The organism is Streptococcus pseudopneumoniae (assembly GCF_001073085.1).
Classification (GTDB): domain Bacteria; phylum Bacillota; class Bacilli; order Lactobacillales; family Streptococcaceae; genus Streptococcus; species Streptococcus pseudopneumoniae_M.
The window spans coordinates 1-56,223 of the sequence record NZ_JVFV01000021.1; the positions used below are offsets into that span (position 1 = coordinate 1).

The 56,223-nt window shown below is 40.6% G+C and carries 67 protein-coding genes (1 of these 67 only partly in view); 6 read left to right on the top strand and 61 right to left on the bottom strand.

The features are described from left to right. Positions 1-92: 92 nt before the first annotated feature. From accC to ADH90_RS04245, 12 genes are all read right to left on the bottom strand, one after another. Positions 93-1,460: an acetyl-CoA carboxylase biotin carboxylase subunit gene (accC, locus tag ADH90_RS04190; RefSeq protein ID WP_049530096.1), complete on the bottom strand. Its 1,368-nt coding sequence runs from the start codon at positions 1,458-1,460 to the stop codon at positions 93-95. An 11-nt stretch (positions 1,461-1,471) separates the two neighbouring features. After that, positions 1,472-1,894: a 3-hydroxyacyl-ACP dehydratase FabZ gene (gene fabZ, locus ADH90_RS04195; protein ID WP_049530097.1), complete on the bottom strand. Its 423-nt coding sequence runs from the start codon at positions 1,892-1,894 to the stop codon at positions 1,472-1,474. Next, positions 1,891-2,373, bottom strand: coding sequence for an acetyl-CoA carboxylase biotin carboxyl carrier protein (gene accB / locus ADH90_RS04200; protein ID WP_049530098.1), 483 nt, complete (start codon positions 2,371-2,373; stop codon positions 1,891-1,893). Before accB ends, fabZ begins: the two co-directional genes overlap by 4 nt. 2 nt (positions 2,374-2,375) lie before the next feature. Beyond that, on the bottom strand, positions 2,376-3,611 hold the full coding sequence (gene fabF, locus ADH90_RS04205; RefSeq protein ID WP_049530099.1) for a beta-ketoacyl-ACP synthase II: 1,236 nt from the start codon (positions 3,609-3,611) through the stop codon (positions 2,376-2,378). A gap of 22 nt (positions 3,612-3,633) precedes the next feature. After that, on the bottom strand, positions 3,634-4,368 hold the full coding sequence (gene fabG, locus ADH90_RS04210) for a 3-oxoacyl-[acyl-carrier-protein] reductase (RefSeq protein ID WP_049530100.1): 735 nt from the start codon (positions 4,366-4,368) through the stop codon (positions 3,634-3,636). A gap of 31 nt (positions 4,369-4,399) precedes the next feature. After that, on the bottom strand, positions 4,400-5,320 hold the full coding sequence (fabD, locus tag ADH90_RS04215; RefSeq protein WP_049530101.1) for an ACP S-malonyltransferase: 921 nt from the start codon (positions 5,318-5,320) through the stop codon (positions 4,400-4,402). Next, a complete protein-coding gene (gene fabK, locus ADH90_RS04220) occupies positions 5,313-6,287 on the bottom strand; it encodes an enoyl-[acyl-carrier-protein] reductase FabK (protein WP_049530102.1) in 975 nt (324 codons plus the stop codon). The genes fabD and fabK overlap by 8 nt, the downstream gene beginning before the upstream one ends. Positions 6,288-6,403: 116 nt before the next feature. Next, positions 6,404-6,628: an acyl carrier protein gene (locus tag ADH90_RS04225; RefSeq protein ID WP_000257840.1), complete on the bottom strand. Its 225-nt coding sequence runs from the start codon at positions 6,626-6,628 to the stop codon at positions 6,404-6,406. A gap of 57 nt (positions 6,629-6,685) precedes the next feature. Continuing rightward, positions 6,686-7,660 (bottom strand): beta-ketoacyl-ACP synthase III, encoded by a 975-nt coding sequence (locus ADH90_RS04230; RefSeq protein ID WP_049530103.1) that lies wholly within the window; start codon positions 7,658-7,660, stop codon positions 6,686-6,688. Further along, complete coding sequence (locus tag ADH90_RS04235; RefSeq protein WP_000386344.1) at positions 7,660-8,094, bottom strand: MarR family winged helix-turn-helix transcriptional regulator; 435 nt, start codon at positions 8,092-8,094, stop codon at positions 7,660-7,662. Before ADH90_RS04235 ends, ADH90_RS04230 begins: the two co-directional genes overlap by 1 nt. Positions 8,095-8,185: 91 nt before the next feature. Further along, positions 8,186-8,971: an enoyl-CoA hydratase gene (locus tag ADH90_RS04240; protein ID WP_049530104.1), complete on the bottom strand. Its 786-nt coding sequence runs from the start codon at positions 8,969-8,971 to the stop codon at positions 8,186-8,188. Between the two features lie 110 nt (positions 8,972-9,081). Then, positions 9,082-9,642 (bottom strand): hypothetical protein, encoded by a 561-nt coding sequence (locus tag ADH90_RS04245; RefSeq protein WP_049530105.1) that lies wholly within the window; start codon positions 9,640-9,642, stop codon positions 9,082-9,084. A gap of 159 nt (positions 9,643-9,801) precedes the next feature. On the opposite strand from ADH90_RS04245, the gene ADH90_RS04250 reads away from it, so the two are divergent. From ADH90_RS04250 to serS, 3 genes are all read left to right on the top strand, one after another. Continuing rightward, positions 9,802-11,166: an aspartate kinase gene (locus ADH90_RS04250; protein ID WP_049530106.1), complete on the top strand. Its 1,365-nt coding sequence runs from the start codon at positions 9,802-9,804 to the stop codon at positions 11,164-11,166. Between the two features lie 2 nt (positions 11,167-11,168). Then, the gene (locus ADH90_RS04255; RefSeq protein ID WP_049530107.1) at positions 11,169-11,540 is read left to right on the top strand and encodes a DUF956 family protein; all 372 of its coding nucleotides are present in this window, start codon (positions 11,169-11,171) and stop codon (positions 11,538-11,540) included. Positions 11,541-11,753: 213 nt separating this feature from the next. Next, complete coding sequence (serS, locus tag ADH90_RS04260; RefSeq protein WP_049530108.1) at positions 11,754-13,028, top strand: serine--tRNA ligase; 1,275 nt, start codon at positions 11,754-11,756, stop codon at positions 13,026-13,028. A 98-nt stretch (positions 13,029-13,126) separates the two neighbouring features. Here the strand turns inward: serS and groL are convergent, their stop codons facing one another. The 34 genes from groL to ADH90_RS04435 form a co-directional block, all read right to left on the bottom strand. Beyond that, positions 13,127-14,746 carry a chaperonin GroEL gene (gene groL / locus ADH90_RS04265; protein ID WP_049530109.1) on the bottom strand — a complete coding sequence of 540 codons (1,620 nt, stop codon included), beginning with the start codon at positions 14,744-14,746 and terminating at the stop codon, positions 13,127-13,129. Between the two features lie 15 nt (positions 14,747-14,761). Continuing rightward, positions 14,762-15,046 (bottom strand): co-chaperone GroES, encoded by a 285-nt coding sequence (gene groES / locus ADH90_RS04270; RefSeq protein WP_049530110.1) that lies wholly within the window; start codon positions 15,044-15,046, stop codon positions 14,762-14,764. A gap of 135 nt (positions 15,047-15,181) precedes the next feature. Then, positions 15,182-15,475, bottom strand: coding sequence for a hypothetical protein (locus tag ADH90_RS04275; protein WP_049530111.1), 294 nt, complete (start codon positions 15,473-15,475; stop codon positions 15,182-15,184). Between the two features lie 102 nt (positions 15,476-15,577). After that, on the bottom strand, positions 15,578-16,432 hold the full coding sequence (locus ADH90_RS04280) for a PTS system mannose/fructose/sorbose family transporter subunit IID (protein WP_049530112.1): 855 nt from the start codon (positions 16,430-16,432) through the stop codon (positions 15,578-15,580). Further along, positions 16,416-17,258 carry a PTS mannose/fructose/sorbose/N-acetylgalactosamine transporter subunit IIC gene (locus ADH90_RS04285; protein WP_006151610.1) on the bottom strand — a complete coding sequence of 281 codons (843 nt, stop codon included), beginning with the start codon at positions 17,256-17,258 and terminating at the stop codon, positions 16,416-16,418. Before ADH90_RS04285 ends, ADH90_RS04280 begins: the two co-directional genes overlap by 17 nt. 56 nt (positions 17,259-17,314) lie before the next feature. Then, the gene (locus ADH90_RS04290; RefSeq protein WP_000261775.1) at positions 17,315-17,809 is read right to left on the bottom strand and encodes a PTS system mannose/fructose/N-acetylgalactosamine-transporter subunit IIB; all 495 of its coding nucleotides are present in this window, start codon (positions 17,807-17,809) and stop codon (positions 17,315-17,317) included. 14 nt (positions 17,810-17,823) lie between these two features. After that, positions 17,824-18,261 (bottom strand): PTS sugar transporter subunit IIA, encoded by a 438-nt coding sequence (locus ADH90_RS04295; RefSeq protein WP_049527048.1) that lies wholly within the window; start codon positions 18,259-18,261, stop codon positions 17,824-17,826. Between the two features lie 140 nt (positions 18,262-18,401). Further along, the gene (locus ADH90_RS04300) at positions 18,402-19,700 is read right to left on the bottom strand and encodes an ABC transporter substrate-binding protein (protein WP_049530113.1); all 1,299 of its coding nucleotides are present in this window, start codon (positions 19,698-19,700) and stop codon (positions 18,402-18,404) included. After that, positions 19,697-20,380, bottom strand: coding sequence for a response regulator transcription factor (locus ADH90_RS04305; RefSeq protein ID WP_006147185.1), 684 nt, complete (start codon positions 20,378-20,380; stop codon positions 19,697-19,699). The genes ADH90_RS04300 and ADH90_RS04305 overlap by 4 nt, the downstream gene beginning before the upstream one ends. A 6-nt stretch (positions 20,381-20,386) precedes the next feature. Then, positions 20,387-21,703 carry a sensor histidine kinase gene (locus tag ADH90_RS04310; RefSeq protein WP_049530114.1) on the bottom strand — a complete coding sequence of 439 codons (1,317 nt, stop codon included), beginning with the start codon at positions 21,701-21,703 and terminating at the stop codon, positions 20,387-20,389. Next, on the bottom strand, positions 21,703-22,686 hold the full coding sequence (locus ADH90_RS04315) for a substrate-binding domain-containing protein (RefSeq protein WP_049530115.1): 984 nt from the start codon (positions 22,684-22,686) through the stop codon (positions 21,703-21,705). The genes ADH90_RS04310 and ADH90_RS04315 overlap by 1 nt, the downstream gene beginning before the upstream one ends. Before the next feature lie 189 nt (positions 22,687-22,875). Next, the gene (locus tag ADH90_RS04320) at positions 22,876-23,271 is read right to left on the bottom strand and encodes a single-stranded DNA-binding protein (RefSeq protein ID WP_049530116.1); all 396 of its coding nucleotides are present in this window, start codon (positions 23,269-23,271) and stop codon (positions 22,876-22,878) included. A gap of 76 nt (positions 23,272-23,347) precedes the next feature. Next, complete coding sequence (locus ADH90_RS04325; RefSeq protein ID WP_049530117.1) at positions 23,348-24,109, bottom strand: SDR family NAD(P)-dependent oxidoreductase; 762 nt, start codon at positions 24,107-24,109, stop codon at positions 23,348-23,350. Positions 24,110-24,150: 41 nt separating this feature from the next. Further along, positions 24,151-24,777 (bottom strand): YtpR family tRNA-binding protein, encoded by a 627-nt coding sequence (ytpR, locus tag ADH90_RS04330; RefSeq protein WP_049530118.1) that lies wholly within the window; start codon positions 24,775-24,777, stop codon positions 24,151-24,153. A 13-nt stretch (positions 24,778-24,790) separates the two neighbouring features. Further along, positions 24,791-25,108: a thioredoxin family protein gene (locus ADH90_RS04335; RefSeq protein WP_049530119.1), complete on the bottom strand. Its 318-nt coding sequence runs from the start codon at positions 25,106-25,108 to the stop codon at positions 24,791-24,793. Next, positions 25,105-25,395, bottom strand: coding sequence for a DUF4651 domain-containing protein (locus ADH90_RS04340; RefSeq protein ID WP_000850671.1), 291 nt, complete (start codon positions 25,393-25,395; stop codon positions 25,105-25,107). The genes ADH90_RS04335 and ADH90_RS04340 overlap by 4 nt, the downstream gene beginning before the upstream one ends. Before the next feature lie 75 nt (positions 25,396-25,470). Then, complete coding sequence (locus ADH90_RS04345; protein ID WP_004251830.1) at positions 25,471-25,725, bottom strand: DUF1912 family protein; 255 nt, start codon at positions 25,723-25,725, stop codon at positions 25,471-25,473. Between the two features lie 9 nt (positions 25,726-25,734). Next, complete coding sequence (locus ADH90_RS04350; RefSeq protein ID WP_049530120.1) at positions 25,735-27,069, bottom strand: DUF438 domain-containing protein; 1,335 nt, start codon at positions 27,067-27,069, stop codon at positions 25,735-25,737. Beyond that, complete coding sequence (locus ADH90_RS04355; protein WP_000368732.1) at positions 27,069-27,302, bottom strand: DUF1858 domain-containing protein; 234 nt, start codon at positions 27,300-27,302, stop codon at positions 27,069-27,071. Before ADH90_RS04355 ends, ADH90_RS04350 begins: the two co-directional genes overlap by 1 nt. 320 nt (positions 27,303-27,622) lie before the next feature. After that, positions 27,623-27,805, bottom strand: a complete 183-nt coding sequence (locus ADH90_RS04365; RefSeq protein WP_049530122.1) for a hypothetical protein — start codon at positions 27,803-27,805, stop codon at positions 27,623-27,625. A gap of 1 nt (position 27,806) precedes the next feature. After that, positions 27,807-28,586 carry a hypothetical protein gene (locus ADH90_RS04370; protein ID WP_049530123.1) on the bottom strand — a complete coding sequence of 260 codons (780 nt, stop codon included), beginning with the start codon at positions 28,584-28,586 and terminating at the stop codon, positions 27,807-27,809. A gap of 194 nt (positions 28,587-28,780) precedes the next feature. Continuing rightward, positions 28,781-29,890 (bottom strand): SPFH domain-containing protein, encoded by a 1,110-nt coding sequence (locus tag ADH90_RS04375; protein ID WP_049530124.1) that lies wholly within the window; start codon positions 29,888-29,890, stop codon positions 28,781-28,783. Between the two features lie 10 nt (positions 29,891-29,900). Further along, positions 29,901-30,458 (bottom strand): hypothetical protein, encoded by a 558-nt coding sequence (locus ADH90_RS10790; RefSeq protein ID WP_053092369.1) that lies wholly within the window; start codon positions 30,456-30,458, stop codon positions 29,901-29,903. Between the two features lie 20 nt (positions 30,459-30,478). Beyond that, entirely contained in the window at positions 30,479-30,970 is a 492-nt protein-coding gene (locus ADH90_RS04385) for a hypothetical protein (protein WP_049530125.1), read from the bottom strand. A 279-nt stretch (positions 30,971-31,249) separates the two neighbouring features. Further along, positions 31,250-31,600 (bottom strand): 30S ribosome-binding factor RbfA, encoded by a 351-nt coding sequence (rbfA, locus tag ADH90_RS04390; protein ID WP_001273602.1) that lies wholly within the window; start codon positions 31,598-31,600, stop codon positions 31,250-31,252. A 250-nt stretch (positions 31,601-31,850) separates the two neighbouring features. Continuing rightward, positions 31,851-34,604 carry a translation initiation factor IF-2 gene (infB, locus tag ADH90_RS04395; RefSeq protein WP_049530126.1) on the bottom strand — a complete coding sequence of 918 codons (2,754 nt, stop codon included), beginning with the start codon at positions 34,602-34,604 and terminating at the stop codon, positions 31,851-31,853. 16 nt (positions 34,605-34,620) lie between these two features. Further along, positions 34,621-34,920: a YlxQ-related RNA-binding protein gene (locus tag ADH90_RS04400; RefSeq protein WP_049530127.1), complete on the bottom strand. Its 300-nt coding sequence runs from the start codon at positions 34,918-34,920 to the stop codon at positions 34,621-34,623. Then, a complete protein-coding gene (gene rnpM, locus ADH90_RS04405) occupies positions 34,913-35,206 on the bottom strand; it encodes an RNase P modulator RnpM (protein ID WP_000857562.1) in 294 nt (97 codons plus the stop codon). Before rnpM ends, ADH90_RS04400 begins: the two co-directional genes overlap by 8 nt. A 22-nt stretch (positions 35,207-35,228) precedes the next feature. Continuing rightward, a complete protein-coding gene (gene nusA / locus ADH90_RS04410; RefSeq protein ID WP_049530128.1) occupies positions 35,229-36,365 on the bottom strand; it encodes a transcription termination factor NusA in 1,137 nt (378 codons plus the stop codon). Positions 36,366-36,407: 42 nt separating this feature from the next. Beyond that, positions 36,408-36,887 (bottom strand): ribosome maturation factor RimP, encoded by a 480-nt coding sequence (rimP, locus tag ADH90_RS04415; protein ID WP_049530129.1) that lies wholly within the window; start codon positions 36,885-36,887, stop codon positions 36,408-36,410. 126 nt (positions 36,888-37,013) lie between these two features. Further along, the gene (trmB, locus tag ADH90_RS04420) at positions 37,014-37,649 is read right to left on the bottom strand and encodes a tRNA (guanosine(46)-N7)-methyltransferase TrmB (RefSeq protein WP_049530130.1); all 636 of its coding nucleotides are present in this window, start codon (positions 37,647-37,649) and stop codon (positions 37,014-37,016) included. Beyond that, entirely contained in the window at positions 37,646-38,440 is a 795-nt protein-coding gene (ccrZ, locus tag ADH90_RS04425) for a cell cycle regulator CcrZ (protein WP_049508541.1), read from the bottom strand. The genes trmB and ccrZ overlap by 4 nt, the downstream gene beginning before the upstream one ends. A gap of 47 nt (positions 38,441-38,487) precedes the next feature. Continuing rightward, complete coding sequence (locus ADH90_RS04430; RefSeq protein WP_049530131.1) at positions 38,488-39,537, bottom strand: ABC transporter permease; 1,050 nt, start codon at positions 39,535-39,537, stop codon at positions 38,488-38,490. Then, positions 39,534-40,265 (bottom strand): ABC transporter ATP-binding protein, encoded by a 732-nt coding sequence (locus ADH90_RS04435; RefSeq protein ID WP_049530132.1) that lies wholly within the window; start codon positions 40,263-40,265, stop codon positions 39,534-39,536. Before ADH90_RS04435 ends, ADH90_RS04430 begins: the two co-directional genes overlap by 4 nt. A 67-nt stretch (positions 40,266-40,332) precedes the next feature. Between ADH90_RS04435 and ADH90_RS04440 the strand changes: the two genes are divergently transcribed. The 3 genes from ADH90_RS04440 to ADH90_RS04450 all read left to right on the top strand — a co-directional run bounded on the left by ADH90_RS04440 (position 40,333) and on the right by ADH90_RS04450 (position 41,779). Further along, entirely contained in the window at positions 40,333-40,743 is a 411-nt protein-coding gene (locus tag ADH90_RS04440; protein WP_049530133.1) for an HIT family protein, read from the top strand. 9 nt (positions 40,744-40,752) lie between these two features. After that, positions 40,753-41,040, top strand: coding sequence for a hypothetical protein (locus ADH90_RS04445; protein ID WP_000777764.1), 288 nt, complete (start codon positions 40,753-40,755; stop codon positions 41,038-41,040). A gap of 85 nt (positions 41,041-41,125) precedes the next feature. Next, a complete protein-coding gene (locus ADH90_RS04450) occupies positions 41,126-41,779 on the top strand; it encodes a hypothetical protein (protein ID WP_065427203.1) in 654 nt (217 codons plus the stop codon). A gap of 86 nt (positions 41,780-41,865) precedes the next feature. Here the strand turns inward: ADH90_RS04450 and dnaJ are convergent, their stop codons facing one another. The 15 genes from dnaJ to rsmH all read right to left on the bottom strand — a co-directional run. Next, a complete protein-coding gene (gene dnaJ, locus ADH90_RS04455) occupies positions 41,866-43,002 on the bottom strand; it encodes a molecular chaperone DnaJ (protein WP_049530135.1) in 1,137 nt (378 codons plus the stop codon). Positions 43,003-43,267: 265 nt separating this feature from the next. After that, positions 43,268-43,900, bottom strand: a complete 633-nt coding sequence (locus ADH90_RS04460) for a DJ-1/PfpI family protein (protein WP_049530136.1) — start codon at positions 43,898-43,900, stop codon at positions 43,268-43,270. A 237-nt stretch (positions 43,901-44,137) separates the two neighbouring features. Next, positions 44,138-45,961 carry a molecular chaperone DnaK gene (dnaK, locus tag ADH90_RS04465; protein WP_045763636.1) on the bottom strand — a complete coding sequence of 608 codons (1,824 nt, stop codon included), beginning with the start codon at positions 45,959-45,961 and terminating at the stop codon, positions 44,138-44,140. A gap of 128 nt (positions 45,962-46,089) precedes the next feature. Continuing rightward, complete coding sequence (grpE, locus tag ADH90_RS04470; protein ID WP_045763635.1) at positions 46,090-46,605, bottom strand: nucleotide exchange factor GrpE; 516 nt, start codon at positions 46,603-46,605, stop codon at positions 46,090-46,092. Positions 46,606-46,631: 26 nt separating this feature from the next. Then, on the bottom strand, positions 46,632-47,666 hold the full coding sequence (gene hrcA, locus ADH90_RS04475; RefSeq protein ID WP_049508275.1) for a heat-inducible transcriptional repressor HrcA: 1,035 nt from the start codon (positions 47,664-47,666) through the stop codon (positions 46,632-46,634). Positions 47,667-47,827: 161 nt separating this feature from the next. Next, the gene (locus tag ADH90_RS04480; protein ID WP_049530137.1) at positions 47,828-48,340 is read right to left on the bottom strand and encodes a DUF2812 domain-containing protein; all 513 of its coding nucleotides are present in this window, start codon (positions 48,338-48,340) and stop codon (positions 47,828-47,830) included. A 21-nt stretch (positions 48,341-48,361) separates the two neighbouring features. Beyond that, the gene (locus ADH90_RS04485) at positions 48,362-48,937 is read right to left on the bottom strand and encodes a DUF2812 domain-containing protein (protein ID WP_049530138.1); all 576 of its coding nucleotides are present in this window, start codon (positions 48,935-48,937) and stop codon (positions 48,362-48,364) included. Continuing rightward, a complete protein-coding gene (locus tag ADH90_RS04490; protein ID WP_049530139.1) occupies positions 48,937-49,257 on the bottom strand; it encodes a PadR family transcriptional regulator in 321 nt (106 codons plus the stop codon). Before ADH90_RS04490 ends, ADH90_RS04485 begins: the two co-directional genes overlap by 1 nt. A gap of 119 nt (positions 49,258-49,376) precedes the next feature. Then, positions 49,377-50,723 carry a type I glutamate--ammonia ligase gene (glnA, locus tag ADH90_RS04495; RefSeq protein WP_049530140.1) on the bottom strand — a complete coding sequence of 449 codons (1,347 nt, stop codon included), beginning with the start codon at positions 50,721-50,723 and terminating at the stop codon, positions 49,377-49,379. A gap of 35 nt (positions 50,724-50,758) precedes the next feature. Next, positions 50,759-51,115, bottom strand: coding sequence for a transcriptional repressor GlnR (glnR, locus tag ADH90_RS04500; RefSeq protein WP_000659543.1), 357 nt, complete (start codon positions 51,113-51,115; stop codon positions 50,759-50,761). A gap of 77 nt (positions 51,116-51,192) precedes the next feature. Then, positions 51,193-51,720, bottom strand: coding sequence for an FUSC family protein (locus ADH90_RS04505; RefSeq protein WP_049530149.1), 528 nt, complete (start codon positions 51,718-51,720; stop codon positions 51,193-51,195). 131 nt (positions 51,721-51,851) lie between these two features. After that, positions 51,852-52,832 carry a phospho-N-acetylmuramoyl-pentapeptide-transferase gene (gene mraY, locus ADH90_RS04510; protein ID WP_049530141.1) on the bottom strand — a complete coding sequence of 327 codons (981 nt, stop codon included), beginning with the start codon at positions 52,830-52,832 and terminating at the stop codon, positions 51,852-51,854. Between the two features lies 1 nt (position 52,833). Beyond that, a complete protein-coding gene (pbp2X, locus tag ADH90_RS04515; protein ID WP_049530142.1) occupies positions 52,834-55,089 on the bottom strand; it encodes a penicillin-binding protein PBP2X in 2,256 nt (751 codons plus the stop codon). A 3-nt stretch (positions 55,090-55,092) separates the two neighbouring features. Beyond that, a complete protein-coding gene (gene ftsL / locus ADH90_RS04520; RefSeq protein ID WP_049530143.1) occupies positions 55,093-55,410 on the bottom strand; it encodes a cell division protein FtsL in 318 nt (105 codons plus the stop codon). A gap of 9 nt (positions 55,411-55,419) precedes the next feature. Beyond that, positions 55,420-56,223: the 3' portion of a 16S rRNA (cytosine(1402)-N(4))-methyltransferase RsmH gene (gene rsmH / locus ADH90_RS04525; RefSeq protein WP_049530144.1), read on the bottom strand. 147 nt of this gene lie beyond the right edge of the window; only the last 804 of its 951 coding nucleotides appear in the window; its start codon lies beyond the right edge, outside the window — the gene reads right to left on this strand; its stop codon occupies positions 55,420-55,422.

Consider the following 56,223-nt stretch of genomic DNA (forward strand, 5'->3'; position numbering starts at 1 on the left):
TGAGGTTGTAGATAAGACTGACGAAGTCAGTCACATATATAATCCAAGGCGAAGCTGACGCGGTTTGAATTTGATTTTCGAAGAGTATTACATTATTCTTTTTCTTGATAGTGTGGTAAGAAAGTTTCCATCAAGAATGAAGTATCGTAGTCTCCTGCTATCACTCGACGATCTGAAATCAAATCGAGTTGGAAATCAGCATTGGTGACAACCCCTTCAATTTCGAGTTCATAAAGAGCTCGTTGCATTTTCATGAGAGCATCAAAACGATTTTCGCCATGAACAATAATTTTAGCAATCATACTATCATAGTATGGCGGAATGGTATAACCTGGATAAACTGCAGAGTCAACACGCAAGCCGACACCACCACTCGGTAGATAAAGATTGGTAATCTTACCTGGACTTGGTGCAAAATTAAAGGCTGGATTTTCTGCGTTAATTCGACACTCAATGGCGTGTCCTTTTAGAACAATATCTTCTTGCTTCAAAGTCAATGGTTGACCTGCTGCGATACGGATTTGTTCCTTAACAATATCCACACCAGATACAAATTCGGTTACTGGGTGTTCCACTTGGACACGCGTATTCATCTCCATAAAGTAGAATTTACCACTTGCTTCATCCAATAGAAATTCTATCGTACCAGCGTTTTCGTAGCCTACAGACTCCGCTGCACGGACTGCTGCAGCACCAATTTCATTACGCAGTGTTTTCCCAATGGCAATCGAAGGACTTTCTTCTAAAACCTTCTGGTTATTCCGTTGAAGCGAACAGTCACGCTCACCTAGGTGAATAACATGACCCATCTGGTCAGCAAGAATCTGTACTTCAATATGTCGAGCAGGATAAATCACACGCTCTAGGTACATAGCTCCATTACCAAAGTTCGCTTTAGCTTCACTAGAGGCTGTTTCAAAGGCTGAAACAAGATCTTCTACTTTTTCAACCTTACGAATCCCTTTACCACCACCTCCAGCTGAAGCTTTCAGCATAACTGGATAACCAATTTTTTCGGCGATAGCGAGGGCCTCTTCTGCAGTATGGACTTCTCCATCTGAACCTGGAATGACGGGAACATTAGCCTTAATCATTTGAGCACGGGCGTTAATTTTATCCCCCATGATATCCATGACACGAGCTGATGGTCCGATAAATTTGATACCGACTTCTTCACACATGGTTGCAAATTTGGAATTTTCACTTAAAAAACCAAATCCAGGGTGAATAGCTTCAGCTTCAGTCAAGACTGCAGCTGATAGGATGGCATTGATGTTCAGATAAGATTCTGTAGCCTTTCCAGGGCCGATACAGATAGCCTCATCAGCCAAAAGCGCGTGGAGAGCTTCCTTGTCAGCAGTTGAATAAACAGCGACTGTGGCAATTCCTAATTCTCGTGCCGCACGAATAATACGAACAGCAATTTCACCACGATTGGCAATTAAAATCTTACGAAACATGGAAAACCTCCCTAGTTTCCAATAGCAAAGGTTAGAGTACCGCTAGCTGCTAGCTTACCATCTACTTCTGCCTTCGCTTCTACTACGGCGATTGTGCCACGACGTTTGACAAACGTTGCTGTCATGACAAGCTGATCACCAGGAACAACTTGTTTTTTAAATTTGACTTTGTCCATACCAGCATAGAAGACAAGCTTCCCTTTGTTTTCAGGTTTTGATAATTCCAAAACACCTGCTGTTTGTGCCAAAGCTTCCATAATGAGGACTCCTGGCATAACTGGGTATTGAGGAAAATGACCGTTGAAGAAAGGTTCGTTAATCGTTACATTTTTAATAGCAACGATTGTATCTTCGCTGACTTCCAAAACACGATCCACTAAGAGCAGGGGATAGCGGTGAGGCAAAGCTTCTTTAATTCCTTGAATATCAATCATTTGATACGTACCAAGCCTTTCCCGAACTCAACCATTTCTTCATTAGCAACAAGAACTTCTGTTACGACACCGTCTTTAGGTGCTGGAATTTCGTTCATGACCTTCATGGCTTCGATGATGACCAAGGTTTGGCCTTTTTTAACAGTATCTCCGACTGAAACAAAATTAGGTTTGTCTGGTCCCGCAGCCAAGTAAGCAACTCCGACAAGTGGGCTCTCTACTAGATCTCCTTCAGCTACAGATTCAGTAGCGCTTGTTTCTGAAACTACTTCTACAGCTGGTGTTGAAGTTAGAGCTTGAGGTGCTACTGTAGGTGCAGGTGCTGAAACAACTGGTTGAGGTGCTGGACTTGTTTCTGCAACAAGTTTTGCTTCATTCTTGCTGAAGAGTAACTCATCCGTGCCATTTTTATAAGAAAATTCTCTCAAGCTTGACTGGTCAAATTGCGCCATCAAGTCTTTGATTTCATTTAAATTCATCTTTACTTATTCTCCCAACGTTTGAAAGCAAGAACTGCATTATGCCCACCAAATCCAAAAGTGTTTGAGATAGCATAAGGAATTTCACGTTCCAAGCCTTGTCCATAAATAACATTTGCTTCAATGTAGTCTGATAGTTCTGTTGTTCCAGCTGTCATTGGAACATAATTGTTACGGATTGCTTCAATTGTTGCAATGGCTTCAACTGCACCTGCTGCGCCGAGCAAGTGTCCTGTAAATGACTTGGTTGAAGATACAGGTACTTCCTTACCAAGAACTGCTACGATAGCACCACTCTCTCCTTTTTCATTAGCAGGAGTTGATGTACCATGAGCATTGACATAGGCTACTTGGTCTGGTGTAATCTCAGCTTCGTCCAAAGCAAGTTTGATAGCTTTAATAGCACCTTGGCCTTCTGGATGTGGTGAAGTCATATGGTAGGCGTCACAAGTGTTCCCGTATCCGACAACTTCAGCTAGGATAGTTGCACCGCGTTTTTCAGCATGCTCTAAACTTTCAAGAACCAACATACCTGATCCTTCACCCATGACAAATCCATTACGATCCTTATCAAATGGAATAGAAGCACGAGTTGGGTCCTCTGTTGTTGAAAGAGCTGTTAAGGCTTGGAAACCAGCAATGGCAAATGGAGTAATAGAAGATTCTGAACCACCAACTAGCATGATGTCTTGGAAACCAAATTTGATAGAACGGAAGGCATCCCCGATAGCATCATTTGATGAAGCACAAGCTGTATTGATAGATTTACAAATCCCATTTGCCCCAAAGCGCATAGCAACATTCCCTGCAGCCATATTTGGCAAGGCTTTTGGAAGTGTCAATGGTTTTACACGTTTTGGTCCCTTATCATGAAGTCGAAGCACTTGGTCTTCGATTTCTTTAATTCCACCGATACCTGATGCCACAATGACACCAAAGCGGTCTTTATCAAGTGCTTCAAGGTCAAGATTTGCAGTGTTCACTGCTTCTTGAGCTGCATACAAGGCATACAAAGAATAGTTATCAAAACGGTTGGTATCTTTTTTTACAAAGTATTTATCAAACGGAAAATCCTGAATTTCTGCCGCATTATGAACATCAAAAGCACTATGATCAAACTTAGTGATTTCACCGATTCCAATCTTTCCATTTTTTAGACTGTTCCAAAATTCCTCTGGTGTGTTCCCAATCGGAGATGTTAATCCATAACCTGTTACTACTACTCGATTTAGTTTCATTTTTATACCTCTATTTTAACTCTTATTGCATGGTTAGTCCACCATCAATTGCAAGGACTTGTCCCGTTAGATAATCTTGGCTTGCAAGAAAGGCTGTCACCTCTGCGACTTGCTCAGCTTGGCCAAATTGTTTCATCGGAATTTGTGCCAACATGGCTTCTTTCACCTTATCAGATAGAACTGCAGTCATATCTGATTCAATCATTCCTGGAGCAATGGCATTGACACGCACATTGCGATTGGCAACCTCACGTGCTACCGATTTGGTAAATCCAATCAAACCGGCCTTGGAAGCAGCGTAGTTTGCTTGACCGATATTTCCCATCAAACCAACGACACTAGACATATTGATGATAGCACCTTCGCGAGCTTTTATCATCGGTTTTAAGACTGATTGTGTCATATTGAAGGCACCTGTCAAATTGACTTTTAAAACCTTCTCAAAATCTTCTTCTGACATCTTAAGCATGAGAGTGTCTTGAGTAATCCCAGCATTATTTACTAGGACGTCAACTGACCCCAGCTCTTCAATGGCTTGGTCCACCATACGCTTTGCGTCCGCAAAATCAGAAACATCACCAGAAATAGCAAGGACCTTCACTCCGTATGGTTTAAATTCGGCTAGAAGCTCCTCGGAGATTTCACCACGACTATTCAAGACAACATTGGCTCCCAAGCTGGCAAATTTATGAGCAATGGCAAGACCAATTCCTCGACTTGAGCCTGTAATAAAGACATTTTTCTGTTCTAGTTTCATTTTTCTCCTTTCAGAACTTCTACCAGTTTGGCTAATTTTCTAAGAGTGCTTGTAAACTTGCTTGATCTTCCACATTAGCAAGTTGAGCTGTTTTATCTATCTTTTTGACGAATCCTGACAAAACTTTACCAGGTCCAATCTCAATAAAACGAGTGACACCCGCTTCTTGCATGACTGCAATACTTTCATAAAAGCGAACGGGTTCCTTAACTTGACGAGTCAGGAGTTCAGCAATTCGTTCTTTTCCCACGACATTTGCTTCTGTATTGCCAACAAGTGGACAAACAAAGTCACTAAACTCAACATCTTCTAGGGCTTGAGCTAATTTTTGACTAGCAGGTTCCAATAAAGCTGTATGGAAAGGTCCAGAAACATTGAGCGGAATCAAGCGTTTTGCTCCTGCCTCTTGCAAAAGTTCAACTGCACGATCTACCGCCACTACCTCACCACCAATAACAATTTGACTCGGCGTATTGTAGTTAGCTGGAGTTACAACACCAAGTTTAGAGGCTTCTTGACAAGCTTTTTCAATTACTTCAACCGGTGTATTAAGCACAGCTACCATTTTCCCTGATCCTGCTGGTGCCGCTTCTTCCATATAAGCTCCACGTTTAGCAACTAGAGCCACTGCATCTTCAAAATCTAAGGCACCACTAGCTACCAGGGCAGAATATTCTCCAAGAGACAAACCTGCCACCATATCAGGCTGATAACCTTTCTCCTTTAGTAGTCGGTAAATAGCAACGGACGTAGCTAAAATAGCTGGTTGCGTGTAACGAGTCTGATTTAGCTTTGTTTCATCATTATCAATCAAGTCACGAAGGTCATAGCCTAATACTTGGCTAGCTTGGTCGATTGTTTCCTTGACGATAGCATATTGGTCATAGAGTTCATGCCCCATTCCTAAGTACTGTGCTCCTTGACCTGCAAATAGAAAGGCTGTTTTAGTCATTTCTTGTAACTCCTGCCCAACGAGCAGCTTCTGCTTGAATCTTTTCAGCTGCGCCGTAGTAGATATCTTTTAAGATTTCTTCAACTGTTTCTTCTTTAGAAACCAAACCTGCAATCTGACCGGCCATCACTGATCCACCATCCACATCTCCGTGAACAACCGCTTTGGCTAGAGCACCTGCCCCCATTTGTTCAAAAATTTCCAAATCTGGATTTTCTTGTTTGAAGGCATCTTTTTCAGCTTGCTCGAAATCACGAGTCAATTTGTTTTTAATGGCACGAACTGCGTGTCCAAAATGTTGTGCTGAGATCGTTGTGTCAATATCACGAGCTTTTAAAATTTTAGCTTTATAGTTAGGATGGGCATTTGATTCTTTAGCAACTACAAAACGAGTTCCTACTTGTACAGCCTCTGCACCAAGCATAAAGCCTGCAGCAGCTCCTTCACCGTCTGCAATACCGCCAGCAGCGATAACAGGAATAGAAACAGCAGCTGCAACTTGACGAACCAAGGTCATAGTTGTTAGTTTACCGATGTGTCCACCGGCTTCCATACCTTCAGCAATAACTGCATCCGCTCCAATTTTTTCCATGCGTTTAGCCAAAGCCACGCTAGGTACTACAGGAATAACGGTGATTCCTGCTTCATGGAATCGTTCCATATATTTACTTGGGTTCCCTGCACCAGTTGTGACTACCTTAACACCTTCTTCAATCACAAGGTCAACAATATCCTCAACAAATGGAGACAGAAGCATGATATTGACACCAAAAGGGTTGTCTGTTAATGATTTAATCTTATCAATATTAGCCTTAACCACTTCTTTAGGAGCATTTCCTCCACCGATGATACCTAGACCACCCGCTTTTGAAACAGCTCCAGCAAGATCACCATCTGCAACCCAGGCCATCCCACCTTGGAAGATCGGATATTTAATATTCAATAATTCTGTAATACGTGTTTTCATAGTGCCTCCATAAGTCTTGCTTACGTAATAGTTCGATCTTTTTATAATTTGACGGTCAAACTATTGCCTAAACAAGAGGGAGCGGGTCTCCCCTACTCCTTCTTCTTTTATTTTAATTATTTTGTTTGCTCTTCAACGTAAGCAACCAAGTCGCCAACTGTTTTCAAATTATCTTCAGCTTCGATTTGGATATCAAAAGCGTCTTCAATTTCTGAGATCACTTGGAACAAGTCCAATGAATCTGCATCCAAATCATCAAAAGTAGATTCAAGCGTTACTTCTGATGCATCTTTTCCAAGTTCTTCAACGATAATTTCTTGTACTTTTTCAAATACTGCCATGATAGACTCCTTTAAAATAAATAGTTTTTTATAACAATGTGTTCACCACATGATTACCTAAATTGTAACAATAATTGTGCCCCATGTCAAACCTCCACCGAAGCCTGACAAGAGAATATTTTGGCTACCATCCAAACGAATGAGCCCTTCCTCTACACACTCTGAAAGTAGGATCGGAATACTTGCCGCACTGGTATTTCCATACTTGGTCATATTGGCAGGAAGCTTGTCTCGATCTACACCGATCTTTCTAGCCATCTTATCTAAAATTCGAATATTAGCTTGATGAAGCAAGAGATAATCTAGTTCTTCTGCCGACAGAGGACTCTCTACTATAGTATTTTTTATAGACTTAGCAACATCTCGAATCGCAAAATCAAAGACTGCTCGACCATCCATTCTCAAGAAAGCATCGGGCTTTTCTTGATTTGAAAATGGTGAAGTTAAACCAGTCTGTCCAAAGGTCAAACACTCACTACGCGAACCATCGCTATTGAGACTCTCCGCTAGGAAATGTGGCTCTTCACTTGCTTCTAGTAAGACGCCACCAGCACCGTCTCCAAAAAGAACAGCTGTTGATCGATCTGACCAGTCTAAAGCTTTTGACATGGTTTCACTACCGATAACTAGACCCTTGCGATAAGCTCCTGAAGAGATGAACTTCTCTGCAGTTGATAGGGCAAAGATAAAGCCACTACAGGCAGCTGTTAAGTCATAGGCAAAAGCCTTGTGAGCGCCGATTTTAGCCTGAACACGAGCGGCTGTTGAAGGCATCATCGAGTCAGGTGTCATCGTAGCTAGAATGATAAAATCCAACTCTTCAGCAGAAATACCTGACTTCTCTAGGAGTTGTTTTGCAACTGCCGTTGCCAAATCTCCTGTTGATTCTGTCTTAGAAATGCGACGTTCCTTAATCCCAGTTCGACTTGAAATCCATTCATCACTCGTATCCATGACCTGAGCCAAATCTTCATTTGTGACAATCTGCTCTGGTACATAATGAGCAACCTGGCTTATTTTCGCAAAAGCCATTATTTCAAATCCTCCAAAAATTGATAAAGATTGATCAAACCTTTACTCATAACATCCATTTCCTCTGGGCTCATGCCTTCGATAATTCTTTCGACCATGGCCTTGTGGAAACGTTTATGGAGACGATGTACAAGTCGACCTTTCTTGGTCAAATGCAGATGTACTACACGACGATCCTGATCTGAACGTAAGCGTTCGATGTAACCTTTTCGTTCCAAGTTGTTCAAGCTAGTTGTCACTGTTCCTAGAGTTACCATCAACTCTTTGGACACTTGACTTGGTGTCGCATTTGGAAACTTACCAACCACATCAATCGTGTGCATTTCCTTGATAGAGATGTCCTTGAAACGACTACCTCGCAAACTTACTTCCTCAATCACCAGGACGTTATTAAAAATAGATGTTAAATAGTCATTGATCCGTTGGTAGTCCAATTCTCTTCCCTCCCTTATCAAAAAAGTTCAACTATCAAAACATTTGACAAAAAAAGTATATCAAACTTCAAAGAATTGTGCAAGTATTTTTTTACTTTCCGATAAATTTTGGACGTCGTCTTTCAGAATGTGCACGAACACCTTCTTTAAAATCTTCCGTATAAGATAGAGATTTTTGCAATTCCAGTTCTAGCTGTGCGTACTCGTGCCACTGCTTAAACTCGCTTTCCCAGACTAACTTCTTAATAGCAGCATAGGAGTTAGAGGAGCCTCTTCTCAACTTCTTCAATAGTTGTTCTCTTGTCTTTTCCAGTTGATCACTAGCACACAGACGATAGACAGCTCCAGCTTCAAGTGCTTTTTCTGCTGTGAAAGCTTCTCCAGTCATAGCTAATTGCGTTGCCCGAGTCGCACCTAGTGATCGTGTAAGCAAGAATAAGCCACCCGCATCAGGAGCTAAGCCCACACCTACAAAGGCCTGAATGAATTTAGCTTTGTCAGAAGCAATACAGAAATCAACTGCTAAAGCCATATTAGCCGCAGCTCCAGCAACTGCTCCATCCACCTCCATAATGACTGGTTTAGAAATTTGTTTAATCTTATAGGAAATCGTATTTACCAACTCCGCAATTTGAGTAAGGGAGCCAATGTCATCCTCATCGACTGCACGTTTCATTTCTACTAAATCCCCTCCAACGGAGAAGACTTTGCCAGCAGCATTAATGAGAATAAACGAAACCGAAGCATCTTTTTCAGCCAATTCCAATGCTTCTAGAATTTCTTGACACATAGGAATATGAAAACCATTTGCCACCTCGGGACGATTTAAAGTTAGTATCGCTAAATCGTCTTGAACTTGATAGAGAATATGATCCATAGGCACTCCTTTTAATTTACAACGATATTTGAATTATTTTATCTTCAAATTATATCTTTTTCTGGCTTTTAAAACAAGAGAAAAATCGACCAAAAGTGTATCGGCCGATTTTAAAAACTTAGTTTGGTCTCTAAAAACAAAGGAAAACCAGTACTTGTATCATCCATGAAATCATAAATGACTTCAAGCATCCGCCCTCCTTCTCTCTGATAAAGCTGTTCTTGGTTTGATCCCTTATGGTAGAATTCTCCTGAAACCATGTAAAAAACACGATTTGGATCTTCTAGGTAGGCAAAAAGATTTCCTGTAAAAGGAGCCTCCTTATTTCCGTCCTTGTTGACCAGACTTGTAGCTAAGAGTTTCGTGATTCCTCTAAATTGTCCACTTTCATCTGTTCGACAATAAAACTTGACTCTAGCTTCATAGTTAGGATTGACGATAATCTTTTCAGAGAGAATTCGATAGGTCCTTGACTTACTATCTGACAAGCCGATAGATAAGATAATTTTAGCCCTCTCAACTGAAATCTGACCTTCCTGAGCATATTCTATCGCTAATTCTTCTCCCGTCAAACGACCACTGGGAAGAGGTTGAGAACTTGCTCCGATATTTGTAGGAATCATCACGAAGCTAAGGACTAATAAGATTAAACAAACTACTCTTTTAATCATCTTCCCCCAACTCCTTTCGTTAGAAGAGTCTTTTCTCCTGCACCTTTATTATAAGCTTTCCTGATGAGACATTCAAACAATTATATAGGACATTTTCCAGATTGAAAAAAGCCCCTCTTTCTGCTATAATCGTATAAAATACTTACTTTAGGAGTTCTTATGAAGGTTGTTAAATTTGGTGGAAGCTCGCTTGCCTCTGCTAATCAGTTAGAAAAAGTTTTAAATATTGTCAAAAGTGATCCAGAACGTCGTTTTGTGGTTGTATCTGCACCTGGTAAACGAAATTCTGAAGATACCAAGGTGACAGATGCCTTGATTAAATACTACCGCGACTATGTAGCTGGAAATGATATTAGCAAAAGCCAAAACTGGATTATTGATCGCTATGCTGCTATGATTAGCGAATTAGGTCTCAAACCAGCCGTTTTAGACAAAATTTCAAAAAGCATTCGCTCTCTAGCTACTCTTCCAATTGAAGATAATAAGTTTCTCTATGATACCTTCCTAGCAGCTGGAGAAAATAACAATGCCAAGTTGATTGCAGCCTACTTTAACCAAAATGGCTTGGAGGCGCGTTATGTTCATCCTAGAGAAGCTGGTATCGTCGTTACGAGCGAACCTGGAAATGCGCGAATCATCCCATCAAGTTATGATAAAATCGAGGAATTGACAAATTCAACTGAAGTTCTTGTTATCCCTGGTTTCTTCGGTGTTACTAAAGAAGATCAAATTTGTACCTTCTCACGTGGGGGATCAGATATTACTGGTTCTATCATTGCTGCTGGTGTCAAAGCTGACCTCTATGAAAACTTTACTGATGTAGATGGAATCTTTGCAGCCCACCCTGGTATTATCCATAAGCCACACTCTATCCCTGAATTGACCTACCGTGAAATGCGTGAATTGGCCTATGCTGGATTCTCTGTACTACACGATGAAGCACTTCTACCTGCCTACCGTGGGAAAATTCCTCTTGTCATTAAAAATACCAACAATCCAGACCACCCAGGTACTCGTATCGTTCTAAAACACAGTAGTGATGAATTTCCAGTTGTAGGAATTGCTGGTGATTCAGGATTTGTCAGCATTAATATGTCTAAGTATTTGATGAACCGCGAAATCGGTTTTGGTCGTAAAGTTCTTCAGATTCTTGAGGACCTTAATATTGGTTGGGAACACATGCCAACTGGTATCGATGACCTGTCTATCATTTTACGTTCACGAGAATTGACTCCGATTAAGGAAGAAGAAATCCTTCGTCAGTTAGTCCAAAAAGCAGAGGTAGACCACGCTGAAATCGAACACGACCTCTCTATCATTATGATTGTTGGGGAAAAAATGAAGCGTCATATCGGGGTAACTGCTACAGCCACTCGTGCCTTATCTGAGAACAACATCAACATCCAAATGATGTCACAAGGTTCTAGTGAAGTTTCTATCATGTTTGTTGTCCATAAAGACCAAGAAAAAGCCGCTCTTAAAGCTCTCTATCAAGCATTTTTCGGTGAAAATAAGGAAGACTAAACATGGCACAATCCCTCAACAAGGTCGTCGACTTGCAAACAACTGGAACTTCCTATCTCTCCATTACAGGAAAGGTTGGAAAATTTCTGGTAGGAGACCATGCGCTAGAATTTTACGCAGATCGTAATGTCGAGGACTATATTCAAATCCCATGGTCCAGCGTTAACCAAATTGGAGCCAATGTTTCAGGCCGCAAGATTAGTCGTCATTTTGAAATCTTTACAGATCAAGGAAAATTCCTCTTCGCCTCAAAAGACTCTGGAAAAATCCTTAAGATTGCTCGTGAAAAATTGGGAAATGACAAGGTAGTCAAACTTCCTACCTTAGTCCAAATCATTGGTCGAAAAATTAAAAATCTATTTGCAAAAAAATAAAAAGTTTAGTATAATCATAGCAACGGATAAGTAGGTTACTTCCTTCTTTCAGAAAGTCTGCGGATGCTGCGAGCAGATAGAAGATTTAATTGAAATTCTACCGTTGTTTTAAATCAAATACAAAATCAAGTGCACACCTGTGAAGTTGGATGGAACCGTGGCCCTGCCACTCCAACGCTTTGTCAGGTGTGCTTTTTTCATAAAGGAGTTTATATGTTAGATATCAAACGTATTCGTACAGACTTTGATGCTGTCGCTGAAAAACTAGCTACACGTGGTGTAGATGCTGCTGTCTTGAATGAGATGAAAGAAATCGACGCAAAACGTCGTGACATCTTAGTCAAGGTTGAAACCCTTAAGGCTGAGCGTAACACAGTTTCTGCTGAAATTGCACAAGCTAAGCGCAACAAGGAAAATGCAGACGACAAGATTGCAGCTATGCAAACCCTCTCTGCCGAGGTAAAAGCTCTTGATGCTGAGTTGGCGGAGATTGATGCTAAATTGACAGAATTTACTACTACTCTTCCAAACATCCCAGCTGACAGTGTTCCTATTGGAGCAGACGAAGACGATAACGTAGAAGTTCGCCGTTGGGGAACTCCTCGTGAGTTTGACTTTGAACCAAAAGCCCACTGGGATCTTGGTGAAGACCTCGGTATCCTTGACTGGGAACGTGGTGGAAAGGTAACTGGAGCGCGCTTCCTATTCTACAAAGGACTTGGGGCTCGTTTGGAACGTGCTATCTACAACTTTATGTTGGATGAACATGGAAAGGAAGGTTATACTGAAGTCATCACACCTTACATGGTTAACCATGATTCTATGTTTGGTACTGGTCAATATCCAAAATTCAAAGAAGATACGTTTGAATTGAAAGATACGAACTACGTCCTCATTCCTACCGCTGAAGTTCCTCTGACAAACTACTACCGTGATGAAATCCTTGACGGAAAAGACTTGCCAATCTACTTTACTGCTATGAGTCCATCTTTCCGTTCTGAAGCTGGTTCTGCTGGTCGCGATACACGTGGTTTGATTCGTTTACACCAATTCCACAAGGTAGAAATGGTTAAATTTGCCAAACCTGAAGAATCATACGAAGAATTGGAGAAAATGACAGCCAACGCTGAAAACATTCTTCAAAAACTAAACTTACCATACCGTGTAGTTGCTCTTTCTACAGGAGATATGGGCTTCTCAGCTGCTAAGACTTACGACTTGGAAGTTTGGATTCCAGCGCAAAATACCTACCGAGAAATCTCAAGCTGTTCAAATACAGAAGATTTCCAAGCTCGTCGTGCCCAAATCCGTTACCGTGATGAAGCCGATGGTAAGGTTAAACTTCTTCATACTTTGAATGGTTCTGGACTTGCTGTTGGACGTACAGTCGCTGCTATCCTTGAAAACTATCAAAACGAAGATGGTTCTGTGACCATTCCAGAAGTTCTTCGTCCATACATGGGTGGAGCTGAAGTTATCAAACCATAATTAAATAGATGTAAAAAGAGGAGGCTGAGCTTCCTCTTTTTGAGTAATTCAAAAGAAACAGGTAGAAATCTTTCATTCTACCTGTTTTTATTTATTTCTTAGTAGCCACCCATCATTGATGGATCCATAGCTGGCGCTGGTGCAGCGGGTTCTGGTTTGTTAGCTACGACTGCTTCTGTTGTTAGAATCAAGCTTGCTACTGAAGCTGCGTTCTGAAGGGCCGAACGGCTAACCTTAACAGGATCGATAATCCCTGCTTCAATCATGTTGACCCATTCACCTGTTGCAGCGTTGAAGCCTGTACCAGCTTCTGCATTCTTCAAACGATCAATTACGATTGAACCTTCATAACCTGCATTGTAGGCGATTTGACGTACAGGTTCTTCCAAGGCACGAAGAACAATGTTACGTCCTGTTGCTTCATCACCTTCTAACTCCAAGGCAGCAACAGCAGAGATAACATTAACAAGGGCAGTACCACCACCTGCAACGATTCCTTCTTCAACAGCTGCGCGAGTCGCATTGAGGGCGTCTTCGATGCGGAGTTTCATTTCTTTCAATTCTGTCTCTGTTGCAGCACCGACCTTGATAACAGCAACTCCACCTGACAATTTAGCCAAGCGTTCTTGGAGTTTTTCACGGTCAAATTCTGAAGTTGTTGTTTCAATTTGAGACTTGATGACAGCGACACGGTTAGCAATTGCTTCAGGATTTCCTGCACCTTCAACAATGACTGTGCTATCTTTATCTACAGACACTTTAGCTGCTTGACCTAAAGCTTCGATGGTAGCATCTTTCAACTCAAGCCCAAGGTCTTCAGTAATAACGGTACCACCTGTCAAGATTGCGATATCTTCAAGCATAGCTTTACGACGGTCACCAAATCCAGGCGCCTTAACAGCAACGACGTTGAAAGTCCCACGAATCTTGTTCAAAACAAGAGTTGGAAGAGCTTCACCGTCAACGTCATCAGCAATAATCAAGAGTGGACGACTGCTTTGAAGAATGCTTTCTAGAAGTGGCAAGATTTCTTGGATATTTGAGATTTTCTTGTCAGTGATTAAGATGTATGGATTTTCAAGGTCTGCAACCATTTTTTCATTGTCAGTGACCATGTACTGTGATAGATAACCACGGTCAAATTGCATTCCTTCTACAACTTCAAGCTCTGTTTCCATACCACGTGATTCTTCAATGGTGATGACTCCATCTTTGCCAACTTTTTCCATAGCTTCAGAGATGTACTCACCAACTTTTTCAGAGCGAGAGGATACGGCAGCGACTTGGGCGATTGCTTCTTTATTAGCAACTGGAATTGCATTGTTCTTCAAGGCTTCTACTGCTGCAGCAACCGCTGCTTCAATCCCACGACGAATACCGATTGGGTTTGCGCCAGCCGTAACGTTTTTGATTCCTTCACGAACAATAGCTTGGGTCAAAACTGTTGCAGTAGTTGTCCCGTCACCAGCAATATCATTGGTTTTAGAAGCCACTTCTGACACCAATTTAGCACCCATATTTTCAAAATGGTCTTCTAGTTCGATTTCTTTAGCGATTGTTACACCATCATTGGTAATCAATGGTGAGCCGAATGATTTTTCAAGAACAACATTACGGCCTTTAGGCCCCAAGGTTACTTTAACTGTATCAGCTAGGATATCAACACCACGTACCATAGCTGAACGAGCATCTGATGAAAATTTAATGTCTTTTGCCATACTTACTTCCTCCTCTTATTCTTCCACGATTGCTAAGATGTTAGCTTCACCAACGATGACATATTTTTCGTCACCATCTTTGACCTCGATACCTGCATGAGCTTCAACCAAAACCTGATCTCCAACTTTTACACTTGGGGCAACCAAATCACCGTTCAAGGTGCGAACACCTTGTCCAGTAGCCACTACTGTAGCTGTTTTCGTTTCTTCTTGGGCTGATTTTGCGAGGACAAAGCCTCCGACTGTTTGTTCTTTCTCTTCAATTTTCAAGACCACACGATCCCCTAATGGTTTCAACATCTGTTTTCCTCCATAACATAATCATATTGTTAGCACTCTTTACGAACGAGTGCTAAACCATAGTTCTATTTTATCACTTAGTCAGAAATAGTCAAGAAAAAAACACCTCAAAATGAATGAGATGTTCCTTAAAGATCACTTTAGAATTATTAATTTTCGATTAAAATCATCGACGACTTTTTGGAGATTGATCCGTCCTCGATAGATACCATATCCAAAAACCACCATTCCCAATATTCCAACCAAGGCAAGTATAATTCCGAAAATTAAGATTGGGAGGAAGCTTTTATGAAAGAGAAAAATTAAGACCATACCTATACTGGCAATGATAAAGAGTAAGCTAAACCAACGGCCAAGATTTTCAATCATATGACGTTGATACTTAATTTCTGTTTCATATCCATTAACAAGTTCTTGTTTTGTAACCATGAGGATCCTCCTGACAAAAATTGAGAATGAAGGGTAAGAGAAGGAGGTTAGTCTACTTCATTCTCAAAATTTTCTACTAGTAAATATGTGCTTTTCTTGAGCTTAGTAATTAAGATGTGGGTCAAAGATACCTAGAGCAACACCAACCAAAGCGACAACAACTAGAAGCAACATTACTTTGTTTGGTGAAACTTTTTTCTTAGACATTAACCACCAGCAAATAGTGATGAAAGCTGCTGTCAAGAGACCTGGATAAACACCATCAATCTTTTCTTGGATATTTAAGAAGACTTTTCCTTCAGAATTCTCGAATTGAAGAGCTGTTGTAACAGAGACCCAAGTTGCTGCTACCGCACCGATAACCATACCGCCGACAACACTGATTGCTTTACGAAGTGCTTGTCCTTTTGGTCCTACTAGGAATTCAACGGCTTTATCCCCTAATTGATACCCTTTAAAGAAGGCAAAGCGCATACCAAAGTATACTAAGAGGTTCCATACGATGATGTAGAAGATAGCACCAGCGATGTTACCACCTTTAGAGAGACCCAGGGCAATCCCCAAAAGAACTGGAATCAAGGTCCCAACGACCAAAGAGTCACCGATACCAGCGATTGGCCCCATCAAACCGGCACGCATACCATTGATAGTTTCACCATCCACTGCATCTCCGTTTGCACGCGCTTCTTCCAAACCAGCCGTAATCCCTACAACGAGAGAGCCAAGTTGTGGTTCAGTATTGAAGAAGGCAGTATAGGTTTGCATAGCATCTTTTTGTTCTTCTTTTGTATCATACATTTCTTCTACGATTGGAAGCATAGAAGTCAAGTACCCAAAGGTTTGCATGTGTTCTTGAGAGAAACAAGTCAAATGACCATAATACCAATGATGAAATGCTTTTGCTAATGTTTTCTTTGAAATTTTCTTTCTATCAGCCATTTTAAATATCCTCCTCATCATCGTCTACGTAAACAACCCCAGCTGGAGCAGCTTTCATAGATTTGATTACTTCAAGTTCATAGTAGATTACTGCAAAGATCAATGAAACAACCGCACTAGCTACCAAGTTCAAGCCGAGAGATTTAGCCAAGGTAAATCCAACAAAGAATGGAATGAAGTCAGTTGCTTTTGTAACAATTTGTTTCAACAAGATAGCAATACCGACACATGGGAGAAGAGCTCCAACTGTAAAGAGGGCTTTCATCCAGAAACCATCCATAGGAAGGTAAAGTTTCATCAAATCAACCATATTTTCACCATATTTGGTGATAATCATAGTTGGAAGGAAAGAGAAGAGGAAGTGAGAGATCCAAGGATAAACCCAGTCAACTGCGTAGAGTTTTTTGAAGTTTCCTTCTTCAACGGCTTTCCAACCAATGTGTTGCCAAAGCAAGTTCATTGTAGCTGTACCGTAGAAAAGAACAGTACCGATTGTCCCAACGGCTGCACCGATTGGGGCTGCAGCTGCGGCAATTCCAGCTTCGTCTGTGATGTGATTTGCATGCACAAATAAGATAGCAAGAGGAACACCGATATAAGAGATGGCACGAACATCGGCAGATACGGTTCCACCAGGTGTTACCAAGGCGATATAAACGACTTGAAGGGCAACCCCGACCATAATACCAGTTGTCACATCTCCAAGAATTAAACCTGAAATCAACCCACCGATCAAGGGACGACCGAGTGTATAGTTCCCGATACTGGAACCTCCCATACCAGGCATTGAAGACAAGCTGGCGAAAACAGCAAGCAAGATTGCTTGAATCCATGAAATTGTCATAACAAACGCTCCTTTTGTTTGTAAATTTATTTACCTAACTAATAAAACTGTTAGGTTTAAAAACCAAATTTAGATTTGAAATCGTCCCAATAACCAATTGAGACATCCGGCAACAATTGGAATTTAACCTTGTAACCTGCTGCCTGAATTGCCTGAAAGGCTTCTGCTTCTTCTTGGGTGATGGATTGGTTATTGCCCAATTTCACTGCACCAGGTCTATCATTTGCAGGGCCAACGATGATTTCTTTAACATCTCCTGGGACAAAACCTTGATCCACCAAAATTTCCTTCATATCGATTGGGTTTTTGGTAATCAAGAAGTACCGACTGTCAGATTCCGTTACTTTTGCTGACTTTTCTTTAAAGGCTTCTTTTGTCCATACAAAGGTTTTCTTGTCTGATGCGCCTTTGTAAGCTTGGATCAAAACCTTGTTTGATGCTGCTGCATCGTTTACAGCAATCAAACCATCACATGGTTTTTCTTTTGCCCAGCGTGTGACTGTTTGACCGTGAATCATGCGGTCATCAATCCGTACAAATGTTACTACCATAAGGTACCTCCCTATTAAATATCGTCATCATCTTCTTCAGCACTAGTGGCTGAAACTTCAAAAGGTTGTAGTGCAGATTTTGCTTCTGATAAGATAGTTGCTGACAAATCGTCTCCATCCAACACATCCTTCATCACAACTGCTGTCAAGGCCATGGTGAGGTTCATCCCACCAAGGATCAAAGCTCCATCTAGCTTTCCAGCTTCTTCTAGGACAGTGGCTGCCGTGGTTAATGGACTACCACCTACAATGTCTGCCAAGACCAGCACAGAATCATCTGCTGTCAATTCTGAGATGCTCTCTCTAAAATCAACTGCAAAGTCATCGACCGATTTTCCTTCTTTAAGTCCAACTGCGATGACCTGATTCATCTTGTCACCAGCAAACATAGCTAGCGATGTTTTTAGTCCTTCTGCCAATCCACCATGACTGACTAAAATGAGGTATTTCATTTTACTACGCCTCCTTTATTTGACTCTATTGTAGAATATTTGGAAGCGCTTTTATATTGTCAAATGTCACATGATAAACATGACATTTAGCAACAAAAAAATGACATCTGTCACTTGACACAATGTCATCTTATTTTTCTTTAAACTCCTACCTGAAGACTACTTTCAATTTCCCTCTGAATTTGAGGCAGGCGGTTCTCGACATCTTGATCGCGCAAAGCATTGCCAATCAAGTAGTCCAGCTTTTCCAACATTTCTTTAGAGACATTCTTGGGACTACTTTCAACAGCTTGTTCCATGATACGATTCAAGGTCTGATTGGTCAAGGAATCCGTGCCAAAATCATCGACCTGTAGAAGATCTTTACTAGATTGACTTTGGACCACCTGTGGCATAACGGAAATCCCTTGAGATTGAGCAAAGAGGAGTTGTTGAATTTCTGGATCTTCTGTCAACAATTGCATCAATTCCCAAGCCAACTTGGAATGAGGAGTCCGAGCAGACATGGCAAAAGAAGTCGTCGTAACCAAAGTCGCCTTTGTAGCTTTTGACTTGGCAGGCATAGGGATACAGGTCCAGGTGAAGTTTGAATATTTTGAAACGTGGTAAGGATAAGGTTTATAGGTTCTATATTGAGCCAAAGTCATGGGATAAAAAGCGACTTTCCCCTGGTCAAAATCTTTGGAACTCACCTTATAGTTCTTATTCAGCTCTTCCAATTTTTGTAAAAAAGTCAATGATTCTTTGACTTCTGGAGCCGTAAGTTTGAGCATCCCACCTTGAAAGAGACTACCCCCATTTGCTGCCAAAGCTTCTTTCCAGGTATATTCTGTACTCCCAAACTGATCCAATTGACCATCTCCATTGGTATCTTTGGTTAGTTTTTTACAAATTGTATAGAACTCTTCCAAGCTCCAACCTTCCTTGGGAACCTCAATGCCTTCTTTGTCCAGCAAATCTTTATTGACACACATCAAAATAGGATTACTTTCATAAGGTAAGGCATAGGATTGCCCCTGATAGACACCTGATTCAAATGCAACAGGATAAAAAGCAGCTTGGTCTTCTTGATTCATATAGCCATTTAACTTTTCTAGAACGCCACGCGCCGCCAATAAGGACAGATCTTGCTCAGAAACCATAAACACATCCGGCGTCTTTCCGGAAACAATCTTTTCTGAGAGCCAGTCTGAATAATCCGACTGTGGAATCCCATTTTCATATTCCACACGGACATTAGGATGGGACTTTTCAAATTTTTGAATCGCAAGATCCAAAGCATGGGAGCGTTGACTGGTCGGTACATCCCAACTAGATCCTGCATAAACTCCTATATGGAGCACGATCGGTTGTTGTTTCCACCAATAAAAACCAGTACTCACAGAGACCACAAAAAGGAGAACGATTCCCCAACAAAGATGCTTTCGGTTTAATTTCATTCCGTATTTCCTTTTGAAAAATCGCGTCTAGTCACTCCTGTTTGAACTGACCAAATTGCTAATTGCGTTCGATCTCTTAGGTTTAATTTCGCCAAAATCGTTGATAAGTAATTGCGCACAGTTCCTTCTGATAAGAAGAGTTTTGCAGCAATTTCTTTGTTTGACTCGCCATAGCCGACTTCTTGAATAATTCGCCATTCTGTCGTGCTCAAATCCTTGACATTGTCCTCATCCACAGCAATAGAGAAATTCGATTTGGCCATTTGAGAGAAGATCTGAAAGACCTTGCTTGCGATATTGGGATTGATCATAGCTCCACCCTGATGCACCACCTTAATAGCCTCATAGAGCTCTTCTGTCGAGGCTCCCTTTAAGAGATATCCTGAAGCACCATACTTGAGTGCACTATAGATAAATTCATCATCGTCAAAAGTTGTTAAAATAATAATTTTGATATCCGGATAGTGTTCTTTTACTTCTTTTGTAGCCAAAACCCCATCCATGCCTGGCATCCGAATATCCATCAGGATCAGATCCGGATGCGTCTGTGGAATGCTGGACAAGACATGATTCCCATCTTCCACTGTAGCTACCACTTCGATGTCGGAGTGAGCCGACAAAATAATTTTCAAAGATTCTCGAATCAAGGCTTGGTCATCTGCCACCATTACTTTTATCACCATATCTTATCTCCCTTCTTTATATTTTGGTAAACTGACACGTGTGAAAAATCCATCGCGACTTTCAAATTGAAGCTGTCCTCCTAGTATGGAAATACGCTCCATCATCTGTTTGAGTCCATAACCATAAGTTAAGGTTTCAAACCCAACTCCATTGTCCTGCAACTCTATTATGTAATCTGCTTCATCCTCAAAAAAATGAAGTTCCATTCGACTAGCATGGCCGTGACGAACCGCATTGGTCATAGACTCTTGAATCACACGAAAAATCGTATCTTCAATCATGACGTCCATATCGACATCAACCCATTCATAGTTTAGATCAACTTGTAGGTTGGAAAGAATTTGATACTCGCGGATGGTCTTTTCTAAAGCATCTTTGAGAGTTCGTCCCTCAAGGGCTCCCGGACGAAGACGATTAAGAGAACCTCTCACATCTTGGATTCCTTCACGGACCACTTCTGATACGTTTTTCACCTGCTCTTTTGCTCGATTTGGATCGATATCAATCAAGACCCCAACAGCATCTAAACCTGCTGAGATGCCTGTTAGTGCGTGCCCCAGAGTATCATGAATCTCACGAGCAATCCGCTTACGCTCCCGATCCTCTGCAATCTTCTCAGACAAGGCCATATAATTGTTCAACTCCGTATTAACCTTGGACACCATGGCCAATTCTTCCTCTACTTCGTGGTTTTCCGCAAGGACGTTCATAATATAAAACAAAAGTGAAATAATGAAGAGTACCATATTCGAGGCATAAAGGGAATTCTTTAAGAAAAAGGCCAGAATGCGGATAGATTCAGGATAAAAATGAATATAGACATCTAAGGACGGAATCGGGAAGAAAAGCGAAAAGACATCTGAGTTTGTCACAAGGAGCATCAAAAAGCTCACTAGGATAAAGGCAAACCAATACTTCCGATCTCTCTTGGTATTCAACTCTTTGGAACCATAGAAGATATCCGCAAAAACCAAGAGAATAAGCCCGTTATAAGCTACATTTTGAACCCACATCAGAAGCAGCATCAGGAGAATCTCCAGAATATTCCTCTTATCAAAAATAGACCATCGACTCGTTTGAGGCCGATATCGACTCATCGATATCAAAGCAATCCCAGCAAACAAAACTGCAGACAACCAAAAAGTCGTAGATGGAGCAAAGGGAATACGCTCTAGACGCTCTAATAATAGAGAGGCTTGGCGTTGAGCTATGATATAATTGGTTGCTTGAAGATAGATGATACTGTTTAGCATAACAGCGATAAAATTGACGACCATAAGAATGGCCAAACTGTATCGAACACCTCTAAACTTTCTCATTACTGCCACCCATTCACATCAAACTGATCAATGTTTTCCTTTGTCATCATTTCAACTGGAATGTTCACCTCTTTGGTATAGCTCTTCCCTTCAGCAATATCTTGAATGACCTCCATCACGCGGTCTCCCATCTTCAAAGGAGACTGAGCAACGGTCCCCACAACATCATCCGTCGAGTGCAACAAAGATTTCATATCTGGTGAACCATCGATTCCATAAATTGCAATGGACTGGCTATTTCCTTGCTCCTTAATTGCAGCTAAAGCTCCTATAGCCGAGCGGTCATTTAAGGCAACCAAGGTATCAATTTCAATCCCTGATTGTAAAAAATTCTGGACAGCCGGCATGGCGATCTCCGTTTGCCCCTTGGTTTCTAGTTCCGATACAATCTGATAAGAACTTTGCCCCTCTATAGTGTCTTTAAACCCCTGAATCCGCGTATCTGCTGAGACAGTCCCTTTATGCTCCAAAAGGAGGACTCGAGCGCTAGAAGAACGTTTCATGAGCTCTTTAGCAATCATTACTCCCGCTTGGTAGTTATCAGATACAATACTTGCATCGGGCTTAAAATTTTTCAATTGGGTATCGACTGCAATGATTTTAATTCCTTGTTTTCTAGCTTTTTCAAGAGCAGTTAAAATGGACTGGCTATCCCCCTTGACCGGATTGATCACTATCATATCAACTTTTTGAGCACAAAAATCATCAATCTGTTGGCTCTGTCTTTCTTCGTCCAATTCTGGATCTCGGACGTAAACAAGAGCTCCTCTTTCATAGGCAATTCGACTAATTTCCGAATGAATACTTTTATAGAACCCATTGTTCATGGTCATATAGGTGACACCAATTTTAGTCTGATCCTTGATGCCACTTGTTTGACAACGGACGAAAACCCATAAGAGAACACAGACCACTGGAATCAGCAGTAATAGACGCTTTATCAGCCATTTCAACAATTCTATTTTCTCTTTATTTTTCTTCAAATTTCATTCCTTTTCTGAAAATTTTGAATATATATTACTTTATTCTACTACTTTTTCAAAAAAAGTGCTTGATTTTATTGTACAAGTGCATTTATTCGACCCATCTTAAGAAGTAATTTCCGAACAATACTACAAAAACAATAGAAAAAGCTGGTCTATAGGTGAACCAGCTCTTCTATTTGATTGATATTAAAATGGAAGTTCCTCCTCTTCCAAGACCAGGTCTAGCAAATCTTGTCCTGCATTATTTTCACGCATAGCACGTTGGGCACGGCTTTCTAAGAGTTGGAAACCTGTACAGAGAACTTCTGTTACATAATTGGTCTGGCCATTCTTCTCAAACTTACGGGTACGAAGTTCCCCATCCACAGAAATGAGACTACCTTTGCTTCCATAACTAGTCAAGGTTTCAGCCAATTTGCCCCAGACCACAATATTGATGAAGTCTGCTTCACGTTCCCCGTTTTGGTCCTTAAAACGACGATTGATGGCAATGGTCGCACGAGCAACTGACTTATCATTGTTGGTTTTGTGCAATTCTGGCGTCGCTACGATTCTTCCGATAAGAATAACTTTATTATACATTTTTTCATCCTCCTACTTATCTATTCGAAGGTAAAAGAAAAAAGTTACAAAATTTGTAACTTTTTTAAAAATAATGTTATTCTCTATGAATCATAAATCCAGTTGCCTGTTGATTGGCCATGATGGTCATATCTGTGATTTGTACGCGTCGTGGTTGACTGCTTACATAGACAACAGCATCTGCGATATCTTGCGCCTGCAAGGCTTCAAGTCCCTGATAGACCGTCACCGCCCGTGCCTCATCTCCATGGAAACGGACTTTTGAAAAATCAGTCTCTACAATACCAGGCTGAATAGTTGTCACCTTGATATCAGTCGCAATGGTATCAATCCGTAGTCCATCCGAAAAGGTCTTGACTGCAGCCTTGGTTGCTGAATAGACTGCTGCACCAGCGTAAGCGTAAATACCTGCGGTTGAACCCATATTAATGATATGGCCTTGATTTGCAGTCACCATAGAAGGCAAGAGACAACGAGTGACTGCCATCAAGCCCTTGACATTGGTATCCAGCATGGTCAGCATATCCAACTCTTCATAGTCCTGATAGGGAGCTAAGCCTAAAGCAAGTCCAGCGTTATTGACCAATATATCAATCTGACCCACAGTTTTTAGAATATCTGAACAGACAGTCTTAACCATGCTCATATCCGTAACATCTAAAGGAAAGGTCCAAACTTTTTGATTTGGAAAGATTTCTGCAAACTCAGTTTTGAGAGCTTCAAGTCTTTCTGTTCGACGCCCTGTGAGAACAATATTCTCACCTTTTTCTAGATAGGCACGCGCGATTGCTTCACCAATTCCTGATGTTGCACCTGTAATCACTACATTTTTTGCCATCTTACTTTCTCCTATCTAGTTTAATAAATACTAGTTACAAATTAAGCTGTCCAGTGTTTAGCCGGATCGAATGGAGTTCCAACAACTTGGTCTTCTGACAATTCAATGACACCACGTTTTTGTGGAGCATTTGGCAAATGCAATTCACGAGGACTACACATCATCCCAAAGCTCTTTTCCCCACGAAGTTCCCCTGGGAAAATGAGATTCCCTTTTGGCATCATAGCTCCTGGAAGAGCAACAATGGTTTTTAAACCGACACGCGCATTAGGAGCTCCTGCAACGATTTGCACTGTCTTATCACTCGCAACTGCCACTTGGCAGATATTGAGGTGATCACTATCTGGATGTGCTACCATCTCTACGATTTCACCAACGACAAATTTCGGTTCCTTGTCATTGATAATCTTTTCGGTAAAATCTTGAGCTTGCAATTCTTGGTTCAAACGAGCTACTTGGTCGTCAGTTAAAAAGACTTGCCCGCGCTCAGCGATTTCAAACATGCTAGAAACTTCAAAAATATTCCAAGCAACAGTTTCACCAGTTTCCTTTAGGAAAACACGTGCCACATTGCCTTTACGCTCAACATCTAGTTTGGCATCGCCACTGTTTTTCACGATGACCATAAGGACATCACCGACATGTTCTTTGTTATATGTAAAAATCATTCTTTCTTTTCTCCTATTTTAATTCTGCTAAAAAGTCGTTTATTTGTGCCTTGGTTTTACGGTCACGATTAACAAAGCGTCCAATCTCCTTGTCCTTATCTAAGACAATTAGACTTGGAATCCCGTATACATCCCATAGTTTTGCAAGTTCCATGTACTCATCTCGGTCGACACGTATAAAGGTAAACTCTGGATTGGTCTCTTCAATCTCTGGCAGAGCTGGATAGATATAGCGACAATCGCCACACCAATCTGCCACAAAAAGGAAAACCTTCTTGCCATCCTGTTCTACTAGATTTGCTAATTCTTCTATACTCTTAGGAGAAATCATATGACTTCCTCCTCGTAGATGAGATCCTCATCTTCGTAGACAAAGGTATAGTGACGACCATCTTCAAAAATAACACCACCAACAAGACGTTCTAAGCTACTTTCGTACACTTGGACATAGAGAGTTCCAATCTCACCCATTTCTGAGAAATAGTCACGCACAATAGCAGTTAACTCTTCCTGTGTCTTCATGAGTTTGTGATCATCAGCGACTTTCTTAGCACCAAAGGCAAGTGCTCCAAGCCCTGCCACGACTAAACCTGTTTTAATAATATTTTTCGTTTTCATGCTAACATTGTAACACAAAAAGGCTCAAGGAACAATGAAAAAGGGAGTCCCACTCCCCTTTCTAATTTCTAAACATTAATAATTTCTCTCACCAAACAAACCTTCTGGTAAATCATGGAATCCCTTGCCTGCCTTGAAGTTTTCAAACTTGCCTAGCAAGAACTGGTAGGCATCCAAACGACTCTCATAGCGAATCATGGCATCTTTAGCACGCTCATCTTGATCTTCTTCATAGACCTTTTGGCTTTCCTTGAGCGCCATATCATTAATCATGATTTGGGTATTAACCCAGGCTTCAAATTCCTTCATAAATTCTTGTTCGTAACTCATTGTTTCTCCTTATTCTATTCCTCGATAGTAATCTGTATCAATCTCACGGTAAGGCTGGATATCCTGAACATACTCCAATACACCTTGAAATTCTCCATTTTCATCGTGTACAGCAGCATAAGTGATATGGACAAACTTGCCTCGTGACTCGGACTTGAACCACATCTCGTACTTGTCTTTTTTCCCTTCACGAAGACCTTGCATAATCGCTTTGACTTTCTCCAAATATTTTGGTGGATGACATAGTTCGACATTTCGTCCAACTTGAGACGGTGTTCGCTTGAAAATCATCTCATCTGCTGGCGTATTGTCATTGTAATACTGGAAAATATCATCTTTATTGACAAAGGTAATCTCCATAGGCAGGTGGTTGAGGATAAGATTCGCCTGTTCAACTGAAAGATAGCCATTTCCAAAAGCCTGCTGACTATTTCGGTCCATCACTGCTTTCTTTTCCTTAGGTGTAAAGGTGATAGTAAACTGACCCTCTGGCGTATCGATCACTTGTTGAACCTGTCCATCTACAGTTTCTGACTGACTTGGTTCTTCTACACTTTTCTCCTCAACAAAACTTTGACGTTCAGGAACCCATTTTTCAGATGGCCGGATGATAGCATAGCCATAAGCATCACTTTCCTCAGCAATCTGAATCCAGTCATCCTGGGTGAAGGATTCGAGCAGAATCATGAGGAGGATGGACTCTTCCTTGAAAATCATACTCTCAAATTCAGTCGCAAAAGCCTCAAAATCTGCCTTTACAATACTAATGGATGTTTCTGGTAGTGACCTAACTGTCCCCAAGGCTTTTTGATAGAGTTCCCTAATCTGATCATCGACTCCCCACATGACTTTTGGAGGCGAATCATGTCCATAACGCTCCATGATAGGAAAGAAGAGTTCTTCCTTACGCTGGTAGTGACGGTCGAACTGACCTACAAGCCCCATCTGACGAACCAACCCCTTACGCATCTCCGCAAGCATTTCCTCATCTTCCATAGACTCATACGTGTCTAACAATCTTCGAACACGAATCAAGGCAGCACGGAGGGCTAGATTTTCATCCTTAAAAACACGCACAGGATGACCTGGATGCTCTGTATCTTCAACTTCGACGCCCTTAACAGCATTTTTAAAGAGATTAGCATGCACATCACAAAGTTCCATGACATCTTCAAAGGTAACGCCTGAGTCCGAGTTCATCAACTCGTGCTCCATAAGTGAAATCTCGATAGCTGACACACCTGTAAAGGTCGCATCAAAGCGTTCCTGAACGGACTCTGGTGAGGCTCCATTATGCAATTCTAATAAAATATCCCGCAGGATATGAATACGTTCATCTGTCATTAGTCTAACCCGATCACTTCGTAACCATTTGCTTCAAGCGTACGCACAATCTTATCCATAGGAGTTCCCTCCAGCTTAGACCCCTGTTTGAGCGATACTTTTCGTCCGACTGTATTTCGCATCAAAGGATTTGCAAGAGGTTTAAAACCGAGTTCTACTAGGATATCTAAAACTTCTGGATGCTTGTCCACCACTTCCGCAACAGGAATAGATACATCAATGATATTGTCCATCATAACCTCCATCATATTCTCTAACAGTTTTTCTTTTTTATTATACCACAAGGGCAAAGATTAAAAAACTAGCAGTAGAAGACTTGCTAGTTTATTTCGTATAATTTCATTATTTCTAATTATATAGACTTTTCCTAGTAAAACCTCAAAGTCTTAACCTAACCATGATCATCAGAGAAGTTTGAAAAATCAATCTATGATCTTGAAAAGAATCTTATAGAACAGTAATTGGAAGGCGAAAGAGATTAGAAACCAGAGAATTTTTATCAGACCAACAATTGGTGTTATAAAAAGAAGAGTTAAGAGCCTCCAAAAAGATTTCATTCTTTATCCTCCGGCTTCATCAACCAAGTAGCTGTATCCATAAGCTTATCTACGAGAAATAATTTCCCCAAACTAACGACTATGTTTCCATCTTTTTTTATGGTTTCTGCAACTTTTAAAGCTTGGGTTGTAAGAAGATAATTACCGTAGGTTTTGGCCAGTACTGTTATGATCCCCATGTCAATCTCCTTCTATGATTTCCACTTCTTTTCGGATAGTGGCAACATCTCTTTTATATTGTGCTTCATCGTAGTTAATCAATTTGGACAATTCTTTTTGCAATCTTTCTCCCATGGGTTTCATAGTCGCAAAAGTTAAGCCACCTGATAGGACTCCACCTAAGATAGGAATAACTTTCCCCATCCCCTTAGCCAATCCTCCCTTGGTCAGATTCACTCCAAATATTTTCAGAACTTTTTCCAAAATTGGATACCAAAGAGTCTTTGTCAAAGCCTTTTTGTTTACGATTTTCATCACTTGCTTAGCAACTGTAACACCACCAGAACGAAGTAGAGCGCCCGCACCATTTACTCCCAACATCACTCCCAGATAGAGCAAGAGCGTATTTTTGGCTTCTTCACTCAATTCATTTCGTGAAGCCCAAAGATCATCATAGCCGTAAATATAACCTAGCTCCTGAGCTAGTTTCAGTGAAAATGCGTAAAACTGGGCTACATCTGTCGGAATTGTAACCGCCATGGCAAGACCGCCAGGTAATCCAGCCAAAACAGATGTCCCACTTGCTAGCAAAACATTATCTTTAATACAGGCATTGGCCACTCGATCTAAGGTTTCCTGAGGTAATATAGCTGTCGGCCCTTCTTCCAATAATCTAGGAATATCCTTTGAAGCCACTTCCTTAGAGAATTTGTCCATCAAAAATTTTGACCGGTTCACTTTGACGACAGGAAGTTTTACTACCTGTTGCAACACTTGCATCGCCACATCTTCTTTAGCCATCTCTATCCCCATTTTTCATTCATATCAAGCTTTATCTTATCATATTTATGGAATAAATGATATTTTCAAGATTTATTTTCTTGATTTCTGCTCATCTAATCTGACTAGACAATGACCGACTTATAGCCATAAAAAAGAGGGTTGCCCCTCTTTCTGCTTAATGTTTATCCAGATTGCGTAGCATCTCGTCAATCTTATAAGTCCATAATTTCTTTTTTCTTTCGATCAAACTCTTCCTGAGATAATATATCTGCATCTAAAAGTGATTTGAGTTTAGTAAGAGCTTCGATTTGCTCATCAAAAGATAAACTTGGTTTAGTTGCTTTTTCATCTAACTGTTGTGCCATATTCATACCAAAAATCATCCCCGCACCATCTCCTAGCCCATGTTGTTCGATCCCTGATGCAACTTTTTGTTGTGCAGCAATATTAGAAGATTTCTGCGATACATCATCATAAGCTTTTAAATTCATCTTATTTGATGAAAATTGTTTAACCAGTTCCTTAGATTCTGGTGAGAACTCAATATTAGCAATAGCAACTTTTATAATTTCAAACCCAAAACGATCTTTCCAAGTACCAGCATACTGTTCATCATTCGATACTTGTTTTGCAAGTACTGATGCTTGTGATGGTAGCTGTGAGATACGATAAGTTGTTGATAACGAATTAAGGGCAACGGTAAAGGATTGAAGAAATTCCGTGACTATCTGAGCCCTTGCTTGAGCACTATCAAAGCTATAGTAGGTTACATTTGCAGGAAGGAAATTTTTTACAAACTTGATAGCGTCTGTAATTTGAATAGAAAAAGTTCCAAAAGCACGTACTTCTAAGTCTGTACCATAAAACAAGTCGTTATACATAACCGGACCACGAGTACCAAACCGAATATCGCGAATTTCTCTCAAATTGACAAAACAAATCTGTTTTTGCTGATCACTTTGTCCGCCAAATCCAACACGATTAACAACATTATCAAACAGTGATTTTTTTAGCCCATCACCATTAAAAACACTACTCTCCCCATTTTGATATTCATATCCACCTGGTTCAGTGATAATTTCTTCTATTCCAGACTGACTAAAAATAAAAGCAGCAGTATTTTCAGGAATAAATATCTTAGACCCATTTGAAATGACACCTATAGATCCTTTCGTATTGACACCCCTACCATTATTACTTTCTTGAACAACACCTGGACTTACAGCGGTGTGTTCATCAAAAGCATGAACTGTAATAATTTCTTTCCACTGATCTGCAAAAGTTCCACTAATTGAATCTGTAAATGCTTTAATTATTCCCATATTACATCTCCTACAAGGTCTGTTCCATATCGCAAAAACTACATTTGACAGTTTGTTTCACGGTTCCAGACAGAGGAGCTCCACAAAAACTGCATTTAGTAGATAGTTTCTCTGGTTCTGAATCCTTAATCCCAAACCCTGCTTTGAAAGTGTCAAACGTATCTTTTAGAGTCTCTGCTAAAATTTCTACACCAAATAAGCTATTATCACCCAAGGTTGCAAAGTTGCTTGTATCACCAGAGATTAATTTAATAATATTCGTTGCCCACTTTTCAGTATCCTTAGTATTAGAGAATGAGAAAATAACTTGTCCACCATTATAATAGATTTCTAATCGTTTAGAACCGTTAGTTTTAGTTACCGAAACTTGTGGTTTACCTTCAAAAATTTTAATCTGGTTAATGGGTATGGTAACTTGATCTTTTTTCCCTCCCCAAAAACCTTTTTTGATATGTATTAAGTGTAGATTCGTTAAAATTAATTCATCTGTAGCCAAACCATTTTTCCCAAAACTCACATGGTCGCTATTCATAACCATGTATTCATGAGGTAACAATTGATAGTCCATCCCGAACTCCATTCTTCTTATTAAAGACTAGCTTTCCACTGTTCTACTTGTTCATGTAGATTATCACGATAATCTTTTAGAGTCTTAATCACTTCTTCTTTCCCTTGAATCGGTGCTTTCTTTAGTGGACCATATTGTTTTTTCTGTTCTTCCATTTCTTTTTTAGTACTATCTTTTAATTCTTGGATAGAAGCACTATCTTCTAAAGCAGTTCCCTTAAAGGCTTCATCTGCTTCGGTATAGTAATTATTGACAATTTTCTCATACATAGTCAAATAATCTTCATAAGTTTTGATAGATTCAATTGTCTCATCACTGACATCTTGTGGATTAAAGTCACTTGAACTTAATTTATCTTTTGCTTTATATAAAAATCCTTTTTTCCCAGAACTTTCCGTTTTACTATCACTAGATAAATTACTTGTTTTTTCAGACAGAGAACTACAAGCAACTAGAGTAGAAACGGACAGACATAGTAAAGCTAAACGACAAACTTTTTTTACATTATTCATTAATAGAAACTCCTTTTATTTATGAAATTATCATATCATATTTCCTAAAAAAAAAAAGCATTTTCTGATTAGCAAATATTTTATAAATACATAATCCCATTTTTAAAAGAATATTTTTCCATTTAATACTCAATGAAAATCAAAGAGCAAACTAGGAAGCGAGCCACAGGCTGTACTTGAGTACGGCAAGACGAAGCTAACGTGGTTTGAATTTGATTTTTGAGAGTATTAAATTCCACCTATTTTCCACACAAAAAAGAGGGTTGCCCCTCCTTCTTCTTAATTCTTATCCAGATTGCGTAGCATCTCGTCAATCTTGTTTCCATATTCGATGGATTCGTCTTTGACGAAAGTTAAGTCTGGAATTTTGTACAATTTCAAATTGCGACCAAGTTCACGTTTGATAGTACCAGTTGCTTTTTCAAGTCCGACTTGAGCTTTTTGATTATCTGAAGCCAGGTTACTCAAAATAGTGTAGTAGACCTTAGCAACAGACAAGTCACCTAGCATCTGAACATCAGTGATAGTCACACCTTGGACACGTGGATCACGGACTTTCTTTTGCAAAATCTCATTGACTTCGCGCTTGATCTCCATGCCCACACGATCCGTACGGAAATGATTTGCCATATTTCTTCCTTTCTCTCAATTGAACCAAAAGCTAGGCCAGCAGACCTAGCTTTTCTTGAGTTATTGATAACCATTTCAAATTGAAATGAATTTCAATTTGAAACTACTCGCTTCTTTCGCCGTGGTGAAAGTTATGGAACTGCATTAGCGGTTTTATAACAGGGGATTTTTGAGACATTAGGCTCAAAAATAAGCAATGAAACCATGGGTTTGCTTGCGTCTTTCGCCACTTAAGAAAGGAGCAAAAATCTTATCGTTTGATTTCTTCCATGATATAAGCTTCAATCACATCATCCATCTTAAGATCATTGTAGCCGTCAATCATGAGACCACCTTCACGGCCGTTTGTAACTTCTTTAACGTCATCTTTATAGTGTTTCAAGCTAGCTAGAGCGCCATCGTAAATAACAACACCATCACGGATAACACGGACTTTAGAGTCACGGGTAACTTTACCGCTGGTAACCATGAATCCTCCGATTGTTCCCACTTTAGATACCTTGAAGGTTTCTCGGATGATCGCTTCACCAATAACTTTTTCTTTAAATTCTGGGTCAAGCATCCCTTTCATGGCTTCTTCCATCTCTTCGATAACCTTGTAAATAATACTGTGGAGACGGATTTCTACATCGTCAGCTTCTGCTTGTTGACGAGCTTGTGGTGTAGGACGCACGTTGAAACCAACGATAAAGGCATTTGAAGCCTCGGCAAGAGTCACGTCAGATTCATTGATAGCACCAACTGCTGAGTGAACAATGGTTACTTTAACGCCTTCCACATCAATCTTTTGAAGTGATGCAGAAAGAGCTTCAACAGAACCTTGTACGTCGGCTTTGATGATGACGTTAACTGACTTGAGTTCTCCTGCTTTAAGGGTATCAAAGAGGTTTTCAAGGCTAACACGTTGAGTAGCTTGACGTTGCTTCATAAGAGCACGTTTGGCACGTTCTTCACCAGCTGCACGCGCAGATTTTTCATCTTCGTAAACAGCAAAGTGGTCACCCGCCATTGGCGCTTCGTTCAAACCAGTGATCGATACTGGTGTTGATGGGCCTGCGACCTTCACACGACGTCCGAGGTCGTTGGTCATAGCACGGACACGTCCGAAAGTATTTCCGACAACGATTGGATCTTGAACGTTCAAAGTACCTTGTTGAACAAGAAGGGTTGCGACCGCACCTTTTCCTTTATCCAAACGAGCTTCGATAACAGTACCGATGGCACGAACTGTTGGATCAGCTTTGAGCTCTTGAATTTCAGCCACAAGTAGAACAGTTTCCAAGAGTTCATCGATATTTTGGTTGAACTTGGCTGAGATTTCTACGAACTCAGAATCTCCACCCCAAGCTGTTGACATAACACCATGTTCAGCCAATTCACCAATCACACGTTCTGGGTTGGCACCTGGTTTATCGATTTTGTTGATAGCTACGATGATTGGAACATTAGCCGCTTTTGAGTGGTTGATGGCTTCGATAGTCTGAGGCATTACCCCGTCATCTGCCGCTACGACCAAGATGGTAATATCGGTAACAGAAGCACCACGCGCACGCATAGAAGTAAAGGCCGCGTGTCCTGGTGTATCAAGGAAGGTAATCTTCTTCCCATTTTCTTCAATCTGATAAGCACCGATATGCTGAGTGATACCACCGGCTTCTCCCGTAGCAACACGAGAATTACGAAGGGTATCCAAAAGGGTTGTTTTACCATGGTCAACGTGTCCCATGATCGTTACAACTGGTGGACGTTCTACGAGTTCATCTTCATTGAGATAACCCTCTTCAGCAAAGAAACGTTCGATATCAGCATTGTCCACTTCAACCTTTTGTTTAGCTTCAATACCGTAATCTACCATGAGGAGTTCGATTGTTTCACCGTCCAAGGACTGGTTTTGTGTCGCCATCACACCCATCATGAAGAGTTTCTTAACAATCTCAGCTGGTTCGCGTTTGATACGTTTTGCGATTTCCGCAACGGTCATACCATCTGTATATTCAAATTCTGTTGGCAATTCATGGAACTTACGCTCTGTAACAGGTTTTGGTGCCTGATTACGGTTATTTTTGTTATTGCCTTTTTTATTCTTTTTGTTATTGTTCCAGTTACTATTTCTTTGATTTCTCACTTGATTTTGACTACTTCGATTCTTTTGTTGTTTTCTAGGACCATCTTCTTCGTGATCGTAATCATCACGATCTTTGTCTGGTCGGGCTTGTTTCTTACGACGTGTATCCACTACAGGTTCTTTAGCTGCAGGAGCTACTTCAACCACTGGTTGAACTGGCTGCGCTTGTTCAGCTAACTTAGCAGCTTCTTCAAAGATTTCCTCAGGTTCCTTGCGTTTGTTTGCTTGAGCCAAGGCTTCTTTGGCAGCTTGAGACTGCTTGAAGCGTTCCTCACTTGAACGAGCATATTCTGCATTTTGCTCTGCTTTTAGAGCAGCTGCACGGGCTTTGAAGTCAATGCGTGGTCCAGCCTGATTTGGACGTTTGTCCTCTTGCTGACGACGATCATTCCCACGATTTTGCTGACCTTGTTGTTTTTTACCTTGATCATTGAATCGACGGTTGTCACGATTGCCTTGACCTTGTTTACCACCATTACGGTTATCATTTTTTTGACGATTCCCATTTTGTTGATGGTCACGGTTATTACCCTTATTTTGCTTGCGTCGTTCAGCCTGCTCTTTTGCACGTGCTTCACGCTCAGCCTTAAAGTTTCGACTCTGCGGTTTTGCTGGTGCCACTTTTTCTTCTTTAGGAGCAACAGTTGCTGCTGGTTTTGCCTCTTCCTTAGTGACAACTGGTTTTGGAGCCACAGGTTTCGATTCTACCTTTGGAGCAGGAGCAGGTTTAAAACTTGCTACGATTTTTGAAGCAGCTGCTTCCTCCACACTTGATGAGTGGCTTTTCACATCCAAGCCCAACTCTTTTGCACGCGCTACAACTTCTTTACTTTCTTTTCCAAGTTCTTTTGCGATTTCGTACAATCTTTTCTTAGACAAATCATGTCCTCCTCTTCTATTCCATAAGAGACCTCATTTTCTTTGTAAATCCAGCATCTGTCACAGCCAAAACTTTTCTTGATTTTCCGACTGCTATGCTTAATTCCAGTGTTGAAAACACGGTAATAACTTCTACTTGATAATAATGACTTTTATCCTGAATCTTCTTGGTCAGGTTGGGAGCAGCATCATGGGCGAGAAATACCAGTTTTACTTTCTGGTCTTGAATGGCCTTGACAACCATTTCTTCACCCGAGATGATTTTCCCTGCTCGTTGAGCAAGACCCAAGAGATTGGTAATTTTTTGTTTATTCAAGTCCTAACTCTCTTCTTTTCACTTTGTGATCGACATAGGCAATCAACTCGTCATAAAAGCTTTCTTCAACTTCCATACTAAAGCTACGGTTAAAGACTTTTTTCTTTTTGGCCTCAAGGGCTTCTGCATTATCTAGCTTGATATAAGCGCCACGACCATTAGCCTTGCCTGTCGGGTCAATAAAGACCTGCCCTTCTTTGTTCTTGACAATACGGAGTAAATCTCGTTTATCAATCACTTCATTAGACACAACAGACTTGCGCAAAGGGATTTTTCTAGTTTTCATCCTTCCCTCCTCTGATCAGCTTTTATTCTTCGACCAATTCGTCTATTTCTACCTGGCCAGCTTCTTCTGCTGCTTCCATGGCTTCAAACTCACTTGCAGACTTGATATCGATACGGTAGCCTGTCAAATGAGCTGCCAAACGAACGTTTTGTCCACGACGACCGATCGCAAGAGAAAGCTTGTTATCTGGCACAACGACCAAGGCACGTTTGCTGTCGTTTTCATCAAAGATAACTTGGTCAACTTCAGCAGGAGCGATAGCGTTGTAGATAAATTCAGCTGGATCGGCTACCCATTCGATAACGTCGATGTTTTCTTCGATTGGAACCATACGATCGCTCTTGGCATCGTAGCGAGCTGGGTGGAATTTGCTAGTGATTTTCTTGATGTTAGCACCACCACGTCCGACGATTGTTCCGATCGCATCCACGTTTGGATTGTGGCTACGAACAGCAACCTTGGTACGGTCACCTGCTTCACGAGCAACACTCATGATTTCAACAGTTCCGTCATAGACCTCAGGAATTTCTTGTTCCATCAAACGTTTAATCATTTCTGGATGGCTACGGCTCACAAATACGTTCACACCACGAGGATTGTCTTCAACCTTGTAGACATAAACTTCGATACGATCATGAGAAGCAAAAACTTCTCCAGGGATTTGGTCTTGTTTTGACAATTGTGCTTCGATGCTGCCAAGGTTGACATAAATAAAGCGATTGTCAAAACGTTCTACCGTACCAGACATGATTTCTTGCTCATGCTCTTTGTAAGTATTGTAGGTAATGGCACGTGTTTGCTTGCGCATTTTTTCCATGATGGTTTGTTTGGCAGATTGGGCTGCTACACGACCAAACTCACCTGGTGCTTCTTCAAATTTAATCTTGTCCCCAAGCTCGTAAGCTGAGTTAATGGCAAGAGCATCTTTTAAGCTGATTTCCAAACGGCTATCAAATACTTCATCAACTACTTCACGAACAGTATAAACTGTAAAGTCACCTGTCTTTTCGTTGAAATCAATGGCTACACTGTCTGATTGACCATAGCGTCTGCGATAGGCTGAACGAAGTGATTCCACCACTGCATCAATGATGTCTTCTTTTTTGATTCCCTTGTCTTCTTCCAAAATGCGGAAGGCCTCTAGCATTTCTTTACTCATCTTCTATTCACTTTTGAATCTTCAAAAGCTTCCTTTCTTTTACTATAATTTTACTGCTAAACGTGCTTTTGACACCAAACTGTATGGGATTTGGACTGTTTTCTTACGTGTTTTGTCCATATATTCCATAGTCAACTCATCCTCTTCAAAGGCTAGCAAGGTTCCTTCAAAGACCTTTTGCTTATCAATTGCTTGGTAAAGTCCAACATGGATGTATTTCCCAACCGCTCCAGCGACTGCTTCCTTGGTTTTCAAAGGACGTTCCAAGCCTGGGCTGGTGATTTCTAGGAAATATTGTTCTGGGAAGGGATCTGGCTTGATAGTATCTAGGATAGGACTGATAATCTCTGTCAAGTCCGCTGTGTCGTTCAAGGTAATTCCCTCTGGTTTATCTACAAAAATACTAAGAATCATGTCACTGCCAATCTTTCCGTACTCGATATCAACGAGTTCAAAGGGAGCTTCAATGACAGGTTCTACGACTTCTCTGACTAATTCTACGATAGTTGCGATTGCGTCCACCTCCTCATAAGCAAGAGGCGAAGATATCTCCCCGCCTCACTTTCTCATATTCTTACTTACAGTATAGCACTTTTGACTACTTATGTAAAGTATAAGCACTCAGAAGGCTTGATTTTAAGCTTTTTCTTAAAATTCTGCCTCAACTCGATAGATAACCTGACCCTTACTTGAGAATTTTTCTTCATATTCTGTCATGACATTGCCTTCAAAGTCGCTGGCATGCAAGTCCAACCAAACTCCATTGAGCTTCATGCCGTATTGAGAAAAACTCACTAGGCTATATTCAAATAAGCCACGGTTATCTGTCTTGAAATGAATCTCACCGTGTTCAGGCAAGATACGCTTGAAGGTATCCAAGAAACTCTTATAGGTTAGACGACGCTTTTCATGGCGTTTTTTAGGCCACGGATCTGAAAAGTTTAGGTACAAGCGATCAATCTCACCATCTTCAAAGTAGTCGGTCAAATCAGAACCATCAACCCACAACAACTTAATATTGGGTACAGAGACTTCCAAAACCTTGTCCAAGGCATAACTCAAAACAGACTTTTGAATATCAATCCCGATATAGTTGATATCAGGGTTTTGCTTGGCCATACCTGACACAAAGGCCCCCTTACCACTACCAACCTCAACATGGATAGGATTGTCATTTCCAAATAAATCTCGCCATTTACCTTTGGCTTCTAAAGGATTTAAGACAACATACTGAGGATTAGCCTCTAGTAATTCTGTTGCCCCTTTACGATTTCTAACTCTCATCTCTTCTTTCCATACTTGTCACGGAAGATACGCAAGGCATAAATCTCCCGATTGACATTTTCTAGATCTTCATTTGTATAATATTTGGCAATCTGGCTCAAGAAGGATAACTGAGCATACCAAAATAGTTTGTTGATGACTGTTTGGTTGTATTTGTAACCGTAATAAGTCAACCACTCTTTCCACTGATAGTCTGGAATATAGTGACATAGCATATGCGCCACATCAAACATGCGATCCGTTAAACGAACGGAATCCCAATCCACTAAATAAACAAGACCACTCTCTGTCTCAATCCAATTACTATGTCGTACATCTCCATGAACGATCGTTGCATAATCTTCCCTAAAGTTTGGCAAACTTCCTCGCAAATCCTCTACTACCATTCTTAGATATTGATTGTTCTTCAAGGATTCTGGAGCATCTTTTAACCAAGCCTGAAGCAAGTCAAAAGGTGTTTCTAAAGAATAGCCCAAACGAGTCAATTGCGTCATCAAAGGACGCGAACGATGCAAGCGGCTCAAAATATTGATAATCTGCTTGCGATTCATATCATAAGGGGTCAAAATTTTACCATTCAACCATTCTTGGGCACACATATCACGCCCATCCGATAAACGGCGAGTCCATAATAATTGAGGAGCGATTTGTTCCTTGGCTAAACCAGGTAGGATTGGAGATGTGTTCATTTTAATAAAGACGCGCTTCCCATTAGGGTAGCTTCCCATATAAGCTTTTCCGCTTTTCCCAGGTATAGGGGTCAGCGTTAGCTCAATATCACCCAAGTCCATTTCTTTCCTCCGTATAAAGTTTCCTTACTATTCTACTAGTTTTTAGGCTATTCGTCAACCAGTCTTTTAAGTTGGTAAGGTAAATAAAGAAATTGTAAAACGAAACTAACTCCAACAAGAGCTAAAAGGGCTAATTTTTCTTGGAGGGTAATCAACCCAACTACCAGCTGAACCAATAAAACAAAACCAGTCAATCCTCGGACAACTGCCTGTAACCCTTTTTCCTTTTGCCCCTTGTCTAGCGGGAAAAGTTGGGTCAAATATTGGTAGTCAAAGGCATGATAGAGGGCCAGCAACTGAAAGAGCAAGAGATAGTTAAATAAAACTACCACTGCTGCGGCTATCCAAGCTTGCTCGATAAAGATCAAAGCCAGCAAAGATAGAAAGAGGAGGCGAAGACTGAGGGCAAAAAGATCTCCATTTCGCAGATAAGAACGAAGATAGAGGTTCTGCCAAATCTTGCTCGGCACCTTCTGAACTGCTTTTAGGATAACATCTAGATAAGCTCGTCTCTTGACACTGTTTGAAATTCCCTTGACTTGGGTAAAGAGGGCAAAAAAACGGAGTAAAAACTGCTTGCGTTTACTTTCTTGGGCAATCACATAGTCCCAGTCAAGATGATTTACTCTAAAAAACTTGCCAGCTTTTTTCTGAAACAGGAAATATTTCCCGACTCCCAACAGAAGAACATAGACCCCAAAAACTCCTAAGCCTAAGCCCATGGCTAAAAATAAAGGAGCAAAAAAGAGCAAAAAGAGAGTCTGTACACTAACCCAAAAGATGAAGGAAACTAGACTTTGCTTCTGGATATGTTCTCTTACTTCTTCTTCAGCTACTAAGAGAAAGAGCTTATCAGGCGATTCCACATAAGTCGCGATTCCACCCCAAAGCAAGAGTAAAACAGAGACAATCCCAATTAAACCTAGGATCGGTAAATGATTTTCAGGAAAATGCTGGAGCAGTTGACTATACTGATAGGCTAGAAAACCTATTAAGACCAGTAAAAACAAGACAAAGTGGTCATTGAGCACATAACGCAGATAACCGACACACTCTTTACGAAAAGCCTGCTTTCGCTTTAGAAACAAGTCTTTCATCGGTCCTCCTCTTTGGTCAAAGCCAAATAGATATCATTGAGACTTGCTTCCGGCATGGCAAAGGCTTGTCTCAGCTCTTCAAGATTCCCTTTAGCTCTCACTTGACCTTTGTGGAGAATGACAAAAGAGTCACACATTTTTTCAGCAGAGTCAAGAACGTGGGTACTCATGAGGATAGACTTGCCTTTTTTCTTTTCAAGCTCCAAAAGCTGAATCAAGTCCGAAATTGCCAGGGGATCAAGACCAAGGAAAGGTTCATCGACAATAAAGAGACTCGGATCCACAACAAAGGCACAGATAATCATGACCTTCTGCTTCATCCCTTTCGAAAAATGAACAGGAAACCAATCTAACTTCTGATCCAAACGGAACATTTTTAAAAGCGGTTCTACACGTTCAAAAGCTAGTTTTTGCTCAATACCATAGGCCATGGCAACCGTCTCGATATGTTCTCTGAGAGTCAATTCCTCGTACAAACTAGGAGTTTCAGGAATGTAACCAATCTGTTGACGATATTCACGAGGATTGGCACCTAAGGTTAGCCCGTCAATGTTTATTTCTCCACTATAAGGTGTCAAAAGTCCAATAATTTCATTGATGGTCGTTGATTTTCCAGCACCATTGAGACCAATCAAACCGACCAACTGTCCACTCTCGACTGTAAAGGACACATCTTTCAAGACAGGAACATGAACATAGCCCCCAGTCAGGTTTTTAATTTCTAACATATTTTCTCCAAATCTGGTATAATGTAGCTATATTATATCAAAATTCAATACAGTAGAGGTAGATTTTATGTCAGATTGCATTTTTTGTAAAATTATCGCAGGAGAGATTCCCGCATCAAAGGTTTACGAAGATGATCAAGTTCTTGCCTTCCTTGATATCTCACAAGTAACACCTGGTCACACCTTGGTCGTACCAAAAGAACACTACCGCAATCTTTTAGAAATGGATGCTGCAAGTGCTAGCCAACTGTTCGCCCAAGTACCCAAGGTTGCTCAAAAAGTCATGAAAGCTACCAAAGCTGAAGGTATGAATATCATCGCCAACTGCGAAGAAGTTGCTGGACAAACCGTTTTCCATACCCATGTCCACCTTGTCCCTCGCTATAGTGCAGATGACGACCTCAAAATTGACTTTGTCGCACATGAACCAGACTTCGGCAAACTTGCCCAAGTCGCTGAAACGATCAAAAACGCTTAAGGAGTCACTATGAAACTATCAAATTTACTACTTTTTGCAGGCTCTGCAGTCGGTTCATACCTCCTCGTTAAGAATCGCCAAGCTATCACTGAAGAAGTTCTAGATACTACTGATCGTGTTGAAGCCATTAAGGATGACTTGGATATCATCCAAGATAGCCTGCAAATTATCGACCAACAAAAAGAACTCATCAAGGAATATCAAAAAGATTTGACCTATAAGTTTAAAGTCTTTGAAAAAGACCTTCAAGCAAGACTTAGTGTGATAAAAGAATTACAAGAAACTGAAGAAAACTAAGGAGAGGAAAACTCCAACTTTCCTTATATCCCCTTTAAATCCATTTTGGGTCAGCAGATCCTAATAGACCAGGGAGGGCATGAAAATGAAACAGTTTTTTAAAGTTTTGACGCGGATCATCCTGATTATTTGTGGTGGCCTCTGCCTTCTTGTAGCCCTAGCATTTCTAATACTGGCCAATCTGTTCAAGGCCTCACCGAGTGACATCAAAAAAGGAAATGAAGCCTTAAAACAAATCTTTATCTCCCTTGACCTGCCTCCTGAAAAAGTAGAATCAAATGGAAGCTATCAATTCGAGGGTGGAGGCTTAGATTTTTATGTGACTTTCTCTGATGATGTTGTCATTAGCCACCCAGTCCTAAAAGAAAGTCCTAACCTGACTAAAAATCGACTCAAAGTCTATGTCCTAAACACAGGAGATATTTCCTACCATTCAGTAGAGGACAACTTATTCAATCATGGTTTATTCCAATTTTTAGAGGAGGAGAGCAGGAAGTATTTCCAAGAAATCGGAAAAAAATCAAATCCTTCTTTCTTTATTCTCTCTTGGCAGGATTCGGAAAGCCTGAAAAAGGGAATCGCATTCTATGAAAAAGCTTTGACCTTGGTGGATATTCAGGATAATTCGGCAATTAAGCACATTGATACCGTCACCGTGAAACCTGGCAAGGAAGCGGAATTCAAGCAACTCATCCAGGAGATGGATGAGGCTGGCTTACTCACTCAAAAATATCAATAACAGACCAGTCTGAAAATGATTCCTCCCATGCTAAAATCCTAAAGATTACACGAAAAAGAGCCCGAAGGCTCTTTTTACTTTATGCTTTATTCTCCTTCAAAGGCATCCTTAATATGGTCAAAGAAGCCTTTTTTCTTTGGATTTACTTTCAAATCACCTGCAGCTGCGAATTCTTTCAAGGCTGCTTTTTGGCGGTCATTCAAACCTGTTGGGGTAACAACATTGACAGTAACATATTGGTCACCCAGGGCACCACCACGAAGGCTAGGCGCACCTTTACCACGTAGGCGGAATCGTTTACCAGTCTGAGTTCCTTCTGGAATGACTAATTCTACATCACCATGAACTGTAGGGATGTCTACTGTATCACCAAGTGCTGCTTGAACAAAATTGAGGTTCAAATTGTAGAAGATAGTAGTTCCTTCACGTTCAAACTTATCACTAGCTTCAACTGAAACCACCACGTACAAGTCACCATAAGGACCACCATTAAAGCCAGCTTCACCTTGACCAGCTAGGCGGATTTGTTGACCTGTTTCCACACCAGCAGGGATTTTTACGTGTACGCTATGGGCTTGTTTTTCATGACCAGTTCCATGACAGGTTGTACATGGATCTTTGATTTCTTGACCACGGCCATGACAAACATCACAGGTTACTTGGCGACGCATCATACCGAGCGGTGTTTGGGTATCAACATTGATCACACCTGAACCATGACAGCGTCCACAAGTAACTGGACTTGTTCCAGGTTTAGCACCAGACCCATTACAAGTACGACAGCTTGCTTCACGATTGTATTTGACTTCCTTTTCTGTACCAAAAATAGCTTCTTCAAAAGTCAAATGAACGCGATACTGGAGGTCGTCACCTTGACGAGGGGCGTTTGGATTACGTGATGCACCGCCACCACCAAAGAAACTTGAGAAAATATCCTCAAATCCACCAAAGCCACCTGCTCCATCGAAGCCACCGAAACCACCTGCTCCACCAAAACCACCATTGGCACCAGCAGCACCATATTGGTCATAGGCCGCACGTTTCTGTTCATCGCTCAAAGTTTCATAAGCTTCTTGAACTTCCTTGTACTTGTCCTCAGCTCCAGGATCCTTGTTGATATCTGGATGATATTTTTTAGATAATTTCCGATAGGCTTTCTTGATCTCATCTTGAGATGCATTTTTAGAAACGCCCAAACGGTCGTAAAATTCAGTATTGTTCATACAAGATACTAAGAGCGAACAGAAAGCGACTGAAATTTAGGAAACCGACAAGAAATCCTGATTTCTTAGGAGGTTTATCTAATTTCCAAGCTTTCCGCTCGAGTTCAATTCCCCGAACGCTCTTTGTTCCTTTCTATTGATGTTGTGAATCAAACCACGAATTCAGTCGGGTTCAATTCCTTTCTTTCATATTGAATTAGAAACTTTGGAACCCGTGTTCAGTTGCGAACACCTTTGTTCCTTTCTATAATTTATAAGTAAATCTTTAGAGGGTGTTTTCTATACTTTGCTTCACTTGATCAAACTCTTCATCTGATAGAGTAAATATCAAATCCTCTTCCGAGTAATCCTTTTGTTCCTTAAAATAGTTATCCGTATTCTCTGCCAACCCTAAACTTAGAATCACTTTCCTTGCAAACTCATGATGCGCAAAACCAATAGCCGTAATGATCTGCTTATCTTGCACAAGCACTTTAGGTTGGAAATTTTCACGTGGAAGAAATTCAAAATAGTCAAAGAAGTTTTGCCAAATTCCACCTGTAAATTTCGTGTTCTTCAACAAGCCTGCTTTCGCCAATAAAAGAGGCGCTGAAGAAATGGCGGCAATGAGGATATCTTGCTCACCAAGGTTCCTCAAGAACGAAATCAATTTCTCATCCTGTAGGGCAGGGCCTATGTTTACCATTCCTGGCAAAATCACACAAGAATACTCTTCTATACGGATCTGATCTAGTGTTTTGGTCGGTTGACAGGGCAAACCATCCTCAGAGACCACCATCGAATGATCTGAAGCGACATAATCAATCGTGACGTCAAAAGACAGAGCTAAAGTACTTGTTAAAGCGGTTATCTCATAAAGAGAAAAATTAGGATAAATGATACAAAGTACTTTTTTCATACGCAACATCCTCTATTTTACCGAAAAACAGAGGCTGGGTTGCAACCTCTGGATTTCTTCTTATCATTACGACGTTCAAAAACAAAGTCGATTATACTTTGTTTTTGAACTAGTAAGGCGTTTAGGCAAGTCGCCATAGCGATTGCCGTAGACTGGCAATCATTAGAGTGAACAGTCATTATTAACGCCTCGCTCCCCGATTTTCAAGCTCGGGATAAAATAGTCCACTGGACTATTTTATTTTTCCGTAAACTCTCCGTCTACGACGTCATCGCCTGCGTTTCCTGTTGCTTGTGCGCCTTCTGCTCCTGCTTGAGCTTGTTGCGCTGCTGCGGCTTGTTCATAGAGTTTAACGGCAAGTCCTTGAGCTTTTTCGTTCAATGCTTCAAGTTTTGCTTTCATTTCGTCCAAGTTGTTGTCTTCTTGGGCTTTCTTAAGCTCATCGAGGGCAGCTTGGGCAGCATCACGTTCTGCATCGAAGCCTTTACCTTCAGTTTCCTTGATTGTCTTTTCAGTCGCAAAGATAGCTTGGTCTACTTCGTTACGAAGGTCAACTTCTTCTTTACGTTTCTTATCTGCTTCAGCGTTAGCTTCTGCATCTTTCATCATGCGGTCGATTTCTTCGTCTGTCAAACCTGAGTTAGATTGGATAACAATTGTTTGTTCTTTTTGAGTTCCAAGGTCTTTGGCCTTAACAGATACGATACCGTTCTTATCGATGTCAAATGTCACTTCGATTTGTGGGATACCACGAGGTGCAGCTGGGATATCTGTCAATTGGAAGCGTCCAAGAGTCTTGTTATCTGCTGCCATTGGGCGTTCCCCTTGAAGAACGTGGATATCAACGGCTGGTTGGTTGTCTGCTGCAGTTGAGAAGACTTGTGATTTAGATGTTGGAATAGTTGTGTTGCGGTCGATGAGTTTTGTAAATACTCCACCCATTGTTTCGATACCAAGTGACAATGGAGTTACGTCAAGAAGAACAACGTCTTTGACGTCACCAGTGATGACACCACCTTGGATAGCAGCACCCATAGCCACAACTTCATCAGGGTTTACTGATTTGTTTGGTTCTTTACCGGTTTCAGCTTTAACGGCTTCTACAACGGCAGGAATACGAGTTGAACCACCGACAAGGATGACTTCGTCGATATCTGACAAGCTCAAACCTGCATCTGAAAGGGCTTGACGAACTGGAACTTTTGTACGTTCTACAAGGTCACGAGTCAAATCGTCAAATTTCGCACGAGTCAAAGTCATTTCCAAGTGAAGAGGTCCAGCTTCACCAGCAGTGATGAATGGCAAGCTGATTTGTGTTGAAGTTACACCAGAAAGGTCTTTCTTAGCTTTTTCAGCCGCGTCTTTCAAACGTTGAAGGGCCATCTTGTCTGTTGACAAATCAATGCCGTTTTCTTTCTTGAATTCTGCTACTAAGTGGTCGATGATTTTTTGGTCAAAGTCGTCACCACCGAGTTTGTTATCCCCTGCAGTTGCCAATACATCAAAGACACCATCACCGAGTTCAAGGATAGATACGTCGAATGTACCACCACCAAGGTCGAATACCAAGATTTTTTCTTCTTTATCAGTCTTATCCAAACCATAAGCAAGGGCTGCTGCTGTTGGTTCGTTGACGATACGTTCTACTTCAAGACCAGCGATTTTACCTGCGTCTTTTGTTGCTTGACGTTGAGCATCGTTGAAGTAAGCTGGAACTGTGATAACTGCTTTAGTTACTTTTTCACCAAGGTATTCTTCAGCATAACCTTTCAAGTATTGAAGGATCATAGCTGAGATTTCTTGTGGAGTATATTCTTTTCCGTTAGCAGAAACTTTTTCAGAAGTACCCATCTTAGATTTGATAGAGATCACTGTATCTGGGTTTGTTACTGCTTGACGTTTCGCAGCGTCACCAACGATGATTTCACCGTTTTTGAATGACACAACAGATGGAGTTGTGCGGTTACCTTCTGGGTTTGCGATGATTTTTGATTCAGTTCCTTCAAGAACTGCTACTGCTGAGTTTGTTGTACCTAAGTCAATACCGATAATTTTAGACATATGTTTTTCTCCTTGTTATTTATTCTCTTTTTTCTTTTTGATATTTTCCTTGCAAGCCTCCGGCTTGCTTCTTATCTTTCTTTCATAGTTTATTGTCGTTTCGGACAAGATTTTTCAAGTTTTCTAGCCTAATTGTAGACAACTACCATAGCCGGTCTTAGGATGCGGTCATGGAGTTTGTAGCCTTTTTGGAAGACTTGTGCGATGGTGTCTGCTGGATGTTCGTCATCTGCTGGGACTGTTTGAATGGCCATATGGTAGTTATGGTCAAATTCTCCATCCGCTGGAATTTCTTCAATTCCCTCTTCTTTTAGAGCATGTACCAAACTTTCTTGCACCATTTCCAAACCCTTCTTCACATCATCTGTCAAACCTTCAACGGCAAGGGCACGCTCTAAGTTATCTAGTGATGGTAAGATTGCTTTTGCCAAATCTTGGCTGCGATAGCGTTGCAAGAGTTGACGTTCTTCATTGGCACGGCGCTGAATATTTTGCATCTCTGCATGAGCTCGAAGATATTTGTTTTCAAATTCTTCGGCACGTTCATTTGCCAAGTCCAGTTCAGACTTCTCAGGAGTTGTTTCTTCAGCTGTTTCCACAACTTCCTCTTCTTTTACTTCTTCATTTTTAATATCTTGGGCCATTTTCGCCTCCTTTAATGATTTCAATCTTAATTCACTTCATAGTGATTGCTGCTGAGATAGCGGTAAAAATCCGTCAACTTCATAGTCAAAACTCGATTGACAACATTAAGTTGATTAACCAATTGTTGATAATCCAGATTAACCGGACCTATAATCGCAAGAATTCCAAATCCACGATAGGGAATCAGGAACTTACTGCTAATCACTGCTAGATCAGCAAGGCAAGATTCTTGGCTATCCGCAACTCGGACACTCTGCATCTGGTCGCCAATCAGATTCTCTCGAATTTCCAAAGCTACCTTTTGTGGCTGATCAAAAAACTGATAAGCTGCTAGATTTGCGAAATTCAAAAGATTGACTTTGCCAGAAACCACGATATTTTCATTGAACATTTCTTTGAAGATATGCTCAACGAGATCCATAACGTTATCCGTTGTTGTAAAGTAACGTTGGATAATCTGCGGAATCTCTGTCCGAATCTTGTAGTGAATATCCAAAACAGTCTGATCCAGGAAACGTTCTTGAATCATGGTCTTGAGGCGGTTTAAATCCTCCTGCAAGAAATTTCTCGGAATCAAAAACTGACTGGTAACTGTTCTAGATTCATCAAGCGTAAAAACAGCAAGAGCTGTATGTTGCCCGAGTACAACAATATCAAAAGCTGTTAGCTTCTGCCTACTTGGTTCTACATCCAACGCTACAACCGTACAACCACTCAAGTCTGACAAAATTTTCGTTGCCTCTTGAAGAATATCCTCAAGTTTGAAGAATTCCTGATCAAAGGCTTTTACAATCTCATAAACTTGATTTTCAGCTAAACGGTCAAAGGATAGGGAGTGTTTGACATAGTATTGAAATCCAGCCACACTCGGCATCCGACCACTGGAAGTATGAGCCTTTTCAAGCAAACCTTGCTTTTCTAGAGCTGCCATATCATTTCGAATGGTAGCACTACTTGAGTTGATAGACTCTTGCAAGGCTTTGGATCCAACAGGTTCGTGCGTTTTGGTAAAGATGTCAATAATCAGATTTAAAATATTCTGCTGACGTTCCGTAACCATCTCGTCACTCCTCTCTGATAGATCTCTTTTAGCACTCGACACATCCAAGTGCTAACTTATGATTCTATTATACACCCTTAGAAAAGAATGTCAAGACAAAAACTCAAAAATTAGCACTCTTTTACCAAGAGTGCTAAAAATCGGTCTGAGGACCTAGAAAATCATCCTACATTCTCAAGATATTTCTTTTTAAGTCTGTAAAAACTATAGATTAGATAAGTAATCATGAGGGCATATAGGGCGAAAATAAGGAAGAAAGATTGAGAGAGACTTTCTCGAAACAAGCTCATACAAATAACTAGACCGCCAGAGATAGAAACTGTAGATGTACGAAGTCTAGATTTCAAATCAGCCCATTGAAAACGATTGTCCATGAAAGATTGATCATTTAAATCTACATCACAAGTTGCTTTTCGAAAAACCGTATAAGAACAATTTTCCACAAATTCCCATCCTCTGTCCTTAATACTTTGTAAATCTACCTCATTTTTTCTAAGGTAGCTAGTATTCCACAGACGGTAAATCACATCATCTGGTCGGCATGGTTCAAAATAGAAAAAGCCAAAACGATTCGATTTAAATTTCCAACCTTTCAAATGCATCTCATGCAAATAATCTTCCACCTTATCCAAATCAAAAATGGTAAACATTCGAAATTGTACTTTGCTATTCATTGTCTAACCTCCAAAATGGTTTTATTTATCAGATAATTCTTTCCACTTTTGAAACAATCTCCAAAAAATATAAAAAATCTGAATCGTGAAAACTATCAATAAAGTACAGTCTATGATAACAATCAAAAACATTCCCCAACTGAAAGAACTACCTCCACCTAGAAACTTTGAGAAAACCGGCAGTAGCGCTGAAAAGAGAAGTAAAACAGGAAGCATCCGCATTGTTAAAATCTTCTTGACCATTGCTAACTTCCCGGCCGCGTCATTATAAATTTCAAACTCGGCATCCGACTCAACTCCAGAATAAAGCTTTCTAAAGTAGGAAAAACCATTAAAGTCTGTAATATGCTCCCAGCTACAATCTTTAAATAGTTGTAAATAGGAAGCTCTCTCTGACTTTTTCATAGGATAAAAGTCCAACTGATAAACCACCTGCTCCGGTTGGCACTTTTCAAAAGTATACTTAACCGCAACCACTAAGTTAGAGTAGCTTACTTCCTTAAGTTTCCAGCCCTGAGCATGCATTTCTCCGAGATAGAGAGCCTCTCTATCATAATCCGCAATGGTAGCAATTCTATAAACAACCTTCTTTTCCATCAAAGCTCCTCCCGACTGTTTCTATAGAGCCGCTCAATACGTTTCAACTCAATCTCTAAAACTTTCTGACCCAAGTCTGTTATCTGATAGATTTTACGTTTTTCCTCTTCTCGAACAAAGGAAATCAAACCATCTTTTTCCATCTTTGACAGGGTTCCATACATTGTTCCAGGACTAATGGAAACCTGTGAATCTGTCATCTCTTTAACCTTTTGAGTAATACCATAGCCATGGTTCTCCTTTTGCAGACAGAACAGAATATAAAAACCCGTTTCCGTCATGGGAAAGTAGACACGCCTAATCTTATCTGTTAATTCCATTTAATCAGACCTCCTATTTAGTTCGATATATCGCATCTCGTTATATAAAATATATCACAGCTCGATATAAATTGCAAGAAAAAAAGATCGTCCTCACGGACAATCTTTCTGATTTATCATTAGTATAGATCTAGGTAGTTATCAATCTCCCATTGTGAAACGAAGGTTGCATAGCTTGCCCATTCGATTCGTTTAGCTTCAAGGAAACTAGTGTAGATGTGTTCACCTAGAGCTGCTTTAACCACTTCGTCTTCTGTCATAGCCTTCAAAGCGTTGTGAAGTGTAGAAGGAAGATCAGTGATTCCTGCAGCTCTACGTTCTTCCGGTGTCATAATATAGATGTTTTCTTCGATTGGTGCCGGTGCTTCAATTTTATTTTCAACACCATGGAGTCCGACTTCAAGAAGGACAGCCAAAGCGATATAAGGATTAGCCATTGGGTCTACGGAGCGTAACTCAAGGCGAGTACCCATACCACGTGAAGCTGGTACGCGGACAAGTGGTGAACGGTTGCGACCTGCCCAAGCGATGTAAACAGGTGCTTCATACCCTGGAACCAAACGTTTGTATGAATTTACTGTTGGGTTCATGATAGCTGTGTAGTTGTAGGCGTGCTTGATCAAACCACCAAGGAAGTGATAAGCTGTTTCTGACAATTGCATTCCTTTTGGATCATTTGGATCAAAGAAGGCGTTGTTTCCTTCCGCGTCAAACAAGGACATATTGCAGTGCATTCCTGAACCAGCTATACCAAATTTAGGTTTAGCCATAAAGGTTGCATACAAACCATGTTTACGCGCAATTGTTTTTACAACAAGTTTAAAGATTTGAATCTTATCACAAGCACGAAGAACTTCATCATACTTAAAGTCAATCTCATGTTGACCTACGGCAACTTCGTGGTGACTGGCTTCTACTTCAAATCCCATTTTAGTCAAGACATTTACAATCTCACGACGAGTGTTATCAGCAAGGTCTGTAGGCGCCAAATCAAAGTAACCACCCTTGTCATTCACTTCAAGAGTTGGGTCTCCATTTTCATCAAGCTTAAATAGGAAGAATTCTGGCTCTGGCCCAAGGTTGAAAGATTTGAATCCAACTTCTTCCATATGACGAAGAGCACGTTTAAGATTTCCACGAGGGTCTCCTGCAAATGGTTCCCCTTCTGTTGTATAGACATCACAAATCAATCCTGCGACACTACCGTTCTCATCTCCCCATGGGAAGACTGTCCAAGAGTCCAAATCTGGATATAGATACATGTCTGATTCATTGATACGGACAAATCCTTCAATAGAAGACCCATCAAACATAGCCTTATTTGACAAGACCTTGTCTAGTTGTTCATCTGTAGCAGGAATTTCGACGTTTTTCATCGTTCCCAAAATATCTGAAAACATGAGACGAATAAAGGTTACATTTTTTTCCTTAACTTCACGACGAATATCTGCAGCTGTGATTGGCATGGTTTTTCTCCTTATATATGACGACTTGCGGTTGCCTAACCGCGACCAAAAGGTGATTGTTGAGAAGCAAAGCGACTTTGTTGGAGAACTTCATTCCGAAGCGCTCTTCGTACTTCAGTTTGACTCACTGGTTTTTTAGACTTCGCCTCACGTTCAGCATATTTTTTCTTGATGGCAGCAATGTTGAGACCTTCAGAGATATAATCCTTAATCTCAAGTAATCGATCCATGTCATTCAAAGAATACATACGGCGATTCCCCTCGTTACGATCAGGCTTAATCAATTCCTGGTCTTCATAATAACGAATTTGGCGCGCCGAAAGATCGGTCAGTTTCATAACACTACCAATAGGAAAAACTGCCATATTGCGACGAAATTCTTTTTCCTTCATGTGCACTTCCTCTTCTTTCTGTCTATTATAGTCTAAAAAAAATCAATCGTCAATCAATAATGTTATATCTTGTAACATTATTTTTCTTTTTTCTCTAAAATGCTCCGTAAACGATCAATATCGTAATTTACAAGAATTGCTACAAAAACTCCCATAAAAGTCTCAAAAACTCGAGCAAACACGTACAAAATAGTCTCTCCACTCGGAATTGATAGGGTAATAATCAACATAGCTGAAACTCCGCCTATGACACCCGCCTTATTGTTCATGGCAACATTTGTCATGATGGTTAACATGGTACATATCGGAACCACAAGGAGAGTTACCCAAAAGGCTCCATGAAAAAAGTTGTTCAAGAGAAAGAACATCAGCGCATAAAAACCACCGATACTATTCCCTAAAATACGTGATGTCCCAAAGTGGACACTCTTATCAAAGTCTTCTCTCAAACTAAAAACGGCTGTAAGAGCTCCAATCTGAAGTCCCTTCCATCCAAAAAAACCAAAAATCATGAGGACCAAAAAAACAGCGATTCCTGTTTTAAAGGTACGCATCCCTAACTTAAACTTGCTTTTATCAAATCTATACTTTTTAAAATAACTCATCATTTCATCTTTCTTTTTTTCCATTTTATCATAATTTTACTTTTTTGAGAAAGGGATTCCTCAATTGAAGAAAATAGGAACTAAAAAGAGAAGGGTATAAATCCTTCTCTTTTTCAATTCGATATTCTATTTTAGAATAAATACATAAAAGCCAAGGTCACGAGACTAGCAAGCAAGCCAACTCCCCAGAAGAAGAAATCGACCTTCCACTCACTCCAGGCTTGACCTTTACCTGAAAATCCACCCAACTCAAAATGGTGATGAACTGGTGTCATCCGGAAGATACGTTTTCCTCCAGTTAACTTAAAGTAAGCAACTTGCATCATGACAGATGTTGTTTCAAAAACATACACTATACCAATCAGGAGTAGCGTCCATTCTTGGTGCAGCGCCATAGAAATAGCTGCCAACATTCCTCCAAGAGCAAGACTTCCCACATCTCCCATAAAAACTTTAGCAGGCTTATGGTTATAGACAAAGAAACCGAGAAGACCACCAATCATGGCGATAATGACTAGCAAGATATCCAATTGGTTTTGTACATAAGCAATAACTCCATAGGCAGACAGACTAATCACCACTGAGATACTTGCCAAGCCATCAATTCCGTCAGTCAAGTTAACAGCATTTGAAAAACCAACTAACCAGAAGAGAGCAAAGAAAATGTAAAGAACGCCTAGGTGCAATGGATATCCAAATACATTTAAGACATCCCCTCCTCTTTCATAAAAGAGATAGAAGATAACTCCTCCTACTAATTGAAGCAAGAGCTTTTGTTTAGGATTGAGCCCTTCATTGATTTTACGGAAAACCTTGAGGAAATCATCTAAGAAGCCAACCAAACCATACAAAACGAGAATAAAGAGGATCATTCCAACATTGTTGGTTAGTTGATTAGTTAAAAGTGCAAGAACTAAACTAACTAAAACGCTTGTTACGAGGAAGACAATCCCTCCCATTGTCGGCGTCCCAGCTTTTGCCTGGTGTTGTTTAACATCCTCATGCATCTGTTGACCAGTAATCTGTGCTTTACGGTAAAAACGGATAAAAGCTGGAATTCCTACCACTGTAAGAACAAAAGTAAGGATTCCAGGAAAGATAGAAACTAGCATTCTAATCTCCTAAAGTTATTCTTATTTTCTGTATATTTTTTAAAGCTGTATTAGAACGAACACTTTGTTTTTTAACAATTTCTCCTGTACCTTCAAATTCAACTTCAAGATTCAACCATTTGGCAAAGGTTTCAACATTTTTCTTAGACCAGCCATATAAGTCAGGCATCTCTTCTACCTTGTCTGAAAGGAGTAAGATTTGCTCATTAGCGTCTAGATTTGTTCCTTCTGCCACTGAACTGTCCTTGATTTTTGTTCCTGAACCGATAACGATTGGTTGAACAAGATTGCGTCTCAGTTCCTCTGCCATATCTCCCGGACTATGGTCCTTGGTCGCTGGCATTGCATAACTAGTTGTTGTTGTAACTTGATCCAGATTTTTAGCTGTAGACTGAAGATTAAGAGATTCTTTCATGGCAGAAGCTCGTTCAAGAATAGGATTAGCAAACTCTCCAAACCAAGGTGTAGAAAAGTGTTCTGGCTGTTGAACTGTTACGTAAAGAATAAAATCAGGATTTTCAGAAGGATGCATGGTTACTACAGAAAAGATATAATTGGTTTTCCCAACTAAATATCCTCCGTTTTGCTCATCGGCAATTTGAGCTGTTCCAGATTTGACAGAAACATTCTGACCAGGAACAGTAATTACTGGTTTATTATCATTACGATTATACATGGTCCCATAAATAGGGTCTGTACCAACCAAAATCATGTTTTCCCTAGTCAAACTAGCCGTTTCTTTAGAAACAGGATTACCCACAACTTCTTTTTGCGACTTCCGAACTGACTGATCATTTGGATCATAAAGGGCGCTAATAAACTTTGGTTCTAACATAACTCCGTCATTCGCAATGGCTGTAAAAGCACGTAGCATCTGGGTCTGCGTTACAGAAATCCCCTGACCAAATGCACTCATGGCAATATCGACAATATTATCTGCAGGCAATTGACCTGAATACTCATCAGTCAGACCAAAACGCGTCGGCACCCCAAACTTAAAGCGATTGAGATAATCCAACCAAGTAGCATCTCCCATTTTTTGTTGGAGCAAGGTCATACCCACATTACTTGAGTGAGCAAAACCTTGAGAGTATGTCATTATACTTCCTGCTGATAAACCATCATTAACATCCCAGTCTCTGATAGTCGCATCAGCAATCTTTAATTCACTGCTATTGAAATATTCTCCCCCAGGGAAGGTGTTGTTGTCAATCGCTGCCGCCAAGGTCATTACCTTCATGGTCGAACCTGGCTCATAGTTACTTTGGTAAAGGATATCACGCCAAACAAAGTCTTCGGTAATTCCTTCTTTGGTATCAGCATCAAAGGTCGGTCTTTGAGTTGTCGCCAGAATTTCTCCAGTCTTGGCGCTGACTAAGGTTGCAGTCATATACTTGCCTTTTAGTTTTTCTTGGAAGGCATCCATTTGACTTTCCATAAAGGACTGCAAAGGACTAGATAGGGTCGTATAGACGTCTTTCCCGTTTACGGTCTGTTGGGTGACTTGTTCTGTACCAGGAACGATATTACCTAGACGGTCTTTTTCATAGGTAATAATACCATCTGTCCCTGCTAACAAGCTATTCAAGGAGCTTTCAATACCAGATGTTCCAATAAGACTCTTTGAACCATCTTCATTTTCATGTAACTGTGCTAAACCAATAAAGGATGATGCAAATTTCCCATTTGGATAACTTCTATTTGGACTAGTCGTAAAATTAATACCCTCAACCTTAGCAGATTCTAAGTCCTGTTTAATGGACATCATATTAGCATAGGTAATCCCATTCCCTTTAGCACCAAAAGAAACCTGTTTGAGATTTGGTTGAGAGAGTTGGTCTTTGACGTAAGTCTCCTCCATATCTAAGTATTTATGAAAAATTTCTGCCACTTTGTTGTACTGAGATTCTTCTACATAAAGAACATCACCATTAGCGGACTTATATTCTTTATCTATTACAGCATAGACATTATAGGAGGTCGCATCTTCTGCTATGGGAGTTCCATTACGATCATAAATGGTTCCTCTTTTAGCAGGAACAGTCAGAGTCGTTTGATGAACTTTTTTTGCTTCTTTAACCAGATTGACCCCAAATTTTGTGCCTGTACCAATAATCACCGCAAAATTAACCAAAAAAACAGCAAAGAGAAAGACGGCTATGAGACTGAGGCTCTTTCCAACTCGTCTGCGGTTTTCAAGGGGAGATTTGCGATTCTTAATGGCAAAGGGTATTATTTTTTCTTTCCAGGTTTTCATATACTACTCCGCCGATCGGATATTTTCATTATTTAATTTTAGTTCTTGCGAATCCGCAATTCCTGTCAGACGCTCTGAACGGATCAATTCATTGACTTCTTGCTTAGCATCATCCAGCTCTGTCTTCTTTTCTTCAATCTGAGCATTAACAGTCGTTAGCTCACTCTGGACTTGCAAGAGCTTGGTCTGCATATAGACAACACTGATGGCTAATACAAGGGCTGTAATGGCAATCGAAAGGTAAAAAGCCTTCTCAACACGTGAAAATCTCTTGATACGAGCTTGCAGTAATTGGCTCGTCGTTTCTCTTTTTTCTACCATTTTATCCCCTTACTTATGAATTTTTCGAGCTACTCGTAGCTTGGCTGAGTGGGAACGATTATTGGCCTCCAACTCCTCCTTGCTTGGTAAAATCGGTTTGCGAGAGACTAATTCCATCTTGGGCTTAAGATCATCTGGGATGAAAGGCAAGCCTTTTGGTACTTCCACTGTTGAAGCTTCCTTGAACAATTGCTTGGTCAAGCGATCTTCCAGCGAATGAAAGGTAATGACTGAGATTCTTCCGTCCACTGCTAGTAATTCCATAGCTTGTTGGATGGACTCATCTGCAGCTCCTAATTCATCATTGACCTCAATACGGATGGCTTGGAAAATTTGCTTGGCCGGATGACCTTTTTTCTTGAGTTCCTTGGCAGGCTTAGCAGACTTGATAATCTCGGCCAATTCTGTCGTTGTCTCAATCGGCTTCAGCTCTCGCGCCTGTTCAATCTTCCGAGCAATCTGTTTGGAGAATTTGTCTTCTCCATATTTGAAAAAGATTCGTACCAAGTCATGATAATCATAGTGATTGACAACCTCATAAGCGGTTAAACTAGCTTCCTGGTTCATCCGCATATCCAGTGGTGCATCTTTTTTATAAGAAAAACCTCGTTCACGCTGATCCAATTGCGGGCTCGAAACTCCCAAGTCATAACAAATGCCATCAATTTCTTCTACACCTGCTTCCTGCAAACGTGCCTGCAAATGACGGAAGTTGTCCTTGATGAAGGTAACCATTCCTTTTTCGATATAAGGCGCCAAACGTTTTTGGGCATTATCAATGGCATTCTGGTCCTGATCAAAGGCATAGAGATG

What these genes read in the sequence shown, in the direction of transcription:
- accC (WP_049530096.1), bottom strand. Translation starts at nt 1,460, where the DNA reads ATGTTTCGTAAGATTTTAATTGCCAATCGTGGTGAAATTGCTGTTCGT.
- fabZ (WP_049530097.1), bottom strand. Translation starts at nt 1,894, where the DNA reads ATGATTGATATTCAAGGAATTAAAGAAGCTTTGCCTCACCGCTATCCC.
- accB (WP_049530098.1), bottom strand. Translation starts at nt 2,373, where the DNA reads ATGAATTTAAATGAAATCAAAGACTTGATGGCGCAATTTGACCAGTCA.
- fabF (WP_049530099.1), bottom strand. Translation starts at nt 3,611, where the DNA reads ATGAAACTAAATCGAGTAGTAGTAACAGGTTATGGATTAACATCTCCG.
- fabG (WP_049530100.1), bottom strand. Translation starts at nt 4,368, where the DNA reads ATGAAACTAGAACAGAAAAATGTCTTTATTACAGGCTCAAGTCGAGGA.
- fabD (WP_049530101.1), bottom strand. Translation starts at nt 5,320, where the DNA reads ATGACTAAAACAGCCTTTCTATTTGCAGGTCAAGGAGCACAGTACTTA.
- fabK (WP_049530102.1), bottom strand. Translation starts at nt 6,287, where the DNA reads ATGAAAACACGTATTACAGAATTATTGAATATTAAATATCCGATCTTC.
- ADH90_RS04225 (WP_000257840.1), bottom strand. Translation starts at nt 6,628, where the DNA reads ATGGCAGTATTTGAAAAAGTACAAGAAATTATCGTTGAAGAACTTGGA.
- ADH90_RS04230 (WP_049530103.1), bottom strand. Translation starts at nt 7,660, where the DNA reads ATGGCTTTTGCGAAAATAAGCCAGGTTGCTCATTATGTACCAGAGCAG.
- ADH90_RS04240 (WP_049530104.1), bottom strand. Translation starts at nt 8,971, where the DNA reads ATGGATCATATTCTCTATCAAGTTCAAGACGATTTAGCGATACTAACT.
- ADH90_RS04245 (WP_049530105.1), bottom strand. Translation starts at nt 9,642, where the DNA reads ATGATTAAAAGAGTAGTTTGTTTAATCTTATTAGTCCTTAGCTTCGTG.
- ADH90_RS04250 (WP_049530106.1), top strand. Translation starts at nt 9,802, where the DNA reads ATGAAGGTTGTTAAATTTGGTGGAAGCTCGCTTGCCTCTGCTAATCAG.
- ADH90_RS04255 (WP_049530107.1), top strand. Translation starts at nt 11,169, where the DNA reads ATGGCACAATCCCTCAACAAGGTCGTCGACTTGCAAACAACTGGAACT.
- serS (WP_049530108.1), top strand. Translation starts at nt 11,754, where the DNA reads ATGTTAGATATCAAACGTATTCGTACAGACTTTGATGCTGTCGCTGAA.
- groL (WP_049530109.1), bottom strand. Translation starts at nt 14,746, where the DNA reads ATGGCAAAAGACATTAAATTTTCATCAGATGCTCGTTCAGCTATGGTA.
- groES (WP_049530110.1), bottom strand. Translation starts at nt 15,046, where the DNA reads ATGTTGAAACCATTAGGGGATCGTGTGGTCTTGAAAATTGAAGAGAAA.
- ADH90_RS04275 (WP_049530111.1), bottom strand. Translation starts at nt 15,475, where the DNA reads ATGGTTACAAAACAAGAACTTGTTAATGGATATGAAACAGAAATTAAG.
- ADH90_RS04280 (WP_049530112.1), bottom strand. Translation starts at nt 16,432, where the DNA reads ATGAGGAGGATATTTAAAATGGCTGATAGAAAGAAAATTTCAAAGAAA.
- ADH90_RS04285 (WP_006151610.1), bottom strand. Translation starts at nt 17,258, where the DNA reads ATGACAATTTCATGGATTCAAGCAATCTTGCTTGCTGTTTTCGCCAGC.
- ADH90_RS04290 (WP_000261775.1), bottom strand. Translation starts at nt 17,809, where the DNA reads ATGGTAGTAACATTTGTACGGATTGATGACCGCATGATTCACGGTCAA.
- ADH90_RS04295 (WP_049527048.1), bottom strand. Translation starts at nt 18,261, where the DNA reads ATGAAATACCTCATTTTAGTCAGTCATGGTGGATTGGCAGAAGGACTA.
- ADH90_RS04300 (WP_049530113.1), bottom strand. Translation starts at nt 19,700, where the DNA reads ATGAAATTAAACCGAAAGCATCTTTGTTGGGGAATCGTTCTCCTTTTT.
- ADH90_RS04310 (WP_049530114.1), bottom strand. Translation starts at nt 21,703, where the DNA reads ATGAGAAAGTTTAGAGGTGTTCGATACAGTTTGGCCATTCTTATGGTC.
- ADH90_RS04320 (WP_049530116.1), bottom strand. Translation starts at nt 23,271, where the DNA reads ATGTATAATAAAGTTATTCTTATCGGAAGAATCGTAGCGACGCCAGAA.
- ADH90_RS04325 (WP_049530117.1), bottom strand. Translation starts at nt 24,109, where the DNA reads ATGGCAAAAAATGTAGTGATTACAGGTGCAACATCAGGAATTGGTGAA.
- ytpR (WP_049530118.1), bottom strand. Translation starts at nt 24,777, where the DNA reads ATGATTTTTACATATAACAAAGAACATGTCGGTGATGTCCTTATGGTC.
- ADH90_RS04335 (WP_049530119.1), bottom strand. Translation starts at nt 25,108, where the DNA reads ATGATTTCTCCTAAGAGTATAGAAGAATTAGCAAATCTAGTAGAACAG.
- ADH90_RS04340 (WP_000850671.1), bottom strand. Translation starts at nt 25,395, where the DNA reads ATGAAAACGAAAAATATTATTAAAACAGGTTTAGTCGTGGCAGGGCTT.
- ADH90_RS04345 (WP_004251830.1), bottom strand. Translation starts at nt 25,725, where the DNA reads ATGAGTTACGAACAAGAATTTATGAAGGAATTTGAAGCCTGGGTTAAT.
- ADH90_RS04350 (WP_049530120.1), bottom strand. Translation starts at nt 27,069, where the DNA reads ATGACAGATGAACGTATTCATATCCTGCGGGATATTTTATTAGAATTG.
- ADH90_RS04355 (WP_000368732.1), bottom strand. Translation starts at nt 27,302, where the DNA reads ATGGACAATATCATTGATGTATCTATTCCTGTTGCGGAAGTGGTGGAC.
- ADH90_RS04365 (WP_049530122.1), bottom strand. Translation starts at nt 27,805, where the DNA reads ATGGGGATCATAACAGTACTGGCCAAAACCTACGGTAATTATCTTCTT.
- ADH90_RS04370 (WP_049530123.1), bottom strand. Translation starts at nt 28,586, where the DNA reads ATGGCTAAAGAAGATGTGGCGATGCAAGTGTTGCAACAGGTAGTAAAA.
- ADH90_RS04375 (WP_049530124.1), bottom strand. Translation starts at nt 29,890, where the DNA reads ATGGGAATAATTAAAGCATTTACAGATTCAATTAGTGGAACTTTTGCA.
- ADH90_RS10790 (WP_053092369.1), bottom strand. Translation starts at nt 30,458, where the DNA reads ATGGACTATCAATTGTTACCTCATGAATACATGGTTATGAATAGCGAC.
- ADH90_RS04385 (WP_049530125.1), bottom strand. Translation starts at nt 30,970, where the DNA reads ATGAATAATGTAAAAAAAGTTTGTCGTTTAGCTTTACTATGTCTGTCC.
- rbfA (WP_001273602.1), bottom strand. Translation starts at nt 31,600, where the DNA reads ATGGCAAATCATTTCCGTACGGATCGTGTGGGCATGGAGATCAAGCGC.
- rnpM (WP_000857562.1), bottom strand. Translation starts at nt 35,206, where the DNA reads ATGAAAACTAGAAAAATCCCTTTGCGCAAGTCTGTTGTGTCTAATGAA.
- nusA (WP_049530128.1), bottom strand. Translation starts at nt 36,365, where the DNA reads ATGAGTAAAGAAATGCTAGAGGCCTTCCGCATTTTGGAAGAAGACAAG.
- trmB (WP_049530130.1), bottom strand. Translation starts at nt 37,649, where the DNA reads ATGAGAGTTAGAAATCGTAAAGGGGCAACAGAATTACTAGAGGCTAAT.
- ccrZ (WP_049508541.1), bottom strand. Translation starts at nt 38,440, where the DNA reads ATGGACTTGGGTGATATTGAGCTAACGCTGACCCCTATACCTGGGAAA.
- ADH90_RS04430 (WP_049530131.1), bottom strand. Translation starts at nt 39,537, where the DNA reads ATGAAAGACTTGTTTCTAAAGCGAAAGCAGGCTTTTCGTAAAGAGTGT.
- ADH90_RS04435 (WP_049530132.1), bottom strand. Translation starts at nt 40,265, where the DNA reads ATGTTAGAAATTAAAAACCTGACTGGGGGCTATGTTCATGTTCCTGTC.
- ADH90_RS04440 (WP_049530133.1), top strand. Translation starts at nt 40,333, where the DNA reads ATGTCAGATTGCATTTTTTGTAAAATTATCGCAGGAGAGATTCCCGCA.
- ADH90_RS04445 (WP_000777764.1), top strand. Translation starts at nt 40,753, where the DNA reads ATGAAACTATCAAATTTACTACTTTTTGCAGGCTCTGCAGTCGGTTCA.
- ADH90_RS04450 (WP_065427203.1), top strand. Translation starts at nt 41,126, where the DNA reads ATGAAACAGTTTTTTAAAGTTTTGACGCGGATCATCCTGATTATTTGT.
- dnaJ (WP_049530135.1), bottom strand. Translation starts at nt 43,002, where the DNA reads ATGAACAATACTGAATTTTACGACCGTTTGGGCGTTTCTAAAAATGCA.
- ADH90_RS04460 (WP_049530136.1), bottom strand. Translation starts at nt 43,900, where the DNA reads ATGAAAAAAGTACTTTGTATCATTTATCCTAATTTTTCTCTTTATGAG.
- dnaK (WP_045763636.1), bottom strand. Translation starts at nt 45,961, where the DNA reads ATGTCTAAAATTATCGGTATTGACTTAGGTACAACAAACTCAGCAGTA.
- grpE (WP_045763635.1), bottom strand. Translation starts at nt 46,605, where the DNA reads ATGGCCCAAGATATTAAAAATGAAGAAGTAAAAGAAGAGGAAGTTGTG.
- hrcA (WP_049508275.1), bottom strand. Translation starts at nt 47,666, where the DNA reads ATGGTTACGGAACGTCAGCAGAATATTTTAAATCTGATTATTGACATC.
- ADH90_RS04480 (WP_049530137.1), bottom strand. Translation starts at nt 48,340, where the DNA reads ATGAATAGCAAAGTACAATTTCGAATGTTTACCATTTTTGATTTGGAT.
- ADH90_RS04485 (WP_049530138.1), bottom strand. Translation starts at nt 48,937, where the DNA reads ATGGAAAAGAAGGTTGTTTATAGAATTGCTACCATTGCGGATTATGAT.
- ADH90_RS04490 (WP_049530139.1), bottom strand. Translation starts at nt 49,257, where the DNA reads ATGGAATTAACAGATAAGATTAGGCGTGTCTACTTTCCCATGACGGAA.
- glnA (WP_049530140.1), bottom strand. Translation starts at nt 50,723, where the DNA reads ATGCCAATCACAGCTGCAGATATTCGTCGTGAAGTTAAGGAAAAAAAT.
- glnR (WP_000659543.1), bottom strand. Translation starts at nt 51,115, where the DNA reads ATGAAGGAAAAAGAATTTCGTCGCAATATGGCAGTTTTTCCTATTGGT.
- ADH90_RS04505 (WP_049530149.1), bottom strand. Translation starts at nt 51,720, where the DNA reads ATGAGTTATTTTAAAAAGTATAGATTTGATAAAAGCAAGTTTAAGTTA.
- mraY (WP_049530141.1), bottom strand. Translation starts at nt 52,832, where the DNA reads ATGCTAGTTTCTATCTTTCCTGGAATCCTTACTTTTGTTCTTACAGTG.
- pbp2X (WP_049530142.1), bottom strand. Translation starts at nt 55,089, where the DNA reads ATGAAAACCTGGAAAGAAAAAATAATACCCTTTGCCATTAAGAATCGC.
- ftsL (WP_049530143.1), bottom strand. Translation starts at nt 55,410, where the DNA reads ATGGTAGAAAAAAGAGAAACGACGAGCCAATTACTGCAAGCTCGTATC.